General features: G+C 66.8%; 52 protein-coding genes and 2 rRNA genes (1 of these 54 only partly in view). 35 read left to right on the forward strand and 19 right to left on the reverse strand.

Annotated features, from left to right (window positions below; all coding sequences use genetic code 11):
* Both rrf (IMX13_RS14250) and rrf (IMX13_RS14255) read left to right on the forward strand, forming a co-directional pair.
* Positions 1-88, forward strand: a 5S ribosomal RNA gene (gene rrf, locus IMX13_RS14250); the annotation flags it as partial.
* A gap of 131 nt (positions 89-219) precedes the next feature.
* Positions 220-334: ribosomal RNA gene (gene rrf / locus IMX13_RS14255) — 5S ribosomal RNA — on the forward strand.
* 147 nt (positions 335-481) lie between these two features.
* On the opposite strand, the gene IMX13_RS14260 is transcribed toward rrf (IMX13_RS14255), so the two are convergent.
* Positions 482-2,197 carry a M28 family metallopeptidase gene (locus IMX13_RS14260; protein WP_193396593.1) on the reverse strand — a complete coding sequence of 572 codons (1,716 nt, stop codon included), beginning with the start codon at positions 2,195-2,197 and terminating at the stop codon, positions 482-484.
* Positions 2,198-2,273: 76 nt separating this feature from the next.
* On the reverse strand, positions 2,274-2,936 hold the full coding sequence (locus tag IMX13_RS14265; RefSeq protein WP_053520207.1) for a hypothetical protein: 663 nt from the start codon (positions 2,934-2,936) through the stop codon (positions 2,274-2,276).
* 95 nt (positions 2,937-3,031) lie between these two features.
* Between IMX13_RS14265 and IMX13_RS14270 the strand changes: the two genes are divergently transcribed.
* Together IMX13_RS14270 and IMX13_RS14275 are read left to right on the forward strand one after the other, a co-directional pair.
* On the forward strand, positions 3,032-4,330 hold the full coding sequence (locus IMX13_RS14270; protein WP_053520206.1) for a peptidoglycan DD-metalloendopeptidase family protein: 1,299 nt from the start codon (positions 3,032-3,034) through the stop codon (positions 4,328-4,330).
* A gap of 108 nt (positions 4,331-4,438) precedes the next feature.
* Positions 4,439-5,875, forward strand: coding sequence for a S41 family peptidase (locus IMX13_RS14275; RefSeq protein ID WP_164151082.1), 1,437 nt, complete (start codon positions 4,439-4,441; stop codon positions 5,873-5,875).
* A 39-nt stretch (positions 5,876-5,914) separates the two neighbouring features.
* Here the strand turns inward: IMX13_RS14275 and IMX13_RS14280 are convergent, their stop codons facing one another.
* Positions 5,915-6,607: a rhomboid family intramembrane serine protease gene (locus IMX13_RS14280; RefSeq protein ID WP_053520204.1), complete on the reverse strand. Its 693-nt coding sequence runs from the start codon at positions 6,605-6,607 to the stop codon at positions 5,915-5,917.
* 226 nt (positions 6,608-6,833) lie between these two features.
* Here IMX13_RS14280 and IMX13_RS14285 point away from each other — a divergent pair, with 226 nt between their 5' ends.
* Entirely contained in the window at positions 6,834-8,255 is a 1,422-nt protein-coding gene (locus IMX13_RS14285) for an outer membrane protein transport protein (RefSeq protein ID WP_065175449.1), read from the forward strand.
* Between the two features lie 105 nt (positions 8,256-8,360).
* Entirely contained in the window at positions 8,361-8,960 is a 600-nt protein-coding gene (gene pnuC, locus IMX13_RS14290) for a nicotinamide riboside transporter PnuC (RefSeq protein ID WP_065175455.1), read from the forward strand.
* A gap of 118 nt (positions 8,961-9,078) precedes the next feature.
* On the opposite strand, the gene putA is transcribed toward pnuC, so the two are convergent.
* Positions 9,079-12,297 carry a bifunctional proline dehydrogenase/L-glutamate gamma-semialdehyde dehydrogenase PutA gene (putA, locus tag IMX13_RS14295; protein WP_193396594.1) on the reverse strand — a complete coding sequence of 1,073 codons (3,219 nt, stop codon included), beginning with the start codon at positions 12,295-12,297 and terminating at the stop codon, positions 9,079-9,081.
* Between the two features lie 273 nt (positions 12,298-12,570).
* Between putA and IMX13_RS14300 the strand changes: the two genes are divergently transcribed.
* From IMX13_RS14300 to IMX13_RS14325, 6 genes are read left to right on the forward strand one after another with little or no spacing between them, the layout of a single operon-like run.
* Positions 12,571-13,047 (forward strand): DUF2244 domain-containing protein, encoded by a 477-nt coding sequence (locus IMX13_RS14300; RefSeq protein WP_065182572.1) that lies wholly within the window; start codon positions 12,571-12,573, stop codon positions 13,045-13,047.
* A gap of 11 nt (positions 13,048-13,058) precedes the next feature.
* A complete protein-coding gene (gene coxB, locus IMX13_RS14305; protein WP_053519495.1) occupies positions 13,059-14,006 on the forward strand; it encodes a cytochrome c oxidase subunit II in 948 nt (315 codons plus the stop codon).
* Positions 14,007-14,065: 59 nt separating this feature from the next.
* Positions 14,066-15,673: a cytochrome c oxidase subunit I gene (ctaD, locus tag IMX13_RS14310; protein WP_053519494.1), complete on the forward strand. Its 1,608-nt coding sequence runs from the start codon at positions 14,066-14,068 to the stop codon at positions 15,671-15,673.
* Between the two features lie 8 nt (positions 15,674-15,681).
* Entirely contained in the window at positions 15,682-15,888 is a 207-nt protein-coding gene (locus tag IMX13_RS14315; protein WP_053519493.1) for a hypothetical protein, read from the forward strand.
* On the forward strand, positions 15,885-16,475 hold the full coding sequence (locus IMX13_RS14320) for a cytochrome c oxidase assembly protein (RefSeq protein WP_053519492.1): 591 nt from the start codon (positions 15,885-15,887) through the stop codon (positions 16,473-16,475). Before IMX13_RS14315 ends, IMX13_RS14320 begins: the two co-directional genes overlap by 4 nt.
* Positions 16,476-16,488: 13 nt before the next feature.
* The gene (locus IMX13_RS14325) at positions 16,489-17,364 is read left to right on the forward strand and encodes a cytochrome c oxidase subunit 3 (protein ID WP_053519491.1); all 876 of its coding nucleotides are present in this window, start codon (positions 16,489-16,491) and stop codon (positions 17,362-17,364) included.
* A 21-nt stretch (positions 17,365-17,385) separates the two neighbouring features.
* On the opposite strand, the gene IMX13_RS14330 is transcribed toward IMX13_RS14325, so the two are convergent.
* Positions 17,386-17,604: a twin transmembrane helix small protein gene (locus IMX13_RS14330; protein ID WP_008264755.1), complete on the reverse strand. Its 219-nt coding sequence runs from the start codon at positions 17,602-17,604 to the stop codon at positions 17,386-17,388.
* 57 nt (positions 17,605-17,661) lie between these two features.
* On the opposite strand from IMX13_RS14330, the gene IMX13_RS14335 reads away from it, so the two are divergent.
* From IMX13_RS14335 to IMX13_RS14360, 6 genes are all read left to right on the forward strand, one after another.
* The gene (locus IMX13_RS14335; protein WP_065175446.1) at positions 17,662-18,375 is read left to right on the forward strand and encodes an SURF1 family protein; all 714 of its coding nucleotides are present in this window, start codon (positions 17,662-17,664) and stop codon (positions 18,373-18,375) included.
* A 57-nt stretch (positions 18,376-18,432) separates the two neighbouring features.
* Positions 18,433-19,002, forward strand: a complete 570-nt coding sequence (locus IMX13_RS14340) for a hypothetical protein (protein ID WP_053519489.1) — start codon at positions 18,433-18,435, stop codon at positions 19,000-19,002.
* Positions 19,003-19,012: 10 nt separating this feature from the next.
* On the forward strand, positions 19,013-20,176 hold the full coding sequence (locus IMX13_RS14345; protein ID WP_053519488.1) for a COX15/CtaA family protein: 1,164 nt from the start codon (positions 19,013-19,015) through the stop codon (positions 20,174-20,176).
* A 4-nt stretch (positions 20,177-20,180) separates the two neighbouring features.
* Entirely contained in the window at positions 20,181-21,074 is an 894-nt protein-coding gene (gene cyoE / locus IMX13_RS14350) for a heme o synthase (protein WP_053519487.1), read from the forward strand.
* Positions 21,075-21,410: 336 nt separating this feature from the next.
* Positions 21,411-21,812, forward strand: coding sequence for a hypothetical protein (locus IMX13_RS14355; protein WP_155760175.1), 402 nt, complete (start codon positions 21,411-21,413; stop codon positions 21,810-21,812).
* Between the two features lie 5 nt (positions 21,813-21,817).
* On the forward strand, positions 21,818-22,561 hold the full coding sequence (locus IMX13_RS14360) for a hypothetical protein (protein WP_193396595.1): 744 nt from the start codon (positions 21,818-21,820) through the stop codon (positions 22,559-22,561).
* A 96-nt stretch (positions 22,562-22,657) separates the two neighbouring features.
* Here IMX13_RS14360 and IMX13_RS14365 read toward each other — a convergent pair whose 3' ends face one another.
* From IMX13_RS14365 to IMX13_RS14380, 4 genes are read right to left on the reverse strand one after another with little or no spacing between them, the layout of a single operon-like run.
* The gene (locus IMX13_RS14365; RefSeq protein ID WP_065175442.1) at positions 22,658-23,629 is read right to left on the reverse strand and encodes a bile acid:sodium symporter family protein; all 972 of its coding nucleotides are present in this window, start codon (positions 23,627-23,629) and stop codon (positions 22,658-22,660) included.
* Positions 23,630-23,657: 28 nt separating this feature from the next.
* A complete protein-coding gene (locus IMX13_RS14370; protein ID WP_065175441.1) occupies positions 23,658-24,158 on the reverse strand; it encodes a protein tyrosine phosphatase family protein in 501 nt (166 codons plus the stop codon).
* A 27-nt stretch (positions 24,159-24,185) separates the two neighbouring features.
* A complete protein-coding gene (gene dnaG, locus IMX13_RS14375) occupies positions 24,186-25,925 on the reverse strand; it encodes a DNA primase (protein ID WP_065175440.1) in 1,740 nt (579 codons plus the stop codon).
* Positions 25,926-25,985: 60 nt separating this feature from the next.
* Positions 25,986-26,912, reverse strand: coding sequence for a YihY/virulence factor BrkB family protein (locus tag IMX13_RS14380; protein WP_053519482.1), 927 nt, complete (start codon positions 26,910-26,912; stop codon positions 25,986-25,988).
* Between the two features lie 212 nt (positions 26,913-27,124).
* On the opposite strand from IMX13_RS14380, the gene IMX13_RS14385 reads away from it, so the two are divergent.
* Positions 27,125-28,063 (forward strand): hypothetical protein, encoded by a 939-nt coding sequence (locus IMX13_RS14385; protein ID WP_227255453.1) that lies wholly within the window; start codon positions 27,125-27,127, stop codon positions 28,061-28,063.
* A 78-nt stretch (positions 28,064-28,141) separates the two neighbouring features.
* On the opposite strand, the gene IMX13_RS14390 is transcribed toward IMX13_RS14385, so the two are convergent.
* Together IMX13_RS14390 and rpsU are read right to left on the reverse strand one after the other, a co-directional pair.
* On the reverse strand, positions 28,142-28,588 hold the full coding sequence (locus IMX13_RS14390; protein WP_065175438.1) for a GatB/YqeY domain-containing protein: 447 nt from the start codon (positions 28,586-28,588) through the stop codon (positions 28,142-28,144).
* Positions 28,589-28,721: 133 nt separating this feature from the next.
* Entirely contained in the window at positions 28,722-28,937 is a 216-nt protein-coding gene (gene rpsU, locus IMX13_RS14395; RefSeq protein WP_002808376.1) for a 30S ribosomal protein S21, read from the reverse strand.
* A 167-nt stretch (positions 28,938-29,104) separates the two neighbouring features.
* On the opposite strand from rpsU, the gene tsaD reads away from it, so the two are divergent.
* From tsaD to IMX13_RS14420, 5 genes are all read left to right on the forward strand, one after another.
* Positions 29,105-30,130: a tRNA (adenosine(37)-N6)-threonylcarbamoyltransferase complex transferase subunit TsaD gene (tsaD, locus tag IMX13_RS14400; RefSeq protein WP_053519480.1), complete on the forward strand. Its 1,026-nt coding sequence runs from the start codon at positions 29,105-29,107 to the stop codon at positions 30,128-30,130.
* A gap of 124 nt (positions 30,131-30,254) precedes the next feature.
* Positions 30,255-30,608, forward strand: coding sequence for a dihydroneopterin aldolase (folB, locus tag IMX13_RS14405; RefSeq protein WP_053519479.1), 354 nt, complete (start codon positions 30,255-30,257; stop codon positions 30,606-30,608).
* 65 nt (positions 30,609-30,673) lie between these two features.
* Positions 30,674-31,945: a mechanosensitive ion channel domain-containing protein gene (locus IMX13_RS14410; protein ID WP_065175436.1), complete on the forward strand. Its 1,272-nt coding sequence runs from the start codon at positions 30,674-30,676 to the stop codon at positions 31,943-31,945.
* A 128-nt stretch (positions 31,946-32,073) separates the two neighbouring features.
* Complete coding sequence (locus tag IMX13_RS14415) at positions 32,074-34,248, forward strand: glycoside hydrolase family 3 N-terminal domain-containing protein (RefSeq protein ID WP_111186641.1); 2,175 nt, start codon at positions 32,074-32,076, stop codon at positions 34,246-34,248.
* A gap of 106 nt (positions 34,249-34,354) precedes the next feature.
* Positions 34,355-34,870 (forward strand): hypothetical protein, encoded by a 516-nt coding sequence (locus IMX13_RS14420; protein WP_193396596.1) that lies wholly within the window; start codon positions 34,355-34,357, stop codon positions 34,868-34,870.
* 45 nt (positions 34,871-34,915) lie between these two features.
* Here the strand turns inward: IMX13_RS14420 and IMX13_RS14425 are convergent, their stop codons facing one another.
* On the reverse strand, positions 34,916-36,094 hold the full coding sequence (locus IMX13_RS14425) for a PQQ-dependent sugar dehydrogenase (RefSeq protein WP_111186640.1): 1,179 nt from the start codon (positions 36,092-36,094) through the stop codon (positions 34,916-34,918).
* Positions 36,095-36,263: 169 nt separating this feature from the next.
* Between IMX13_RS14425 and yiaA the strand changes: the two genes are divergently transcribed.
* Positions 36,264-36,713: an inner membrane protein YiaA gene (gene yiaA, locus IMX13_RS14430; protein ID WP_053519474.1), complete on the forward strand. Its 450-nt coding sequence runs from the start codon at positions 36,264-36,266 to the stop codon at positions 36,711-36,713.
* Between the two features lie 90 nt (positions 36,714-36,803).
* On the opposite strand, the gene IMX13_RS14435 is transcribed toward yiaA, so the two are convergent.
* The 6 genes from IMX13_RS14435 to IMX13_RS14460 form a co-directional block, all read right to left on the reverse strand.
* Positions 36,804-37,148 (reverse strand): hypothetical protein, encoded by a 345-nt coding sequence (locus IMX13_RS14435; RefSeq protein WP_111186638.1) that lies wholly within the window; start codon positions 37,146-37,148, stop codon positions 36,804-36,806.
* A gap of 111 nt (positions 37,149-37,259) precedes the next feature.
* Positions 37,260-38,558, reverse strand: coding sequence for an amino acid permease (locus IMX13_RS14440; protein WP_065175432.1), 1,299 nt, complete (start codon positions 38,556-38,558; stop codon positions 37,260-37,262).
* Entirely contained in the window at positions 38,555-39,331 is a 777-nt protein-coding gene (locus IMX13_RS14445; RefSeq protein WP_193396597.1) for a L,D-transpeptidase family protein, read from the reverse strand. The genes IMX13_RS14440 and IMX13_RS14445 overlap by 4 nt, the downstream gene beginning before the upstream one ends.
* Positions 39,332-39,358: 27 nt before the next feature.
* Positions 39,359-40,204, reverse strand: coding sequence for a MurR/RpiR family transcriptional regulator (locus IMX13_RS14450; RefSeq protein WP_065175430.1), 846 nt, complete (start codon positions 40,202-40,204; stop codon positions 39,359-39,361).
* Between the two features lie 73 nt (positions 40,205-40,277).
* Positions 40,278-41,384 carry a dipeptide epimerase gene (locus tag IMX13_RS14455; RefSeq protein WP_065182564.1) on the reverse strand — a complete coding sequence of 369 codons (1,107 nt, stop codon included), beginning with the start codon at positions 41,382-41,384 and terminating at the stop codon, positions 40,278-40,280.
* Positions 41,381-42,817, reverse strand: a complete 1,437-nt coding sequence (locus IMX13_RS14460; protein ID WP_193396598.1) for an SH3 domain-containing protein — start codon at positions 42,815-42,817, stop codon at positions 41,381-41,383. Before IMX13_RS14460 ends, IMX13_RS14455 begins: the two co-directional genes overlap by 4 nt.
* A 132-nt stretch (positions 42,818-42,949) precedes the next feature.
* Here IMX13_RS14460 and IMX13_RS14465 point away from each other — a divergent pair, with 132 nt between their 5' ends.
* From IMX13_RS14465 to IMX13_RS14505, 9 genes are all read left to right on the forward strand, one after another.
* Positions 42,950-44,410 carry a transglutaminase-like domain-containing protein gene (locus IMX13_RS14465; protein ID WP_193396599.1) on the forward strand — a complete coding sequence of 487 codons (1,461 nt, stop codon included), beginning with the start codon at positions 42,950-42,952 and terminating at the stop codon, positions 44,408-44,410.
* 51 nt (positions 44,411-44,461) lie between these two features.
* Positions 44,462-47,461, forward strand: a complete 3,000-nt coding sequence (locus IMX13_RS14470) for a TonB-dependent receptor (protein ID WP_111186633.1) — start codon at positions 44,462-44,464, stop codon at positions 47,459-47,461.
* Between the two features lie 58 nt (positions 47,462-47,519).
* The gene (locus tag IMX13_RS14475) at positions 47,520-49,070 is read left to right on the forward strand and encodes a serine hydrolase domain-containing protein (RefSeq protein ID WP_319637194.1); all 1,551 of its coding nucleotides are present in this window, start codon (positions 47,520-47,522) and stop codon (positions 49,068-49,070) included.
* Positions 49,003-49,716, forward strand: a complete 714-nt coding sequence (locus IMX13_RS14480) for a M15 family metallopeptidase (RefSeq protein ID WP_193396601.1) — start codon at positions 49,003-49,005, stop codon at positions 49,714-49,716. Before IMX13_RS14475 ends, IMX13_RS14480 begins: the two co-directional genes overlap by 68 nt.
* A gap of 71 nt (positions 49,717-49,787) precedes the next feature.
* Positions 49,788-50,159 carry a hypothetical protein gene (locus IMX13_RS14485; protein ID WP_053519653.1) on the forward strand — a complete coding sequence of 124 codons (372 nt, stop codon included), beginning with the start codon at positions 49,788-49,790 and terminating at the stop codon, positions 50,157-50,159.
* A gap of 227 nt (positions 50,160-50,386) precedes the next feature.
* Entirely contained in the window at positions 50,387-50,794 is a 408-nt protein-coding gene (locus IMX13_RS14490; protein ID WP_065175425.1) for an EF-hand domain-containing protein, read from the forward strand.
* A gap of 95 nt (positions 50,795-50,889) precedes the next feature.
* A complete protein-coding gene (locus IMX13_RS14495) occupies positions 50,890-51,642 on the forward strand; it encodes an HAD family hydrolase (RefSeq protein ID WP_053519655.1) in 753 nt (250 codons plus the stop codon).
* 31 nt (positions 51,643-51,673) lie between these two features.
* Positions 51,674-52,162, forward strand: a complete 489-nt coding sequence (locus tag IMX13_RS14500) for a hypothetical protein (protein ID WP_053519656.1) — start codon at positions 51,674-51,676, stop codon at positions 52,160-52,162.
* A gap of 100 nt (positions 52,163-52,262) precedes the next feature.
* Entirely contained in the window at positions 52,263-53,624 is a 1,362-nt protein-coding gene (locus tag IMX13_RS14505; protein ID WP_193396602.1) for a VOC family protein, read from the forward strand.
* Positions 53,625-53,749: 125 nt separating this feature from the next.
* On the opposite strand, the gene IMX13_RS14510 is transcribed toward IMX13_RS14505, so the two are convergent.
* Positions 53,750-55,264: an acetyl-CoA hydrolase/transferase family protein gene (locus IMX13_RS14510; protein WP_193396603.1), complete on the reverse strand. Its 1,515-nt coding sequence runs from the start codon at positions 55,262-55,264 to the stop codon at positions 53,750-53,752.
* Between the two features lie 319 nt (positions 55,265-55,583).
* Between IMX13_RS14510 and glnE the strand changes: the two genes are divergently transcribed.
* Positions 55,584-57,003 carry the 5' portion of a bifunctional [glutamate--ammonia ligase]-adenylyl-L-tyrosine phosphorylase/[glutamate--ammonia-ligase] adenylyltransferase gene (gene glnE / locus IMX13_RS14515; protein WP_193396604.1) on the forward strand. Its footprint extends 1,376 nt past the window's final position, so the window shows 1,420 of its 2,796 coding nt (coding positions 1-1,420); its start codon is at positions 55,584-55,586; the stop codon falls past the right edge of the window.

Consider the following 57,003-nt stretch of genomic DNA (forward strand, 5'->3'; position numbering starts at 1 on the left):
CCCGATCCCATCCCGAACTCGGAAGTGAAACGCAGCTGCGCCGATGGTAGTGTGGCTCAAGCCATGCGAGAGTAGGTCATCGCCAGGGTTTATACCCAAAACCCCGCTGCTCACGCAGCGGGGTTTTTCCTTTTAATGAAGGCACTGCATTTTCCGGGTGGCTTCCGCCCATGGGCAAGATCGCGAAGCTGGCGCCGCAGGCGCTGCTGCAACCGTCTCCCTGGTGAAATTAGCGCTGTGGAACCACCCGATCCCATCCCGAACTCGGAAGTGAAACGCAGCCGCGCCGATGGTAGTGTGGCTCAAGCCATGCGAGAGTAGGTCATCGCCAGGGTTTACACCCAAAACCCCGCTGCTCGCGCAGCGGGGTTTTTCTTTATGCGCGGAAAGCGGCCACTGAGCTGGGATCGCACAAAAAAAAGCGGCGCCCCGTAGGGCGCCGCTCTGACCTCGATAGCGTTCAGTCGAGCATGGCGCGACGTTAGCGGGCCGGGGTCTTGGCCTTCATCATCGTGTCGCGGGCGGCTTTGAAGGGATTGCCTTCATACCAGTTCGGCCAGCGGTCGCCACCGGCAAGCTCCTTGCCGACGCCGTACATCAGCTGCAGGTCTTCGACAGTGCCGTCCAGCTTCCAGCTCGCCGCATCGAACTCATCCTTCGGGCCATGGTAGCGGTTGGCGCCGTAGTCGGCTGCTGCCTTGCGGCCGGCTTCCACCCCACCTTCGCGCAGATCTTCGCCGCCGTCGGCGTACAGCGCCGGGACGCCTGCCTTGGCGAAATTGAAGTGGTCGGAACGGAAGTAGAAGCCACTCTGTACCGAGCTTTCGCCGTGCAGGGTGCGTCCCTGGGCCGCCGCCAGCGGCTTGAGGATGTCTTCCAGCTCGGAGCTGCCGAAGCCGGTCACCGTCACGTCCTTGGCGCGGCCGGCCACGGACATGGCGTCGATGTTGATGACGCCGGCGATCCTGTCCAGCGGGAAAGTCGGATGCGCAACGTAGTACTTGGAGCCGAGCAGGCCGGATTCTTCCAGGGTCACGGCAAGGAACACCACCGAACGCTCCGGCTTCGGATCCTGGTGGGCCATCGCTTCGGCGACTTCCAGGATGCCTGCCACGCCGGTCGCATTGTCGATCGCACCGTTGTAGATGTTGTCGCCTTCCTCGCCCTCGTGCTTGCCCAAGTGATCCCAATGGGCCATGTACAGCACGGCCTCGTCGGCACGCTTGGTGCCCGGCAGGACGCCGACCACGTTGCGCGACTGCTTCTGTGCGATACGGCTCTTGAGGTCGACGGATGCGGTGGCTTTCAGCGGCACCGGCTTGAAGCCGCGCTTGCTGGCGTCCTTGTAGGCCTGGTCAAGGTCCAGGCCCGCAGCGGCGAACAGCGAGCGTGCGGCGTCGGCGCTCAGCCAGCCCTGCACCGGGATGCGTGCTTCCGGATCGTCCTTGGCCGGCAGGTCGTACTGCGGGCCGGCCCAGGAGTTCTTCACCACATCCCAGCCGTAGGAGGCGCCGGCCGTGTCGTGCACGATCAGGGCCGCGGCGGCGCCCTTGCGTGCGGCCTCCTCGAACTTGTAGGTCCAGCGGCCGTAATAGGTCATGCGCTTGCCGTCGAACAGGGTCTCGTCATCGACGTGGAACCCCGGGTCGTTGACGAACATGACGACCGTCTTGCCCTTCCAGTCCTGGCCGGCATAGTCGTTCCACTTCTGTTCCGGTGCATCGACACCGTAGCCGACGAACACCAGGTCGCTGGCATCGATGCTGATCTCGGCCTGGCCGGTACGCGTGCCGACCACCATGTCAGTGCCGAACTTCAGTTCGGTGGTCTTGCCGCCCTGGTTGATCTTCAGCACGGTGGACTCATCGGCCGTCGTTTCGGTCATCGGCACGTCCTGGAACCAGCTGTCGCCATTGCCCGGCTGCAGGCCGATACGCTGCATCTGGTCGCGGATGTAGTTGACCGTCAGCTCTTCGCCCTTGCTGCCCGGTGCTCGCCCTTCGAACTCGTCGGAGGCCAGGGTCTTGACCATCTCGGCGAAATCGGTGGCATTGATCTCCGGCGAGAACGCATGGCCCGCGGTCGCGGTGGACGGGGCGGTACTGTCGGTGCCGGCGCTCGGCGCCGGGGAGTCATTGCCTTTGCAGGCACTGAGCGCGGCCGCGGCGGCCAGGCACAGGAGGAGTTTGCGGGGCATCATCGGTTCCTGGGAAACAAGGGATGGCCGCATGGTGGTGCGGCCGGGAACGGGGAGTATCCCCGAATCGTTGGGCTCAGTCCGCCGGCGCGGTTTCGCTGTCGAACGGAATGGGATCGGCGCCGCTGACCGGGCCGATGCGCGCGGTGCGGTGCACGTACAGCACCACGTCCCGCTCGAAGTGCAGGGCGCCACTGACCACGGCGTTCGGGCCGATGATGACCCGCGGCTTGCGGACGGCCGTCAGCGAGACGCTGAAGCTGGGCTTGCGCACGCGCACGCCGCCGTCGACCTGGGAGCCGATGCCCACGGTGATATCGCCATTGACGGTTTCCACGTCCTTGCTGACGCGGCTCTCGACCAGGCCGATGCCACCGTTGACGGTCTCCACGCCGCCTTCGATCTGGCTGCCGCGATCACTGAAGATGCTGCCATTGACCGTGCTGACGTTGCCGCGGGCGATCACCTCACGGCCCAGGCGCACCCCGCCGTTGACCGTTTCGATGCTGCCGGTACGGGCGCGGTCGGCGACCTTCACCCCACCGTTGACGGTATCGATGCTGCCGGTTTCGCTGCCTTCACCGACGCGGATGCCGCCGTTGACGGTATCCAGCTTGCCGTAGCGCTGCCCGGCTTCGGCGGTGATGCTGCCGTTGACCTTGCTGATGTTGTCCTGTGCCCAGGCGGGACTGCTGGCCAGCAGCACGCCCAACAGCAGCGGAATGGATCGAATGTTCATGGGTCCCTCGGTGGATGTGCGGCTGGCAGGCCGCGTGCGTTGATGTCACCATTCCCCAATCGCCCCTGCAACTGCCTGAAGTCACTGGAAAGCCCTTGCGCAACAACGCCTTCCCCTCACGCCGACATCACATCGCCGCTGCCCGCGGCGGGCGCTGCCTGCTGCTGGGGCTGGCCTTGGCATTGGCGCTGCCGCTTCCGTCAGGTGCACAGAACACGCGCGAAACGGAGCGCAAGCTGCAGAAGCTGCGCAGCGAGCTGAAGGGCGTCGCGCAGGAGCGCCGCCAGCTTGAGGGCCAGCGTGGCCAGGCATCTCAGCAGCTGCGCGCGGCCGATGAGAAGGTGGCCCGCAGCGGCCGTGTGCTGGCCCAGACCGAGGCGGCGCTGCGCGAGCAGAACCAGGCACTGGCCGAGGCCGAGCGACGTCGCACGACCCTGCAGTCCAACCTGGCGCAGCAGCATCGCGAACTGGCCGGGTTGCTGCGCGCGGCCTATCAGCTGGGCAACCACGCCCCGCTCAAGCTGCTGCTGTCACAGGACACGGTGGCCGATGCCAACCGTGCACTGGCCTACCACCGGTACCTGCAGCGCGAGCGCGCGCAGCGCATCACCGCATTGACTGCCGATCTCAAGGAACTGGAGGCGCTGCAGGCACAGATTGCCGAACGCCAGCAGCAGCTGCAGGGGACCCAGCGCGAGCAGAAGCAGCAGGCGGCTGCGCTGGCGGCCGATCGTCGCGAACGTGCGCAGACCGTGGCCTCGCTGGACGAACGCTTCAAGGACCGGCGCGAGAAGGAACAGGCATTGGGGCAGGATGCCAAGGCACTGGAAACCCTGCTGGCCAATCTGCGCGCGGCCGCAGCGCGGGCCGAAGCCGAGCGTCGCGCGGCAGCGCGCCGGGCTGCCGCGGAGAAGGCCGCCGCCGAACGCGCTGCACGCCAGGCCGCCGCCGAAGGCCGACCGCCGCCGGCGACCAAGGTGCCGCCGGCCGTGGCATCGGCGCCGGCACCGAAGGTGGGGGGACTGGGGTGGCCGCTGTCGGGCAACCTGCTGGCACGCTATGGCGGCAAGCTGCCGGATGGCCGCACTAGCAGCGGCGTGCTGATCGGTGCCCCGGCCGGCAGCACGGTGACCGCGGTAGCCGATGGCACGGTCGTCTTCTCCGATTGGATGACCGGTTACGGCATGATCCTGATCGTCGATCACGGCAACGGCTACATGAGCCTCTATGCGCATAACGACACGCTGCTGAAGGATGCAGGTGCGCGGGTCAGCCGTGGCGATGCGGTCGCCAAGGTCGGCAACTCTGGCGGCCAGGGCGTGACCGCACTGTATTTCGAGCTGCGTCGTGGCGGGCAGCCGGTCAATCCGGACAGCTGGCTGCAGCGCCGCTGAACCCGGGGCCTGCACGGACTGCGTGGGTTCAACGGGAATTTAGCTGTGCTTCGCGCATAATCGGTGCCTGTGCCTTGGGCACGATGCCACCGTCGACAGGAGTGCTCCATGCGCGCAGCCCGTACCGCCACCCTCTTGCTGGCCCTGTTGCCAGCGCTGTCCTGGGCGCAGCAGACCGCGCCGGCCCCGACCGCTGCGAACAGCGGGCAGGCGGCGAGCAGCGAGGAGGCGGTGACCTCGAAGGTGCCGCTGGAAGACATCCGCCGTTTCGTGGCGGTGTACAACGCGGTGCGCGCGGCCTATGTCGACCCGGTCGACGACAACAAGCTGATGCAGTCGGCGGTCCGTGGCCTGCTGCTCGACCTCGACCCGCACAGCACGTATTTCAACAAGGAAGATGCGCAGGCCTTCGACGAGCAGGCCTCCGGTGCCTACGAGGGCATCGGCGTCGAGCTGCAGCAGCAGCCGGACAACGCCAGCATGAAGGTGATCGCGCCGATCGATGACACGCCGGCGGCCAAGGCCGGCATCCTCGCGGGCGATCTGATCATCGCCATCGATGGCAAGCCGATCAGTGCGATCGATGCCAGTGAGCCGCTGCGGGGCCCGGCCGGCAGCAAGGTGGTGCTGACCATCGTGCGCGACGGCCGGCCGAAGCCTTTCGATGTCAGCCTGACCCGGCAGACGATCCGCGTCACCAGCGTGCGCAGCCGCCTGCTGGAACCGGGCTATGGCTACATCCGCCTGAGTACCTTCCAGGCCGACACCGGTTCGGATTTCCAGAAGCATGTGCAGCAGCTGCAGAAGCAGTCCGGTGGAACGCTGAAGGGGCTGGTGCTGGACCTGCGCAGCAATCCGGGTGGCCTGCTGACCGCCGCTGTGCAGGTGGCCGACGATCTGCTGGACAAGGGCAACATCGTCAGTACGCGGGGCCGCATCAGCATCAGCGATGCGCGTTTCGACGCCACGCCGGGCGACCTGTTGAAGGGCGCACCGGTGGTGGTGCTGGCCGATGCGGGTTCGGCCAGCGCCTCGGAAGTGCTGGCCGGTGCATTGCGCGACAATGGCCGCGCACGCGTGGTTGGCAGCCGCACGTTCGGCAAGGGCTCGGTGCAGACCGTGCTGCCGCTGGACAACGGCGATTCGGTGAAGCTGACCACGGCGCGCTACTACACGCCCAGCGGCAAGTCGATCCAGGCCACCGGCATCGTGCCGGATGTGGAGCTCAAGCCTGCGCCGCGCCCTGAGGATGACGCGCTGCCGGCCAGCCTGAGCGACTACAGCGAAGCCACCCTGCCGGGTCATCTGCGCGGCGACGATGAAGGAACCGAAGGTTATCGGGCAGGCGCGGTGTTGCCGGGCGATGGCCCGATCAACGATGCGCTCGCCGAACTGAAGCATCCCGGCTCGGTGGCCGCGCGACTGAAGGCCGAAGCCGCGAAGGCGGAAGCGGAAAAGGCCGCCGACGCGGCGACCGCCAAGCCGGAAGCAAAGCCGGAAGCAAAGCCGGAAGCAAAGCCGAGCCCGGCCCCGGCAAAGCCCTGAGGTAGCGCCGGGCCACGCCCGGCGACGCCGGCCGGTTGCCTAGAACCCGTGCCGCTTGCGCAGGCGGCGCGCGATCGCTGCGCGCACGTACACGCCATACACCACGCCGAACACGAAGCCGCCGATGTGGGCCCACCAGGCCACCATGCCGAAGGTCGGGCCGATATAGGCGAACACCACCTGCAGTGCTGCCCACACGCCGATCAGCAGATAGGCCGGGGCGCGTACGAACTCCAGGAACAGGCCGAGGGGAATCACCACGCCCAGTCGCGCGCCCGGGAACAGGGCCAGGTAGGCGCCGATCAGGGCCGACACCGCGCCGCTGGCACCGATGATGATCTGGTCCGGGCTGCCCATGGTGTAGATCGCCACCAGGTTGGAGACCGCGCCGCCGACCAGGAACAGCAGCAACAGGCGCCATGGCCCCAGTACCCGCTCTGCCGGCAGGCCGAAGATCAGCAGGAAGACCAGATTGCCCAGCAGGTGCGACCAGTCCGCATGCAGGAACAGGGCTGTGAACAGGCGCAGCACGCTGCCGTCCTGCAGGGTGGCCCACCAGTCCAGCGGATGGGTCAGGCCGGTGGAGAGCGCGCCCCAGTCGAGCCACAGGCTGCCCCTGGCATCATCCGGCCGTGAGATTGACCACAGGAAAGCCAGCCACAGTGCCGCAAACAGCACGGGTGTGGCCCAGCGCAGGGCGGCCTTCTTGCGCGACGGAAGGGAAACGAACATGGCGACAAGCCTAGCGCGCCGGGCTCCGTGGCGGGGGCGCTCCTGTTCAGGTTTTGCGACGAAAAAAGCGCCGCCGCTGTTATTGTTTCATTAACGGCTCTGGGTAATACTCGCATACGGCGTCGTATGTCGGGAGGGGAATCCGGCGCGCTCCGATGGGCCCCAGGGCCTGCCGGGCGCAGGCGCACTCAGAGCAACATCACCGCTTACCGGAGAGAGAACTACGATGCAAACCGCTTCCACCATTGCCCGTCTGACCCTGCTGGCCGTCGGCGTTGCCGGTGCGCTGGCCGCCGCCGACGCCAACGCTGCTGCCTTCCAGCTGAAGGAAAACAGCGCCAAGGGCCTGGGCCGCGCCTTCGCCGGCTCCACCTCGACCGAAGGTGACGCCTCGGTCATCGCCACCAACCCGGCCTCCATGCGCCTGCTCGACGGTACCCTGCTGCAGGGCGACGTCAGCGCGATCAGCTTCGGTGCCAAGTTCCGCGGCCGTGGCGAATACGGCAACGGCGCGCCGATCTCGGGTGGCAACGGCGGCGACGCCGGCATGATCGCCCCGGTCCCGGCGGCCTACTTCCACCTGCCGTTCGGCGAGAACGAGAACATGCACTTCGGTGCCTCGCTGACCGTTCCGTTCGGCTTCAAGACCGAATACGACCGTGACTGGGTCGGCCGCTACAACGGCGTCAAGACCGAACTGCAGGCGATCGACCTGGGCGTCGCGTTCTCGTACGACGTCAACCCGTACCTGTCGTTTGGCGCTTCGGTGTTCGCCGAGCGCCTGAACGTCGACCTGACCAGCGCCGTCGACACCGGCACCGCGATCAATGCCACGGCCCAGCGTCAGGCTGCCGCCCGCGTGCTGCAGGCTGGTGGTACTCCGGCCCAGGCCGCTGCCGCTTCGCAGGCTGCTGCCCGCCAGGCGGCCCAGCTGGGCTTCGCTCCGGGCACTGCTGATGGCTACCTGCGCATCAAGGGTGACGAAGTGTCGGTCGGCTATACCCTGGGCATGACCGTCAGCCCGGTGGAAGGCACCAACATCGCCTTCAGCTACCGCTCGGAGGTCGAACACAAGATCACCGACGGCACTGCCGACTTCACCATTCCGCAGAATGCCGCGGCCTTCCTTGCCAATACCGGCACCTTCATCGACAGCAACGGCCGCGCCACCATCACCCTGCCGGCCAGCGCGACCGTCGGCATCACCCATCGGGTGAACGACCAGTGGCAGGTCATGGCTGAAGTCACCCGTACTGCGTGGAGCAAGTTCGACCAGGTCACCGTCGACTATGACTCCAACCAGCCGGACAGCGTGCTGCCGTTCCACTACCGCGATACCACCTTCGCGGCGATCGGTACCGATTACAAGGTCAACGACAAGCTGACCCTGCGCGGCGGCCTGGCCTACGATCAGACCCCGACCACCTACGAGCACCGTGACGTCCGCGTGCCGGACACCACCCGCAAGTGGCTGTCGCTGGGTATGACCTACGCAGCGTCGGACAAGCTGGAGTACAGCGTGGGCTACACCCACCTGTTCACCAAGGATCCGGACATCTACTCGACCTCGGCGACGGCCAACACCGTCATCGGCAAGTACAAGGTCAGTGGCGACGTGCTGGCCGCATCGCTGCAGTACAAGTTCTGATCCAGGCTTCGGCCTAATCCGGTACACGAAGGGCCCCGCGCAAGCGGGGCCTTTTGTTTGTGCAGCGCGCATCCACGCGGGCTGTGGATCTACGACAATGGCCGCATGAACCTGTCCGATCCGAACTTCCAGCTGGAGCTGGCCGCCAACGTAGCGGTCGCGGGCTCGATCCTGCTGGCGGGACGCAACAACGTCCACACCTGGTGGCTGGGCATCGTCGGCTGCGCGTTGTTCGCCGTTGTCTTCGAGCGCTCACACCTGTTCGCCGACATGGTGCTGCAGTTCTTCTTCATCGCCATCAGCGTGCTGGGATGGTGGCAATGGCTGCGTGGCAACCACGGCGCACCGCTGCCGATCACCTCGCTGCGCCCGCGCACGGGAATGTGGCTGCTGCCGACGGCGGCCCTGGCCACGTTCGGCTACGGCTGGATGCTGACCCGCCTGACCCACGCCTATGCGCCCTACGTCGATTCGGCGGTACTGGTGCTGAGCGTGATCGCGCAGATCCTGATGATGCGCCGCAAGCTGGAATCGTGGTGGGTGTGGCTGCTGGTCAATACGATCGCCGTGCCCCTGTACTACAGCCGTGGCCTGCACCTGACGTCGATCCTGTACGTCGGTTTCTGGATCAATGCACTGGTGGCGTTGCGCCACTGGCGCAATCTGATGCGTGCCGAGGCCACGGCGGCACCTGGCTCCCTGTAGAGCCGAGCCCACGCTCGGCTGCGCCGGAAAAGCCAAGCGCGGGCTCGGTTCTACAGCAAGCGAGGCACAAAAAACCCCGCTTCCGCGGGGTTTTTCGTTGACCACATCAACCCGGTGATCAGTCGCCCAGCGTCAGCAGCGAGGCGTTACCACCAGCGGCCGTGGTGTTCACCGTGACGGTCTTCTCGGTGGCAAAGCGCAGCAGATAATGTGGGCCACCGGCCTTCGGTCCGGTGCCGGACAGGCCCTGGCCGCCGAATGGCTGCACACCGACCACTGCACCGATCTGGTTGCGGTTGACATACACATTGCCGACCTGGATGCCGTTGGTGATGCGATCGACGGTCTCGTCGATGCGCGAGTGCACGCCCAGGGTCAGGCCGTAGCCGGTGGCATTGATCTGCTCGATCACCGCGTCCAGCTGCTCACCCTTCCAGCGGATGACGTGCAGGACCGGCCCGAAGATCTCCTTCTGCAGCTGGCCCAGGTTCTTCAGTTCGTACGCGCGCGGTGCGAAGAAAGTGCCGTGGGCAGCCTCGGCGGACAGTTCAGCCGCAGCGATCAGGCGCGCTTCGCGGTCCATGCGTTCGGCATGGTCCTGCAGGATCTTCAGCGCATCGGCGTCGATCACCGGGCCGACGTCGGTGGACAGCAGGCCGGGGTCGCCGACCTTCAGTTCCTTCATGGCGCCGGCCAGCATGGTCATCACCTTGTCGGCGATGTCGTCCTGCACGAACAGCACGCGTGCGGCCGAGCAGCGCTGGCCGGCCGAGGTGAAGGCCGAACCGATCGCATCCTTGACCAGCTGTTCCGGCAGCGCCGAGGAGTCGGCGATGAAGGCGTTCTGGCCACCCGTCTCGGCGATCAGCACGCCGATGGCGGCATCACGCGCGGCCATCGCACGGTTGATCGCACGTGCGGTGTCGGTGGAGCCGGTGAAGGCCACGCCCGCCACGCGCGGATCGGCGGTCAGCGCCGCGCCGACGGTGGCACCATCGCCCGGCAGGAACTGCACCACCTCGGCCGGCACGCCGGCGTCATGCAGCAGCTTCACGGCGTAGTAGCCGACCAGGTTGGTCTGCTCTGCCGGCTTGGCGATGACGCTGTTGCCGGCAGCCAGTGCGGCGGCCACCTGGCCCAGGAAGATCGCCAGCGGGAAGTTCCACGGGCTGATGCAGACAAACACGCCACGGCCGTGCAGCTGCAGCTCGTTGGATTCGCCGGTGGGGCTCGGCAGCTTCTCGGCATGTCCGAACTGCTCGCGTGCCTGCTTGGCGTAGTAGCGCAGGAAGTCGACCGCTTCACGCACTTCGGCAATGCTGTCGGGCAGGCTCTTGCCGGCTTCCTTCACGCACAGCGCCATGAACTCGGGCATGCGTGCTTCGAGCTGGTCGGCGGCATGCTCGAGAATGGCGGCGCGGCTTGCTGCCGGGGTGCGGTTCCAGGCCGGTTGCGCGGCCACGGCATTGGCCAGCGCCTTCTGCACGGTGGCGGTATCGGCGGGCAGCCACTGGCCGACCACTTCGCGGGTATCGGCGGGGTTGGTTACCGGTTGCGGCGCGCCTGCGGGGGTCGCACCCGGCACCAGCGGCGCGGCCTGCCACGGCTTCACTGCCGCGTTGAGCTGCCCGGCCAGGGCGCGCAGTTCGTTGTCGTTGGCGAGATTGGCGCCCATGGAGTTCTTCCTGTCGTGGTTCTGGCTGCGCAGCAGGTCAACCGGCAGCGGGATCTTGGGATGCGGAATCGATTCGAACGAGGACACCATCTCGACCGGATCGCGGATCAGATCGGAGATCGGCACGCGTTCGTCGGTGATGCGGTTGACGAAGCTGGAGTTGGCGCCGTTTTCCAGCAGGCGCCGCACCAGATACGGCAGCAGATCCTCATGCGATCCGACCGGTGCATAGACGCGGCAGGGAAGGCCGAGACGATCGGCCGGCACCACTTCGGCGTAGAGATCGTCGCCCATGCCGTGCAGCTTCTGGTGCTCGTACACGCCGCCGTTGGCAATGCTGCGCACGGCCGCGATGGTGTGCGCGTTGTGGGTGGCGAACATCGGGTAGATCACATCGGCATGCGTGAACAGACGCTTGGCACAGGCCAGGTAGGACACGTCGGTGTTCTGCTTGCGGGTGAACACCGGGTAGCCCGGGTAGCCCTCGATCTGCGCGCGCTTGATCTCGGCATCCCAGTAGGCGCCCTTGACCAGGCGCACCTGCAGGCGGCGACCGGCACGGCGGGCCATGTCGGCCAAGTGGTCGATCGTGTACGGGGTGCGCTTCTGGTAGGCCTGCACCACGACGCCGAAGCCGTCCCAGCCGGCCAGCGAGGCGTCGCAGAACACCTGCTCGATGATGTCCAGCGAAAGCTCGAGGCGGTCGGACTCCTCGGCGTCGACGGTGCAGCCGATGCCGTAGCTCTTGGCCAGCTGCGCCAGTTCCAGCACGCCCGGCACCAGGTCCTTCAGCACGCGCTCGCGCTTGGCATGTTCGTAGCGAGGGTACAGCGCCGACAGCTTGATCGAGATGCCCGGTGCGTTGTTGACGTCGCCGTCGGGACGGCCACCGCGTGCCTTGTGGTCACCGCCGATGGCGTGGATCGCACGACGGTAGTCTTCCAGATAGCGCAGCGCATCCTTCATGGTCAGGGCACCTTCGCCCAGCATGTCGAAGGAATAGCGATAGCTGGCGTTGTCGCCCTTGTGCGAACGCGCGAGCGCCTCGCTGATGGTGCGGCCCATGACGAACTGATGGCCCATGATCTTCATCGCCTGGCGCACGGCCAGGCGGATCACCGGCTCACCCACGCGTCCGACCAGGCGCTTGAACGCGCTGGGTGCGTCGGCACGGGTGGCATCGTTCATCTGCACCAGCTTGCCGGTCAGCATCAGGCCCCAGGTGGAGGCATTGACCAGTACCGAGTCACTGCCGCCCAGGTGCTTTTCCCAGTCGGCGTCGGCCAGCTTGTCGCGGATCAGTTTGTCGGCGGTGTCCTGGTCCGGAATGCGCAGCAGCGCTTCGGCCACGCACATCAGCAGCACGCCTTCCTCGCTGCCCAGATCGTACTGGCGCATGAAGGCTTCGATCGCGCCCTGGTCCTTGGCGCGCACGCGCACGCGGCCGACCAGATCGGCGGCCAGCGCCTGCACCCGGGCCTGTTCCTCGGCGGGCAGGCGGGCCTGCGCCAGCAGCTCACGGACGTGGCTGGCCTCGTCCTTCAGCCAGGCGTCGGTAATGGCCTGGCGGAACGGGTTGGGGGACGCCGGCAGTTCCGGCGACAGCAGCGCGCCGGGACGCAGGGCGTCGTGGGCGGCAAGGGAGGAGGAGGGTGCGTTCATGCCGGTCCGGCCAATGGAAAACTTGGCGATTTTAATCATTTTTGCGCCCTTCGGAAGTGCCCCGCGGCCGCCTTCGTGAATGCTGATAGCCCCTAACGGTGGTGGATTCAGCGTGTTCAGCAAGCGCGACACTATTTGTGCTGAATTCGTCATTTGCGGCGCCGGGCGAATGCTGTATTGCAGCATGGCAAAAAGTGTGAATGCACCCTTGCTACCGGTGAGACGGCGGGGCTACCATCGAGACGTTTCCCGCGGCAGGAACGCGGTTGCGACATGATCGAGGTGCTTCCAGCTCCAGATGGGTCAGGTACGCAGCTGCGGCTGCGTCCCCCACGGGCGCTCGATGCCCGGCAGTTCGTCCTGTTGTTCACCGTGTTGTCGGGAGCGATGTGGCTGGTCTCCGCCCTGGGGTGGTTGGCCGGCAATGCATTCGCCCCCCTGTTCGCGCTGCTGTACAGCCTGTTGCTGGCAGCCGCGTTACGTGCCCTGTGGCGCAGCGGCGAACGGCAGGAGGAAATCCGGGTAGTGCCGGCGTATGTGGAGGTCATCCCCGTACCCGGTGGATTGCCGGTGTTCCGGGCTCACCCGCATTGGGTGCGCCTGCTCGCCGACGATGAGAGGGTCCGGCTTGCGTCCAGCGGCCGGCAGGTGGAGGTGGGGAGTTTCCTCGCGCCGGCCGAACGTCAGACGCTCGCAGAGACACTTGAAGGCTTGCTCGCCGCCAGCGATGGCGGCAACCGACGACGCTAAGGGTCTAGGCAATGAAGCAAAGCAGCAGGTGGGGCACGAAGTGCGTTGCAATGGCCGCCGCAGTGGTGGCCGGGGGATGGGTTCCGGCGATGGCATGGGCCCAGGCGGCCGATCCCAAGCCGTGGCAGCTGAACATGGGCAAGGGGGTAACCCAGACCTCGCGCCTGGCCTGGGAGTCGAACAATCTCTCGCTGATCGTCTGCACGGTGATCGGCGTGATCGTGTTCGGGGCGATGGCCTACGCCATCTTCAAGTTCCGCAAATCCAAGGGGGCGGTCGCAGCCACCTTCAGCCACAATACCAAGGCCGAGATCATCTGGACGGTGATCCCGGTGATCATCCTGGTGGTGATGGCATGGCCGGCCACGGCCAACCTGATCAAGATGTACGACACCCGCGATGCCGAGATGACGGTGAAGGTCACCGGCTACCAGTGGATGTGGAAGTACGAGTACCTGGGCGAGAACGTCACCTTCACCAGCCGCCTGGACCGCGAGTCGGACCGCATGCGGCAGAGTGGCAAGGTGCCGACGCGCGAGAGCCATCCCCACTACCTGCTGGATGTCGACAACCGGCTGGTGCTGCCGGTCGATACCAAGGTCCGTTTCGTCATCACCTCCGACGACGTGATCCACGCCTGGTGGGTGCCGGCGCTGGGCTGGAAGCAGGATGCCATTCCCGGCTTCATCAACGAGGCCTGGACCAGCATCGAGCAGCCGGGCGTCTATCGCGGGCAGTGCGCTGAACTGTGCGGCAAGGACCACGGATTCATGCCGATCGTGGTCGAGGCCGTGTCCAAGGAGGAGTTCAGGCAGTGGCTGGCGCAGCGCAAGCCGGCACCGCCGGCCGCAGCCCCGGCCGAACCGGCTGCGCCTGCGGCGGAGACGCCTGCCGCGCCGGCCGAACCTGCCGCCGCCGAAGCGGGTGCCGCCCCTGCCACCGCGGCCAGCGGCGCGTGATGTAAATCCCGCGGCCGCCTGCGGCCGTGGCGACAACCGATTCTGAGAGGTGTTTTGCAATGGCGCACTCGGCAGTTGGGCACGACGACCACCACCACCACCCGGGTTTCTTCGAGCGTTGGTTCTTCTCGACCAACCACAAGGACATCGGCACCCTGTATCTGCTTTTCAGCTTCATCATGTTCATCATCGGCGCGGCGATGAGCGTGATCATCCGCGCCGAGCTGATGCAGCCGGGCCTGCAGTTCGTCAGGCCGGAAACCTTCAACCAGCTCACCACCGTGCACGCACTGGTGATGATCTTCGGCGGAGTGATGCCGGCCTTCGTCGGCCTGGCCAACTGGATGGTGCCGTTGCAGATCGGTGCGCCGGACATGGCCCTGCCACGCATGAACAACTGGTCGTTCTGGCTGCTGCCGGTGGCCTTCAGCCTGCTGCTGCTCACCTTCCTGCTGCCCGGAGGTGCGCCGGCCGGTGGCTGGACGTTGTATCCGCCGCTGTCGCTGCAGGGCGGCTACAACGTGGCCTTCACTGTGTTCGCCATCCACGTGGCCGGCATCAGTTCGATCATGGGCGCGATCAACATCATCGCCACCGTGCTCAACATGCGCGCGCCGGGCATCGACCTGCTGAAGATGCCGATCTTCTGCTGGGCCTGGCTGATCACCGCCTTCCTGCTGATCGCGGTGATGCCGGTGCTGGCCGGTGCGGTGACCATGCTGCTGACCGACAAGTTCTTCGGCACCAGCTTCTTCAACGCCGCCGGTGGCGGTGACCCGGTGATGTTCCAGCACATCTTCTGGTTCTTCGGCCACCCCGAGGTGTACATCATGATCCTGCCCGCCTTCGGCGTGGTCAGCGAGATCATTCCCACCTTCAGCCGCAAGCCCCTGTTCGGCTACCAGGCGATGGTGTACGCCACGGCTGCGATCGCCTTCCTGTCGTTCATCGTCTGGGCCCACCACATGTTCACCGTGGGCATGCCGCTGGGCGGCGAGATCTACTTCATGTTCGCCACCATGCTGATCTCGATCCCGACCGGCGTGAAGGTCTTCAACTGGGTCAGCACGATGTGGCGTGGCTCGCTGACGTTCGAGGCGCCGATGCTGTGGTCGGTGGCCTTCGTCATCCTGTTCACTATTGGCGGCTTCTCCGGTCTGATGCTGGCCATCGTCGCCGCCGACTTCCAGTACCACGATACCTACTTCGTCGTTGCCCACTTCCACTACGTGCTGGTGACCGGTGCAGTGTTCGCTCTGATTGCCGCGGTGTACTACTGGTGGCCGAAGTGGACCGGTCGCATGTACAGCGAGAAGTGGGCCAAGGTGCACTTCTGGTGGTCGATCGTGTTCGTCAACCTGCTGTTCTTCCCGCAGCACTTCCTCGGCCTGGCCGGGATGCCGCGCCGTATTCCCGATTACAGTGTGGCGTTCGCCGACTGGAACCTGATCAGCTCGATCGGCGCATTCGGTATGTTCGTCACGCCCTTCATGATGGCGGCGATCCTGCTGTCCTCGCTGCGCAATGGCGAGAAGGCGGCCGATCGGTCCTGGGAAGGTGCGCGTGGCCTGGAGTGGACGCTGCCGTCGCCGGCACCGGCCCATACCTTCACCACCCCGCCGATCCTGCGCCCGGGCGATCTGGCGCATGACGACATCACGCATTGAGGTGGGGCATGCATAACGAGAGCCCGCTCCAGACCTGTAGAGCCGAGCCCGGCTCGGCTGTCGAAGAGCAGCCGGGCAGGGCCCGGCTGTACGGCGGCGAGACTCAGGGCATCGAACAGCAGCGCCGGCGTGCCCGGCGCACGGCGGTCGTGGTGGGCGCCATCGCCGTACTGGTCTATGCCACCTTCATTCTCAGCGGGGTGATCGGACGATGAGCCCGACACCGGCCAGCACACCGTCGCCCAGCGCCGGCCTGCCGCGCCTGATCGGCGTTGCCGTGGCCGTGTTCCTGCTGACCTTCTCGCTGGTGCCGCTGTATCGCATCGCGTGCGAGAAGGTGTTCGGCGTGCGCCTGGAGCGCGGCCCGGGCAGCGAGGCCAGCGTGGGGGCTGCCACCGCAAAGCGCACCGTGCGGGTGGAGTTCGATGGCGGGGTCAATTCGCGGCTGCCATGGGCATTCCATCCCGAGCAGCTGACCATGGACGTGGTGCCCGGTGAGCTGAACGAGGCGCTGTACTACGCCCGCAATGACGGCCCACAGGCGATCGTCGGTAGTGCGGTGCCCTCGGTCGCGCCAGCACGTGCCTCCGGATTCTTCAGCAAGACCGAGTGCTTCTGTTTCACCGCGCAGACGCTGCAGGCCGGCGAGAAGCGCGACATGCCGGTGCGCTTCATCGTCGATCCGGATCTGCCGCCGGAAATCAAGACGATCACCCTGTCCTACACCTTCTACCGCAACGACGCGCTGTCCGATCGGCTGGCTCCGGCCGCCACTTCGGAAGGCGCGCACGCCGCTCCCTGACCCGGATAACGACATGGCCCAGACACCGACCGACGCCAACGTGTACTTCGTCCCGGCCCAGAGCAAATGGCCATTCGTGGGCTCCATCGCGATGATGGTGACCATGGTGGGCGTGGCCAGCTGGCTCAACGATGCCAGCTGGGGGCGCTGGACGTTCTACATCGGCATCGCGATGCTGGTGCTGACCCTGTTCTGGTGGTTCAGCGACGTGGTGCGCGAATCGCAGGCCGGCAACTACAACCGCCAGGTCGATGGTTCGTTCCGGATGGGCATGGTCTGGTTCATCTTCTCCGAGGTGATGTTCTTCGGCGCATTCTTCGGCGCACTGTTCTACACCCGCCACCTGGGCCTGTCCTGGCTCAGCGGCGAGGGCCGCGGGGTGATGACCAACGAGCTGCTGTGGCAGGGCTACTCCGCGGGGTGGCCAACCAACGGCCCGGCGGCGATCGGCGGGGCCTTCCAGACCATTCCGGCCTGGGGCCTGCCGCTGATCAATACGCTGATCCTGCTGACTTCCGGCGTGACGCTCACCATCGCCCACCATGCGCTGAAGGCCGGGCACCGTCGCCAGCTGCTGGTCTGGCTGGGCCTGACCGTGGCGCTGGGCCTGGGCTTCCTCGCCCTGCAGGCGGAGGAGTACATCCACGCCTACAAGGAGCTGAACCTGACGCTCGGCTCGGGCATCTACGGGTCGACGTTCTTCATGCTGACCGGTTTCCACGGTGCGCACGTGCTGCTGGGCACGATCATGCTGATCGTGATGTGGCTGCGCTCGGCAAAGGGGCACTTCACCCGCGACAACCATTTCGCGTTCGAGGCCGCTGCGTGGTACTGGCACTTCGTCGACGTGGTGTGGCTGATGCTGTTCCTGTTCGTCTACGTGCTGTAAGCGCCGGTGCCGGTGGCGTACTCAGCCACCGATGCCGTGCGGTTTGATCCAGCCCATGTAGATGCTCACGATCACCAGTACGATCAACGCCACCGACACCGCGATGCGGCGCGTCAGTGCGTTGACCGTGCGCTTGGTCTGGCCCCGGTCGACCAGCAGGTAGTACAGCCCGGCGCCCAGGTTCCAGACGATGACGATCAGAAACGCGATCACCAGCAGGGTCTTCAGCGAATCACTCATGCGCGGCTCGAGGGCAGGGTGGATGTGCCTATCTGACCGCGTTTGCGCGGACTTGTCATGATGCGCCAGCACACGCGGGTGATCGGCTGGCTGCTGGCGCTGGTGGCGATCACGGGATTCACCGCGCTGGGGCTGTGGCAGTTGCAGCGCATGCATGCAAAGCAGGCCATGCTGGATGCGCAGGGCCCCGCTGCGGCGCAGGCACTTCCGCTGGCGCAGGCACTGGCGGCGCCGGGCGCGCTGCATGGCGTGGCCGACCATGGCCGCTTCCTGCCGGGCGTGGTGCTGCTGGACAACCAGACCCGGCACGGCCGGGCCGGGGTGAAGATCTATCGCCCCTTCCGCAGCGACGGCGGCAGCGTGCTGCTGGTCGACCTCGGCTGGCGCGCGCTGCCCGCCGACCGCACGCTCCCCGACCTGCCGCCGCCGCCTTCGCCGGTGGCCGTGCGCGGGCTGCTGGCGCCGCCGCCGTCGGCAGGGTTGGCGCTGGGCCCGGCGTTCTCTGCAACCGGTGAGGCGCAGCGCTGGCTGGCCAGCCGGCTGCCTGCCGAGGGCCTGGCGACGGCGCTGGGGCTGCCTGCACTGCCGGAGCGCGTGCTGCGGCTTGATCCGGCGCTGCCCTTCGGTGATGAACGCGACCTCGATCTGCTGCCGAACACGCTGCCCCCGCAGCGCCACCTGGGTTACGCCGTGCAATGGTTCGGCCTGGCGCTGACCGTGCTGGTGGTTGCGCTGGTGCTGGAAGGGCGCAGCAGGCGCGTTCCACGCTAGCGCCGGCCCGACTTCGGGCGCCCGGCATCCCCTGTCCAACCATGAGAAAATGCCCGCATGAACACTGCTACATCCCCGCAGGCGCGCGGTTCCGGTCGCCGGACCCTGGTGTTGTTGTTCGCCGTGTTCTTCGGGGCAATGGCGCTGGCGGCCGTGCTGCGCTTCTCCGGATGGCAGCCTACCGGCCACCGCAACAGTGGACAGCTGCTCAAACCCCCGGTGGACCTGCGCCAGCAGCCACCGACCCTGGCCGACGGCACGGCCTATCCCTGGAATCCGGAGGCGCGCACCTGGCGCCTGCTGGTGGCACCGGCCGGTGCCTGCGACGCGCAGTGCGTCACTTTGTCGCAGGGACTGGGCAAGGTGTGGCAGCTGTTCGGCCATAACGCCGATAATGTCGAGATCCTGTGGCTGGGTCCGCCACCGGCGTCGATCGCCTCGCTGCCCGCGCTGCGGCCGCTGGCACCGTCGCCAGCGCTGCGCGCGGCCCTGCCCGGCGTCGACGATCCGGCTGGCCTGCCGGTCTACGTGATCGATCCGAACGGCTTCGTGATCATGCGCCATGCCCCGGGCAGCGACCTCGGGGGCCTGCGCAAGGACATGGCCACGTTGCTGAAACTGAAGTGAGTCCTGTTTGATGAGCCTTTCCGCGCGTCCGGCGCTGCACCGCAATTTCCACCGCCTGGCGTGGTTCGCCATGATCATGACCGCGAGCACGATCATGTTCGGTGCCTTCGTCCGTCTGTCCGATGCGGGGCTGAGCTGCCCGGACTGGCCGACCTGCTATGGCCGCGCGACCTGGCCGCAGCACATCGAGGAGACGGTTGGCCACCCGGCCGCCGATATCCGTCCGCTGGAAACGCACAAGGCCTGGCGCGAGCAGGTTCACCGCTTCCTGGCCGGCGCGCTGGGCATCGAGATCCTGACCCTGGCCCTGCTGGCCACGCGCAGGCGCCGGTTCGGAACCACGGCGGTCGTCACCGCCTGCGTGCTGGTGGCTGCCGGCATACCGTTGTACATGATGGGCTGGCATGCAACGGCCAGTGCCCTGGCCCTGAGTGGTGAGGCGATACTGCTGATTGCCGCCTTGCGCTGGAACAACATCGATCTGGCGCGCGCGGCGGTACTGACCCTGGCGGTGGTGATCTTCCAGGCCCTGCTGGGCATGTGGACGGTGACGCTGCTGCTGAAGCCGATCGTGGTGATGGGCCACCTGCTGGGCGGCATGCTGATGTTCGGCCTGCTGGTGTGGCTGGCGTGGCGGGCCACGCATCTGCCGATCACGCTGGCCGAGGCGCCCAGGCTGAAGTGGCTGCTGCGTGCCGCCGTGGTCGTGCTGGTCACCCAGATCGCACTGGGCGGTTGGGTCAGTGCCAACTACGCGGCGCTGGCCTGCGGCGGCGGCAGCGCCTCGCTGGACAACTTCCCACGCTGTGCCAACCAGTGGTGGCCGCAGCACAACTTCGTCGAAGGCTTCACCCTGTGGCGTGGCATCGGCGTGGACTACGAAGGGGGCGTGCTCGATGGCGCCTCGCGTATCGCCATCCAGCTGGCGCATCGCCTGTTTGCCATCGTGGTGGCTGCCTACCTGCTGTGGCTGGGCGTGCGCCTGTTCCGCCTGCCGAGCATGCGGGGGTGGGCGACTGCGCTGATCGTGCTTCTGGTGCTGCAGGTCACCCTCGGCATCCTCAACGTGAAGCTGGCGCTGCCGCTGGAAGTGGCGGTGGCGCACAACGGCGTGGCCGTTGCCCTGTTGTTCGTGCTGGTCAGCCTGCTGGCCCGCCTGCGTGCCCCGGACTGATCCGATGTTCTCCAATTACCGCCAGTACTGGGACCTGACCAAGCCCAAGGTCGTCGCCCTGATCGTGTTCACCGCCCTGGTGGGCATGGTCCTGGCCATTCCAGGCGTGCCCAGCTGGGAACAGGTACGCGCGGGCCTGCTCGGCTTCCTCGGCATCTGGCTGGCGGCCTCGGCTGCGGCTGCGATCAACCAGCTGCTGGATGCGCACATCGATGCGCAGATGGCGCGCACCTCGTGGCGGCCGCTGGTGGTCGGCAAGGTCAAGCCGTGGCAGGTGCTGGTGTTCGCCGGCGCGCTGATCGTGCTGTCGATGACGATCCTGGTGCTGTGGGTGAACGTGATCACTGCCGTGCTGACCTTCGCTTCGCTGATCGGTTATGCGGTGATCTATACGGTCTACCTCAAGCGTGCGACCTCGCAGAACATCGTCATCGGTGGTCTGGCCGGCGCGATGCCACCGATGCTGGGCTGGGCCGCCGTCACCGGAATGCAGGGCTCTTCGGACTGGGCGTACTCGTCGCTGCTGGTGCTGATCATCTTCATCTGGACGCCGCCGCATTTCTGGGCGCTGGCGATCTTCCGCCGCGAGGACTACGCCAAGGCGAAGATCCCGATGCTGCCGGTGACCCACGGCGTGGTGCATACCCGCAGGCAGATCATGGTGTATTCGGTGGTGCTGGCCCTGGTCTGCCTGCTGCCCTACCTGGTGGGCATGAGCGGACCGTTCTACCTGGGCGGTGCGATCGTGCTCAACGCGGTGTTCCTCTGGTATGCGTGGCGCATGCTGGATCCGCCGGATGAGCTGTTCTCGATGAAGATGTTCCAGTACTCCATCGTCTATCTGATGGCGCTGTTCGCCTTCCTGCTGATCGACCACTGGATCCTGCCCTGGTTGTAACGGGCGCCTGCCGCCGGGCATGGCCCGGCGCTACCGTATCCCAGGGAAAGGCAGGCGCATCAGCCGGATGCATGACGGCCGTCGCAGGGAGGACATGCTTGACCTGATCGAGGCGGCACGCGTGCTGCGCAGCCACGCCGTGCGTGGACGGTCTTCCACAGAACTCCGTGCGTTCAATGTCGGCTTCCGCTCGCCGGAGGCGGCACTTTGCCAACCCGCCGAGCCGCTACGGTGTAGGGATCTGCTGCGCTGCTGACTCACCGCGGGCAGTGGATCACAGATACGGATGGATCCGGCAGGCGGGATGGTCGAATGTGGATACACAGGATTTGCGAGATGAATCGCAATTCTGTGGAGCAATCAATGAAATGCCATGTTTCTCTGCCCATCGTTCTATGTGCTGCGCTTGCATGCTTGGCCGGCAATGCAACAGCAGAAGTTAAAGCACTGAGTCGGGCCAACTGCATTGGATTCGTCAATGAATCCGTTACCTACGAACGGCCCCAGTTCCGCAACTTCCAGGGCTCTGCCGCATCCAGGCATATCCCGCTTGGAAACATCGAGCCGAAGCATGTCCTTGCTGCTCCCAACAATGGACTGTACTCCTGGCGCTTCTATGCAGGCGATGGCACCGATCCGGAACGGATGGTTGTTCATGGATACCACACATGGGTGCTGGGCGGGCGTGTATTCACCCAGTCCACGAGCGCGGTCGACTGCCAACTTTCGGAGTGGTGAGCATCATGAAAAGCCTTTGCTGTCTTGCAACCTCACTGCTGATGTCGATGTCGGCCCAGGCATCGCAGACCGATGCAACTCCTGATCCGGTGGGACGTTGGCTACATCAACGCGCCATGCAAGCTGCAATACAGGAAGCCTCGATGACGAGAGGGTCGTCCGTAGGCGCTGGCAGCTACCAGATCGTGCGACTGGCAGACCTGGATGCCCCCGAAGAGGTGAAGCATCAGCTTCGCACGGACATGGACCGGTCAGCGGGTGTGGTGCAGGTTGCAGAAGGGAACATCCCAACGCGGGCCGAACTGCTGGCCGCCTTGCCCCGCCGATATCGCTCGGCGTCGGAACTACGCCAGCGCCTGCCACAGCCACCCAGCAGCTTGGAAGCAAGCCTCCTGGGACCGGCGGAGCTGATCGGTATGGAGTCCAGTGGCGTGCTGGATGGAAGCAGGTCCTCGGGGCTGAGCCGTTTCTTCCAGCTGGAAGGCGTCGGCATCGTGGAGTTCAGCGAGAACAACTTCCTCGCCGCGGGCACGCATATCGAGGTCATCGCCGAGGCGCAGAACACAACAGTGAAGGGCGCGCTCGCGCACTTGAAGAAGAGCGTTGACAGCGCTGGCCGTACCCGCGTCGAGCTTGTCTGGACGGGAGACAGCAAGACCTTCAGCCTGATCGCAACCGGGGAGCGCGGCACCGACGTGGAGCGTAACGCCCGATTGCTGCACGACATCGCTGCCGCCATCGTGGATTAGCGACGGCGCGAGGGGCGTCCACACGTGGCGTGGCATCAACCGAGCATGGGCTCTGCTCTGCAGTAGTTCCACGCCATGCGTGGATGAATTTCCGGGTCAGGAGCTGCGCCGTGCGTAGCGCTGCGCGATCACGCCGCAGACGATCAGCTGGATCTGGTGGTAGATCATCACCGGCAGCACGATGGCACCGAGGCTGCCCCCGGCGAACAGCACCTTGGCGATCGGCACGCCAGTGGCCAGGCTCTTCTTGGAGCCGCAGAACACGATGGCGATCTCGTCCTCGCGGTTGAAGTGCAGGCGACGGGCGATGAAGGTGATCAGCGGCATGGCGATACCGAGCAGGACGGCAGCTACCACGGCCACTGCCAGCAGCGACAGCACAGGGGTCTTGCTCCAGAGCCCTTCGGTGACGGCTTCGCCGAACGCCGAATACACGACCAGCAGGATGGTGGCCTGGTCGGTGTAGCGCAGCAGCGCGCGCTGCTTCTCGACCCAGCCGGCGATCCACGGGCGCAGCAGGTGGCCGGCCACGAACGGCACCAGCAGCTGCAGCATGATGCCGCCGATCGCATGCAGCGGGTCATGCACACCGCCGGAGGTGCCGGCCAGCGCGGTCAACAGCAGCGGCGTGAGGAACACACCGAGGATGCTCGACAGCGATGCGCTGCAGACGGCCGCCGGCACATTGCCGCGCGCCATCGAGGTGAAGGCGATGGACGACTGTACGGTGGAGGGCAGGGTGCACAGGAACAGCACGCCCAGGTACAGCTCCGGGGTCAACAGCCAGCCCGACAGCGGCTTGAACATCAGGCCCAGCATCGGAAACAGCAGGAAGGTGCAGGCGAGAATGGTCAGATGCAGGCGCCAGTGCAGCATGCCGCCGATGATCGATTCGCGCGGCAGGCGCGCCCCGTGCAGGAAGAACAGCGCGGCGATGGCGACCGTGGTGACATCGTCCAGGACGATGGCGGCGGCGCCCTTCATCGGCAGCAGCGACGCCAGGCCGACCGTGCACAGCAGGGCCAGGGTGAAGTTGTCCGGTCGCAGGCGCGACCACCAGCGGGTCATGGGGGGCAGACTCCTTGGTGTGGAGGGTTCAGGGCGAGGTGACCGGTGTGGCCAGACGCTGGCGGGTGGCCGCTTCCAGCGACTTCAGGCCGGCGCGCTGGCCTAGCTGAAGGGCCTGTTCCGGGCTGGCATGTTCGTAGCGTGCATTGACCAGGCCGAGCACGGCACCGGCGCGGTTGCCGGACGCGCAGTGCAGCAGTACCGGCCCCTGGCTCTGCTGCAGGGCCTGGTGCACGGCGCGCACATTGGCCGCATCCAGGCCCTCGGCGCCGGCCACCGGGATGCGCACATAGCGCAGGCCCAGCGATTCGGCCGCGCGGGTTTCATCGAAACCACGGTCCTCGTCGGGCTGGCGCAGGTCGATCACGGTGCGTACGCCTTGCGCAGCCAGTTCGCGCAGGTGTGCGGCACTGGGCTGGCCGCCGGCATACAGGCCGGGGCGGACTTCATTGAGCGGGGCATCTGCGGCCAAGGCCGCCAGCGGCAGGTAGAGGGACAGCAACAGCAGGCAGGTCAGGCGCAGCAGCATGGTCCTCTCCGTTGAAACGTTCCGCCGCTACCGGCCCAGGCTGGCGCGGGCCTTGAGCAGCTCGCGCAGTTCGTACTTGTCAGTATTGTCCAGTCCCTGCTGCCGCTGCTTTGCCAACAGCTCTTCCAGACGTTGCTGCAACAGTTGTTTCTCCAGCTGGGCCACGGCGTCGTGCAGTTCCTGGGTCCAGATCGCTTCGCTGCCGGGCAGGGTCTGGGCGGCCAGCGTGTGCAGCGAGGCCTGCTCCTCACGCCCGTCGAAATGCTCCAGCAGCGCGCCAGTGCTGATATCGGGACGCTGTTCGACCAGCGCCAGCAGCTCCAGCAGCAGCTCCACACCCGGCAGGCGCAGGCCCTGGAAGTGATGCTTGCCGCCCAGGGTCAGCGCCAGCGACGGCTGCTGCAGCAGCACGGCGATCGCACCCCGCACCAGGCTGCGCTTGGCCACCGGCTGGATCGACCGTGCCGGAGGGCGCTGCGGCATCGCCGTGCGGGTATTCTGCGTGGCCGCACCGAGCCCGGTCAGCTGCGCCAGCTGCTGCTTCATCAGGTCACCGAACGCGCCATCGGGAATCTGCGCCAGCATCGGTCTGGCCCGCTCGGCCAGGCGTGCCCGGCCGTCCAGCGTGCCCATGTTGATCTCGCGGGTCAGCTCGTCGAAGAAGAACTGCGATAGCGGCGTGGCCTGCTTCAGGCGTTCGTTGAAGGCCTCAGCGCCTTCCTTGCGCACGATGGTGTCCGGGTCCTCGCCGTCGGGCAGGAACAGGAAGAAGGCCTGGCGGCCGTCCTTCATGCGCGGCAGCACCGACTCCAGTGCCTTCCAGCCGGCGCGGCGGCCGGCGGCATCGCCATCGAAGCAGAAGAACACGTCCGGTGCGTTTCGGAACAGCAGCTCGGCATGGTCGGGCGTGGTCGCGGTGCCCAGCGTCGCCACCGCCTGGGTGACGCCGAACTGGAACAGCGAGACCACGTCCATGTAACCCTCGACCACGATCAGCCGCTCGATCTTCTGGTTCGCCTGGCGCACCTGCCACAGGCCGTACAGTTCGCGGCCCTTGTGGAACAGCGCGGTTTCGGGCGAATTGAGGTACTTGGGACCGTCGTCCTTCTCGAACACCCGGCCACCGAAGGCGATCACCCGCCCACGGCGGTCGAAGATCGGGAACATCACCCGGTCGCGGAACTTGTCGTAGACGTGCCCCCGGTCGTTCTTGGAGAACAGGCCGGCACGGTCGAGCAGCTTCATCCGCCGCTCGTCCTTGCCCAGCGCATCGCGCAGGCCGCTGTAGCCGTCGGGCGCATAGCCGATCTGGAAGCGGGCGCGGTTCTGTTCGTCCACGCCACGGCCGTCAAGGTAGGCGCGGGCCTTGTCGCTGCCCTCCAGGTTCTTCTGGAAGAAGCGCGCCGCTGCATCCAGTGCCGAATAGAGTTCGCGGCTGTCGTCCTGCTGCTGGGCGCTGCGCGGGTTCTCGCTGCGTGGCACGTCCATGCCGGCGCGCTTGGCCAGCTCATCTACCGCGTCGAGGAACTCGAGGCGGTCGTAGTTCATCAGGAAGCTGATTGCGGTGCCGTGCGCACCGCAGCCGAAGCAGTGATAGAACTGCTTGGTCGGCGAGACGGTGAACGAGGCCGAGCGCTCGTCATGGAACGGGCAGCGTGCCGCGTACTCCTTGCCCTGTCGCTTCAACGGCACGCGGCTGCCCACCACCTCGACGATGTCGGTGCGGGCCAGCAGGTCGTCGATGAAAGCGTCGGGGATACGGGCCATGGGCAGCAGGGCAGGGCGCGGCCGCCGGGGCGCGCAGCAGGGGCGGCAGGTCCCCCTAGTTTACTCGCTGGCGATGGTCGGGCCGGCCTGTTGTTCGCTGCTGCCGCCGGCGCTGGCGGCAGCCCGCTGTGCCCGGGCACTCAGGCGCTCGTCGATCACCGCGGTCATCAGGGCGCCGACGAAGAACACCGCGGTAGCGTAGTAGATCCAGACCAGCGCGATCACCAGGGCGCCCATCGAACCGTAGGCGCTGCCGGGTGCCACGGTGGCGATGTAGACGCCGATGCCGTAGCGCCCCAGGGCGAACAGGAGCGAGGTGATGGCCCCGCCGATGAAGGCCTGGCGCCAGGCCACGCGACGGTCGGGCAGATAGTGGTAGAGGAAGGCGAAGGCCAGCGTGTACAGCAGCAGCGTGGTCACGTAACCGATGGCCGGCAACACCGATGGCAGCTGCGCGAATACCACCTGCAGGGCGGTGGTGGCGGTCATCGACAGGATCAGCAGGAAGCCCAGCGCCAGCACCACGCCGAAGGAGAACACGCGCTTGCGCAGCCAGGCCTGGACGCCTTCCAGGCGCTGGCCGCTGGTATGGAAGATGCGGTTGAGTGCGTTCTGCAGCTGTGCGAACACGGCGGTGGCGCCGACGAACAGCAGCAGGGTGCTCCACAACCCGGCCAGCGAGCCCATGCTCGGCTGGCTGTTGGCGTTGTGCAGCACGGTATCGGCCACGCTGGCCACGCTGCTGCCGGCCACCGAGCCGATCTGGCTGATCAGCGCCTGCTGCGCGGGCGGGTACAGCGAGGCGGTCAACCACAGCAGCAGCACCAGCAACGGCGCCATCGACAGCAGGGAATAGAACGAAACCGATGCGGCCTGGGTCAGGACGTCGATTTCGACGAAGCGTTTGGCCACGGCCATCGGGAAGCTGTCCTGCAGCTTCTCCAGGCGCGATCGGACGATGGGCAGGAAGGTGCGGGGATGCGGCATCTACGGCGTCGGCTGGAGCGGTACGGGCTTCCTTTTCTAGCAGATGCCGGCGTTGCGGCAGGTGAAGTGGCAGCGCGGTCGCGGAATGCAGCGAAGTCCGCGTTATCCTTCTGCCCGGACCGAGGGCGCGCTGGGGCTGCCGCCACGGTATCCGGGCCCACTGCCGGTGTGCGGGGCCACGACAATCCAACTTCTCTGCAAAAGGACGCGTTATGAAAGGGATGGTCTGCACCACGATGGTGTTGCTGCTGGCGGCGAGCGGTTCGGCCGCTGCGGCGTCCACGGCCTGCGAAAAGGCCTTCAAGACGGTAGGGGATCCGCGCAATGGCGCGATGTACATGGCCGACCTGACGGTGCCCGGTCTGAAGGTGCAGAGTGCACTGGACCAGCTTCGCAAGATCGGTGCCGATGACCAGTTCGAGGTGGGCGGCCAGCTGGTGGAAGGCGATACCGGCAACCAGTACCTGATCCAGACCAAGGGCCTGCGCACGCCGCTGGTGCTGATCGGCACCGCCGACCGCAGCGGCCGGGTCACCCTGGCCACCAAGCTGGCCCGCGGCCAGACCATCGCCCAGGAGGATGCCCGCAAGTCGATGTGCGACATGCTGGACAAGCTCAAGGGGGGCAGCCAGGGGGACGCGCTGGCCGCCGCTGCGCGCGCGCAGTATCCGACTTCCGTGGCGGAGGACGTGACCGCGCCGGACCTGTCCAAGAAGATGGGCAAGGAGGTGCGCGATACGATGGCGGCCTACAACGCTGCGGGCAGCTTCAAGGACCTGCTGCTGGGCACCACCACCAACAAGGAAGACCTGGGCGACCGTTCGGCCACCTTCCTGCCGGTGTATGCCAAGTACATCGGTCGCCGCTACCGGATCGACGGCCAGATCTACACGGTCAACTCGAACAGCTACTCCAGCCGTCCGGGTGAGGTCGGATCGATCAACTACCTGGTGACGCCGACCCGTGGCCTGTTGCGGATCCGCCAGAATGACACCTTCAACAACAACAACTACACCATCCGTTGCGAATTCGCTCCGGACCAGGCGGCCAACTTCGCCATGCTGCGCGAGCGCGACTGGGCCAAGCTGGAAGGCGAGGTCAGCGCGGTGGAGGGCAGTTCCATGACCCTGCGCAACTGCCGCCAGGTGTAAGCGCTGGCCTGGCCGCTGCAGCAATGACAAGGCCCGCGTGAAGCGGGCCTTGTCGTGTCCGGCAGGGGCGGTGGCGGATCAGCCAGCCAGGGCCTGCTTGACCAGCTTGGACACCACGCCCATGTCGGCCTGACCGGCGAGCCTCGGCTTCAGCGCCCCCATCAGCTTGCCCATGTCGGCCGGGCCGGTGGCACCGGTTTCGGCAATGGCGGCCTGGATGGCGGCGGCGATCTCGGCCTCACCCATCTTGGCGGGCAGGTAGGCCTCGATGACCACGATCTCGGCACGCTCGATCGCGGCCAGGTCTTCACGGTTGGCCGCTTCGTACTGGCTGACCGAGTCCTTGCGCTGCTTGACCATCTTGTCCAGCACGGCGATCACGGCGGTGTCGTCGAGCTCGATGCGCTCGTCCACTTCCTTCTGCTTGATCGCGGCGTTGATCAGGCGGATCACGCCCAGCTTGTCCTTCTCGCCCGCCTTCATGGCGGCCTTCATGTCATCGGTGAGCTGCTGCTTCATGCTCATGGGAGACCTCGTGGTGGTAGTGGGGCAGGGCGGTTGCCCGGGCCCGGAAACGCAAAAAGCCGGCGACGCTCGCGCGTGCCGGCTTCGGCTTCACCGCGGAAGGACGAACCCGCCGCAATGAAGATGCGTCCGATCAGTACAGGCGCTGACGCTTGGTGACGTCGCGCGACGAGCGGCGCAGCTGACGCTTCACAGCAGCGGCGGCCTTGCGCTTGCGCTCCTGGGTCGGCTTTTCGTAGAACTCGCGCTTGCGGGTTTCGGCCAGCACACCGGCCTTTTCGCAAGTGCGCTTGAAGCGGCGAAGAGCAAACTCGAAGGGCTCGTTCTCGCGGACTTTGACGCTGGGCATGGAATCTCCGGGACACAGTAGAACCGGGTCACGCCCGGCGAGCCGCACATTATAGCGGCGAATCAACAAACTGCAAGCACGCAAGCCTGAATGCGGGCCAGCAATACGGATGCAGTGGGATCTGCACGTCACCCCGAGGGGGCGGCAGGGGCGTCATAATAGCAGGCATGCGAGTCCTTGGCATCGAATCTTCCTGTGATGAGACCGGCGTGGCGGTGTACGACACCGACCTGACCGGCAGCGCGGCCCTGCGCGCCCATGCGGTCTACAGCCAGATCGCCCTGCACGCCGAGTACGGCGGTGTGGTGCCCGAGCTGGCCAGCCGTGACCACGTGCGCAAGCTGCTGCCGCTGGTCCGGCAGACCCTGGCCGAGGCGGGCCTGGGCGTGGACGACATCGATGGCGTGGCTTATACCGCTGGCCCCGGGCTGGTCGGTGCGCTGTTGGTCGGTGCCGGGGTGGCCCGTGCCCTGGCCTGGGCACTGGAGGTGCCGGCCGTGGGCGTGCACCACATGGAAGGGCACCTGCTGGCGCCCTTGATGGAGGACGATCCGCCGCAGGCCCCGTTCGTGGCCCTGCTGGTGTCCGGTGGCCACACCCAGCTGGTGGCGGTCGATGCCATCGGCCGCTACCGCCTGCTGGGCGAGACCCTGGACGATGCGGCCGGCGAAGCCTTCGACAAGACGGCCAAACTGATGGGGCTGCCCTATCCCGGCGGCCCACAGCTGGCCAAGCTGGCCGAACAGGGCACCCCGGGGGCCTACCGTTTCGCGCGGCCGATGACCGATCGCCCGGGTCTGGATTTCAGCTTCTCCGGCCTGAAGACCCAGGTGCTGATGGCCTGGCGTGACAGCGACCAGAGCGACCAGACCCGCGCCGACATCGCGCGCGGTTTCGAGGATGCGGTGGTGGAGACCCTGTCGATCAAGTGCGAACGCGCGCTGGAAGCAGCCGGCACCAATGTGATCGTGGTGGCCGGCGGTGTCGGTGCCAATACGCGGCTGCGTGCCCGCTTGCAGCAGATGGCCGAACGCCTCGGGGGGCGTGCCTGCTTCCCGCGGCCGGCGCTGTGCACCGACAACGGCGCGATGATCGCTTTCGCCGGCGCCCTGCGCCTGCAGGCCGGGCAGCACAACCCGCCGAACGTTGACGTGACCCCGCGCTGGGACATGGCGACGCTGCCCGCGGTGTGACCCGCGGCGCACCCATCCACACAGGCTGCGACCGTAGCGGCGGACGTGCCGGGATCCGGTCGTTTCAGGCAGTGGTGGTTCCGTGCCGTTACCATGACCGTCTGTTTTCCGGCTGGTAACCGCAATGGACAAGGTTTTCATCGAGGGGCTGACGATCGACGCCCTGATCGGCATCTACGATTGGGAACGGCGGATCCGGCAGGACCTGGTGTTCGACCTGGAGATGGGTTTCGACAACCGGCGCCCGGCAGCGACCGACGATATCGCCCATACCCTCAACTACAAGGCGGTCAGCAAGCGGCTGGAGCAGTTCGTGCGCGAATCGGAGTTCGGCCTGGTCGAGACCCTGGCCGAGCGTTGCGCGCAGATCGTGCTCGACGAGTTCGATGTGCGCTGGCTGCGGCTGAAGCTGAGCAAGCCGGGAGCGGTGCGCGGCGCGCGCGCGGTCGGCGTGATCATCGAGCGCGAACGCGGCTGAAACAGCAGCGTCGGCCGGCGGCCGGCAACTTCTTCATGCGAAATGACTGAAACAGGAGACGACTGATGGTGGATGCGGTGGTGGCGGTACAGTGGATGGAGCGGCTGCAGAACACACTGGAACCCTATCCCGGCGCCTACCTGGCGTTGATGATTTCGGCCCTGCTGCTCGCGGCGGGCCTGGCCAACTGGGTGACCAAGCGCATCCTGGTGCGCGGCCTGCGCCGTCTGCTGCAGCGCCTGCCCGGTGCCGAATCCGGGCGTGGCAGCCATCTGATGCGGGTCATCTCGCGGTTGTCCAACGTGGTGCCCAGCCAGGTGATCGCCTCTGGCATCACCCTCATTCCCGATCTGCCGCCCGGGCTGGTCAGCGTCATCGTCAAGCTGTGCATCGTGTGGGCGGTGCTGACCGTCTCGCTGGCCTTCTCGCATGCGCTGGATGCGGCCAACAGCCTGTACGAGCGCAAGCCGGATGCGCGCAACAAGCCGATCAAGGGCTACCTGCAGGTGGTCAAGATCGTGATCTTCGTGGCGGCCGGCCTGGCGATCATCTCCACCCTGCTGGGCGTGGCGCTGGGCCCGCTGGTGACCGGCCTGGGTGCGGCCACGGCCGTGCTGATGCTGATCTTCCAGGACACCATCCTCTCGCTGGTGGCCAGCGTGCAGATCAGTGGCGATGGCCGCGTGCGCATCGGCGACTGGATCGAGATGCCGAGCCAGAACGCCGATGGTGACGTCATCGACATCGCCCTGCACACCATCACCGTGCAGAACTTCGACAAGACCATCACCACCATCCCGACCAAGAAGCTGGTGACCGAGTCGTTCAAGAACTGGCGCGGCATGCAGGAGGCCGGTGGCCGCCGCATCAAGCGCGCGCTGTATCTGGACCAGCACAGCGTCGGCTTCCTGGACGAGGGCGACCTGGCCTTCCTCGGTGAGTTCGCCCTGCTGCGCGACTACCTGCGCGACAAGGAGCAGGAGCTGGGGCAGTGGAACGGGCGCCTGCGCGAACAGGGCGTGGCGGACGTGAACAGCCGCCGGGTGACCAATCTGGGCACGTTCCGGGCCTATGTGGAGCGCTACCTGCGCAGCCACCCGGGTATCCACACCGACATGACCCTGCTGGTGCGACAGCTGCAACCGACCACCGAGGGCCTGCCGCTGGAGCTGTACTGCTTCACCCGCACTACCGCCTGGGCGGAGTACGAGGCCGTGCAGTCGGACATTTTCGACCATCTGCTGGCGATCCTGCCGGCCTTCGGCCTGAGGGTGTTCCAGGCGTCCAGCGACGCCATGTTGATGGCCGGGCAGCGCCAGTCGGCCCGCTCGGAGTAAGCTGCCGTGCCGCCCGCGGGACCGTACGGACCCCGCTGGTGGATGAAACTGAATGCCGAAACCTCTCGCCAAATGGCCCGGGATCGCTAGAATGCCGGGCTTGTAAACGTTTTCATCAAGGACTGCCGGTGGCCTCCGAACGCATCGAATCCCTCATTGCCCAGATGACCGTCGAGGAAAAGGTCGGCCAGCTGGGTGTTTTCGCGGACATGGTCCGCCCGTTCGCCCCGGACGTGAACCCGGAAGCCAACGTGCGCAATGCCGACCAGGTGCTGCAGCAGGTGCGCGAGGGCAAGGTCGGCTCGCTGTTCAACGGGGTGGGCGCCGAACTGGGCCGCCGCATCCAGCAGGTCGCGACCGAGGAGAGCCGGCTGGGCATCCCGGTCATCCTCGCGGCCGACGTCATCCACGGCATGCGCACCGTGTTCCCGATCCCGCTGGGCGAGGCCGCCAGCTTCGAGCCGGACCTGGCCGAGCGCACCGCCCGCGCCACTGCGGTCGAGGCCACCGCCGCCGGCCTGCACTGGACCTATGCGCCTGCCGTGGACATCGCCCGCGACCAGCGCTGGGGCCGTGGCGCCGAAGGCGCAGGCGAGGACGTGGTGCTGGGCTGTGCCTTCGCCGCCGCCCGTGTGCGCGGCTTCCAGGGCAGCGACCTGCGTGCCGCCGATTCGCTGCTGGCCACGCCCAAGCATTTCGCCGCCTATGGCGCGGTGATGGCCGGCATGGAATACAACATGGTGGACATCTCGCCGCAGACCCTGCGCGACGTGCACCTGCCGCCGTTCAAGGCGGCCTTCGATGCCGGTGCGATCACGGTGATGTCCTCGTTCAACGACATCAACGGCGTGCCGGCCAGCGCCAATGCAGAACTGCTCACCGACATCCTGCGTGGCGAGTGGAAGTTCCCGGGTGTGGTGATCTCCGATTACACCGCCGACATGGAACTGGTGGCGCACGGCTACGCCGCCGATGACCGCGACGCCACCGCCAAGGCCTTCACCGCAGGCCTGGACCTGAGCATGCAGAGCGGCTTCTATGCCGAGCACCTGCCAGGCCTGGTGGAAAGCGGCGAGGTGCCGATGGCGGTGCTGGATGAGGGCGTGCGCCGCATCCTGTGGCTGAAGGAAACCATCGGCCTGTTCGACGACCCGTACCGGTCGCTGGACCCGGCCCGCGAAGCGGACGACTCGCACATCGCCGCACATGATGAGCTCTCGCGCGATGCCGCGCGCCGTTCGATCGTGCTGCTGAACAACCGTGACAACGTGCTGCCGCTGCAGAAGACCGGGCAGAAGATCGCGCTGATCGGCCCGTTCGTGCAGGACCGCGAAAACATCGAAGGCTGCTGGACCCTGTTCGGCGACAAGCAGCGTTATGTGGACCTGGAAACCGGTGTGCGTGCCGCCATCGGTGACGCGTCGCTGCTGGAGATCGTGCCCGGTTGCGATCTGGAAACCGCGATCCCGGGGGGCACCGAAGCCGCCGTGGCGGCTGCGCTGCGTGCCGACGTGGTGGTGTTGGCGCTGGGCGAGCCGCAGCGCTACAGCGGCGAAGCGCAGTCGCGCGTGGAGATCACCCTGCCGCCGGCGCAGCAGGCACTGGCCGAGGCGGTGGCGATGACCGGCAAGCCGCTGGTGGTGCTGCTGCGCAATGGCCGCGCGCTGGCCCTGCAAGGTGCAGTGCGCAATGCACAGGCCGTGGCGGTCACCTGGTACCTAGGCACGCAGACCGGTCATGCCGTGGCCGATGTGCTGTTCGGCGACTACAGCCCGTCCGGCCGCCTGCCGGTCAGCTTCCCGCAGGTGTCCGGCCAGCAACCGTACTTCTACAACCATCCGCGTACCGGCCGCCCCGAACTGCCGACGATGTCGGAGTTCAAGGCACGCTGGCGCGAGATTCCCAACGAGCCGCTGTATCCGTTCGGCCATGGCATCGGCTACACCACCTTCGCCTATGGCGTGCCGCAGCTCAGCACGGCACAGCTGGGCTGGGACGACACCCTGACCATCACCACCACGCTGACCAACACCGGTACCGTGGCCGGCGAGGAAGTGGTGCAGCTGTACATCCATGACCGCGTGGCCAGCCGCGTGCGGCCGGTGCGCGAGCTGAAGGACTTCCGCAAGATCGCACTGCAGCCGGGCGAATCCACCGATGTGGTGTTCACCCTGCATCGCGAGCAGTTGGCGTTCACCGGCCGCGATGGCGTGCTGCGTGCCGAGCCGGGCCTGTTCGAGCTGTGGGTGTGCGCGTCGTCAGCGGCTGGCGAGCCGGTGCAGTTCGAGCTGCTGAAGGGCTGAACGGGAACGGTAGCGCCGGGCCATGCCCGGCGTCGTCACCCATAGCAAACACGCCGGGCCTGACCCGGCGCTACCATCGGGGTTCGTGATCCGATGGAGCCCGACCATGCGCAAGAGTGCTTTCCTTGCCCCCGCGCTGCTGCTGGCAGCCTGTGCACAGCCGGCGCCGCCGACGGCTCCGGAGGCAACGCCCGCTGCCGCACCGCCGGCCGAACCCGTGCAGGCAGCACCGGCAGCACCTGCGGCACCCGCGAGCGAACAGACCGAAGATTCGCGCGCGCGCATCGAGACACTGCTCGGTGACGCGGCGCAGTACGAGAAGGTCTTCGATGCCTTCAGAACGGCGGTGGTCGGCGGTGATCGCGCGGCGGTCGTCGAGGAAATACGTTTCCCGTTGAACATCAGCGGCGGAAAGACGATCGCCGGACCGGGCGAATTTCAGCGCAGCTACGAGAAGATCATCACGCCGGCCGTGGTCAAGGCGGTGTCCGCACAGGATTTCGGCAAGGTGTTCGTCAACCAGCAGGGCGTGATGATCGGCGATGGCCAGGTGTGGTTGAGCGGCCAGTGCCTTGATGCGGCCTGCACCCGGACCGAAGTGAAGGTCATCACCATCCAGTGAGCGTGCGGGGTGACGGGCTCTGGCCCGCCACCCTGCGTTACCTGATCAGGTCTTCGGCGTGAGCTTGAGCAGGCGCGCCTTGCTGCCATCTTCAAGCAGCCACAGCGCGCCATCGGGCCCCTGTTCCACTTCACGGATGCGCTCACCCATGTTGAAACGTTCCGCCTCGCGCGCGTTGTCGCCCTCGAAGGCCACGCGCACCAGTGATGTGGAGGACAGGCCGCCGATGAAGCCGCTGCCCTTCCACTGCGGGAACAGGGTGCCGCTGTAGATGACGAAGCCCGCAGGCGAGATGACCGGCGTCCAGGTCACCTTCGGCGCGGCGAACTCCGGGCGCGTGTCGTGGTCGGGAATCGGCCGGCCGTCGTAGTGGTCGCCGTTGGAGACCACCGGGTAGCCGTAGTTGGCGCCCCGCACGATCAGGTTCAGTTCGTCTCCGCCCGCCGGCCCCATCTCATGCGCCCACAGCTTGCCGTTGGCATCGAAGGCCATGCCCAGGATGTTGCGATGGCCCAGCGACCACACCTGTGCTGCCACGCCGCCCTGTGACGCGAACGGATTGTCCGCCGGCAGGCTGCCATCGTCGTTGAGGCGGATGATCTTGCCGAGGTTGCCGCCCATGTCCTGCGCGGGGTCGAACTTCTGCCGTTCGCTGGAGCTGATCCAGAGCTTGCCGTCCGGACCGAACACCAGGCGATGGCCGTAGTGGCCCTGCCCGCTGACCTTCGGTGTCTGTCGCCAGATCACCTTCAGATCCTTGAGCTGGCCACCGCCGTCGGCGTCCAGGGCGAGCGTGGCGCGGGCCACCGCGGCGCCGCGGGTATCCAGCGTGCCTTCCTCGGCATAGCTGAGGTAGATCACCTGGTTGCGGGCAAAGTCCGGATGCAGGATGACGTCGCCGAAGCCGCCCTGGCCACCATAGGCGACCTTCGGTACGCCGGTGATCTCATGCTTCTGGCCGCTGGCCACGTCCAGGTGCTGCAGCTTGCCGCGCTTTTCGGTGACCAGCAGACTGCCATCGGGCAGGAAGGTCATTGCCCACGGTTGATCGAAACGGCTGACTTCCGTGGCGGTGAACGGTCGCTGGTCGGTTGCGGCCGCAGCGGGTGCAGCAGCGGTGGCGGCAGTACCGGCAGTAGCGGATGCAGGATCGGCGGCGTTGCAGGCAGTGGTGGCGAGAATCGGCGCCAGGCCGAGGGCAAGCAGCAGGGGCGTGCGGGTCATGGGAATCTCCAGGGCGGGGATGCGGATGGCCAAGCGTTCCCTTGTATACCACTGCGGGTGTGACCGTCGTGGCCCGAAGGTCCTGCTACCCCCTGTGCGACGTGGGGCGGATCGTCTAGGGTGGGCACGCCCGGGCAATGCATGCCCGTCTGTCTGCCAAGGATCTGCAATGCACACTGTTCCGACCCACAAGCCGTCTCCCGCCTTCGTCGCCGCTTCGTGGGTGGCGCTGCTGCTTGGCGCGGTGGCTTATCTGATCGGCCTGTTCAACGCCGAAATGGCCCTGAACGAGAAGGGCTACTACCTGGCGCTGCTGCTTTATGGCCTGTTCGCGGCGGTATCGCTGCAGAAGAGCGTGCGCGACCGCGTGGAGGGCATCCCGGTCAGCGGCCTGTACTACGCGCTGTGCTGGTTCGCCCTGCTGTCGGCGCTGCTGCTGTTGCTGGTGGGCCTGTGGAATGCCACGTTGCTGTTGAGCGAGAAGGGCTTCTACGCCATGGCCTTCGCACTTGCGCTGTTCGGCGCGGTCGCGGTGCAGAAGAACACCCGCGACCTGATCGCCGCCAACGGCGGCAATGCACGCGGTCAGGCCGTGCCGCCGCTGCCGGAACACGACTGACCCCCGGATTGCGCAGAGCCGGGACCAGCCCGGCTCTGCCGCAGTGCCGAAGGACAGCCGGGCATGGCCCGGCCGCAGCGGGGCCTGCCCTCAGGTGCCGCGCGGTACGCCCCGGTCCAGGCGCTGGTCGAGGTTGACCGCTTCTTCCCAGCCGCGGCGGACGGCGTTGCGGGCCTGCGCCCACTCCAGCCGGCTCTTGCCGCGCTCGTTCGCCCAGCGTGACTCGAGTTCGGCTTCCACCTCTTCGTACGCGCGGATCATGTCCTGCGCACGGGCAGCGTGGCCGATGCGATAGGCCGGCTCGTAGTCCTCGAAGAACAGCTGGTTGTCGTAATAGGGTTCAGCGGTGTAACGCTCGCGCCAGAAGTCGGAAACGGCCTGGCGCGGTGCGCTGTCATCCGGCACGCGGCCGGGGATCTGGTACTCGGGGCTCATCGATCGGGCTCCGTGGTGGATGAGCTTCGATCATGCCGCCATGGCGGTTAACGGTCCGGTCCGCTCGCGTGAAGGGAAGGTGTCCTCCACCTGCGCCGTCGCTGCCGATCATCAGGCGCCCACGTCCTTGCGCGGCAGTTTGTAGATCACTGCGCCGATGGCGAAGGCGACCAGTGCGGCGGCGATGTTCTGCCAGCTGGCACTGGCGAACAGGGCCAGGCAGAGCAGCAGGGCCAGGACCGGAATCAGCGGCCCGCCCGGCAGCTTCAGTGCGCCCGGCCGGTCGGCGTAGCGCTTGGCCAGCACCAGCACGGCCGCCGCGGTTCCGATGTAGGCGAACAGTCGCGTGGTCATCGACAGCAGCGCCAACTGCACGAACGAACCGGACAGCGCCAGGCCGAGGGCGATCAGCCCCTGGCAGAAGATCGCGGCAGCCGGTGTGCGGAAGCGCGGATGGACCTGCGCGAGGATCTTCGGCCCGTAGCCATCGCGGGCAAGCGCGAACAGGAAGCGCGGGCCCATCATCATCGTATTGCTGTTGGTGCCGAGGATGGAGATGGTCGCACCGACGGTCAGGATCAACGCCAGTGCCTCACCGCCGAATCCGGCTGCGGCATCGGCCAGCGGTGTCGGCGACGACGCAAGCCCGGCCAGGGTGCCCTGCGCCACCACCTGCACCGCGCCGTAGATGACGGTGACGGTGATGATCATGGTGATCAACGCGAATGGAATGTCGCGACGGGGATTGCGGTACTCGCCAGCTGCCGCCGGGATGTTCTCGAAACCAGCGTAGGCATACAGCAGCAACAATGCGGCCTCACCCATGCGCTGCAGGTCGTGCGGGTCCGGGCGCTGGCCGGAGAACGCCAGCTGCGGATCGATGTAGAACGCGCCGATGGCCACGAACAGCAGCAGCGGCAGCATCTTGCCGATCACCAGCACGATGCCGGTGCGGGCCGCCGAGCGCACGCCGATGATGTTCACGCCGGTCAGGAAACCCAGCGACAGCACGATCACGGCAAGGCGACCCGTGCCGGCCCCGGCCCAGGGCCAGAAGCGCGCGACCGCATCGGCCAGCGCATTGCTGAGTGCGGCCGCCGAGCTGATACGGGTCAGCCAGATCATCCAGCCGATCTCGAAGCCGGCGAAGCGGCCAAAGGCTTCGCGGGCATACAGATAGCTGCCGCCGGGTTCATCGAAGTAACTGGCGGCCTGCGCGTAGCACAGCACCAGCAGGGCCACCACGATGCCGGCGGCGACCACGCCCCACAGGCTGAAGGGGCCCAGCAGGGCGACGGTGGCCGCCGGCAGCAGATAGATGCCGCTGCCGATCACGTCGTTGATCGACAGGCCGACGATCTGCCAGCGGCTGACCGCGCGCTGCAGCTGCGGTTCGTCCGGGGCGCTCAACGCAACGCTCCGGTCAGGGCCGGCAGCTGCCACGGCCCCTGCAGGTTGTCGTACTCCGTCTTGGGCAGCAGGACGAAGACCGCGCGCGTGTCCGGCTTCAGCCAGGCCAGCAGGGCCGTCATGTGGCGTGGCTCCATTGCCGTACAGCCGGCCGTGGCCTCGGCCGGTTTGCGCCAGAGGTGGGCGAAGATGCAACTGCCCTTGCCCGGCCTGCGGCTGCTGTTGTGCTCGATCACGAAGCCCTCGCGGTAGCGAACATCGCCCTTGTTGTGCAGGTCCAGCCGCATCGGTTCGGTGGAGCCTTCTACTGCGGCGGTACCTACGTCCGCCGCATCGACGATGCGGTTGTAGTAGCGCGAGGCGGGTACATCCATGCAGTAGTGGCTGGCCGTCATCGGCAGATACGGCATCGCGCTGGCGATCGTCGGCGCGTAGCCGAACGCGGGGCCGATATCGAAGACGCCGGCCGGACTGCGCCCGTCGCCTTCCGTCTTCTGCGGCCCCTGGTTGTGCAGCGACGCACGGCCCACGCCCCACGCGCTGCCCTCACGCCCCACGGCCACGGTGAAGGCCGGGCCGTGCGGGCGCCACGTGTCGTCGCTGCTCCTGCGCTCATAGGCCTGCAGCCGGCCCTGGGTGGCATCCCAGCTGTCGGTGACCACCACGATGGCCTGCAGACTGCGCGCCATCGGCGGCAGCGGGGTGAGCGCGCCAGCGGGCAGCGCGGTGGCCAGAGCGGTGACAGCGAGGGCGGTACGCAGCAGCGGCAGCATCGTGGACTCCAGTGAACCAAGGGTCGATCAGGCGTCGATCAGGTGTTCGATCCGTTCCAGGTTCACCCCGAGCTGGCGGTGGCGGTCCGGGTTGGCATGGCACAAAAGCACGAAGACGAAGTCGAGCAGGGACTGCAGTGAAGCACGGTACAGCAGCTGCGCCACGTGCGGTGCGGGGTCATGGGCGCAGACCACCAGTGACTGGTCGGCATGTGCGCGCAGTGGGTTGGCGGTGTGGCGGGTGATCGACACCACCTTCCCGCCCACGTCCTGGAACTGCCGCGACAGCTGGAACAGCTGCGGCAGCTTGCCGAACTCGGAGAACACCAGCATGGCATCACCGGCCCGCGCCGCTGACAGGTTGGCCATCATCAGGATCGGATCGGCATGGTGCACGGTCAGCATGCCCAGCAGCGACAGTCGCATGGCGAACTCGCGCGCGTACAGGCCGTCATCGCCAAGGCCGTACACGAACACTTTGGGCGCCCTGTCGAGCAGTCGCACGATGGCCTCCACATCAGCCTGCGCATTGGCCAGGCTGGTCTCTTCCTCGGCGGCTGCCCGGCTCAGGCGCAGGCGCCCGGCGATGTCGGCGTAGTCATCGGCGCTCGGCGACGGCGGGCGTGCCTGCGGATCGTGGCCGGCGCGCGCCACGTCCTGGCCGATCGAGTACTTCAGGTCCGGGTAACCCTTGAAGCCCAGCTTCTGGCTGAACTTCACCACGCTGGACTGGCTGATGCCCAGCGCGCTGGCCAGCTGCTGCGACGAGTAGTCGCGCAGCAGGTGCGCGTTGTCGAGGATGAAGTCGGCGATGCGGCGTTCGATGGCCGACATCTGCCCGCGCTCGGAGCGGATTTTCACCAGGGGTGGCATGGGGCTCAGCGTGGGTCCGGTTGCAGGAAGGGTAAGCGGGATCAACGGTCGGCGGTAGCGCCCGTGCAGCGGCCTACCAGCGCGGCGGCGTGATCATCTCCAGCCCGCGCACCTCGGTGATTCCCAGCCCCGGCGCATCGCTGATGGTGATCTCCGACTCGTTGAAGTTGACCCCGCCGCTGACCGGGTCGAACTGGCCCAGCGAAGGGCCGTCCAGGTCGACCTTGGTGATCACATCACTCCTGGCCACGGCCAGGTGCACGGCCGCGGCCACGCTGATGCTCGATTCGATCATGCAGCCGATCATGCACGGCACGCCGTAGATGCCGGCGATGTCGGCGATGCGGATGGCATTGGACAGGCCACCGGTCTTCATCAGCTTGATGTTGATGATGTCCGCCGCGCGCTGCTGGATCAGGTCCATCACCTGGCTGGGACTGAACACGCTCTCATCGGCCATGACCGGCGTGTTGACCCGGTCGGTCACGTACTTCAGACCACTGATGTCGGCGGCCTTCACCGGCTGCTCCAGCAGCTCCAGCACCACGCCGGCATCCTCCAGCGTGCGCATCGCGTGCACCGCCTGCTTGGCGGTCCAGCCCTGGTTGGCGTCCAGGCGCAGCAGGGCGCGGCCTTCAACCGCCGCGTGGATCGCCTTGACCCGCTCGATGTCCAGGCCGATGTCCTTGCCTACCTTGATCTTCAGCGACTCGAAGCCACGCTCGATCGCCGACAGCGAATCGGCCACCATCTTGTCGATGTAGTCCACGCTGATGGTGATGTCGGTGGTGATGACCGGGTCGCCGCCGCCGAGCATCTGGTACAGCGGCGCACCATGCAGCTGCGCCCACAGGTCGTACAGGGCGATCTCCACTGCGGCCTTGGCGCTGGTATTGCGCTCCATCGACGTCTGCACCAGCCCGCACAGGCGGTTGAGGTTGGCAACGTCCTGCCCGATCAGGCGTGGAGCGATGAAGTGGCGGATCGCTTCGATGATCGAGCCGTGCGTATCACCGGTGATCACGGCGGTGGCCGGCGCCTCGCCGTACCCGGTGTGGCCGCTGTCGGTGCGGACCAGCACCACCACGTCCTCCACGGTTTCCACCGTGCGCAGGGCGGTCTTGAAGGGGGTCTTCAGCGGCACGCGCAGCATGCCCAGTTCAATGGCGGTGATCTTCATTCAGGGGTCTTGGCCCGCAGGCGCTGGATGTTGGTGATGCGGTCGATGTAGCGGACCGTGTCGCTGGCCATCATCGGCTCCAGCGGCGTGACCGAAACACCATTGAGATGGGCCTGCACACGCGTGCCGTCGGCGCCGAACCAGCTGCCGCCGGCCGTATCGTGGATGACCCAGGTGCGGCCGTCGACGTGGCCGATGGCCATCATCACATGGCCGGGGATGTAGACCAGATCACCGACCTGCAGGCCGGTGACGGCACGTTCGCGCCCGGCCTTGCCATCCTTGCTGGTGAAGGGCAGGCGATCCAGCGCCGGGCTGATCGCCTGGGCGCTGGTATTGCGCGGCAGCAGCACGCCGAAGCTCCGGTAGATTTCCGAAACGAAGCCGCTGCAGTCGCGGGTATCGTAGTCATGGCCCCAGCCATAGCGCTCACCCAGGAACTTGAACGCCTGCTGCAACAGCCGTCGAGGGGTCAGCGGCAGGTAATCGGCGGCCGTGTCTTGCGAGCGCGGCAGCAGTGCCGGAACCAGCTTCAGTCGTCCATCGGCCTCGCGCACGGGCAGCTGCACCACCCATGAGGCGTGGGCCTGCTGGCCGTTGACCGGCGTGGCCGCAGGCCAGTCGGCCAGCACCGGCAGGCGCATGCCCATGTCCAGCTGCAGGCGCGAGACGCGCGGCTCTTCCGGCGTGTAGACGGTGTGCGCGGTGGCGCCGGTGACGATGCGGTACGGGCCGGCGCTGCCATAGCCGAGCACGCTGGTCTTGTCGCCGGTGGCCACGGCGTCCGTTTCGATCCATGCACTGTAACGCTCGCTGTGCACGAACAACCAGCGGCCATCGGTGCTGCGATGGACCACGGCGACCTTGTCACCGGGGAACAGCGCCGATTCCTGGAAGCGATCGATATCGGTATCGCCCACCGTGCTGAAGACCCGCTCGCGGGTCGGGAAGGTGCGCAGTGCGGCACGCTTCACCACCAGCCCGTAGTCGGGCGCCACCTGTGCGGGAATCGCATCCAGGCCGAGGTTGGCTTCGATGGCCTTGCGCACTGCCGGTGCGATCGCCTGCCCCTTGGCGTTGTAGAGCGTACGCGTGGGCCAGCTCGACAGCGCCGTGATGCTGCTGCGTACCTGTGCCGCATCCAGCTGGGCGGGCAGGGCGGCGATGTCCTGGATATGGACATCCTCTGCGCGCATCCGTGCGTTCTGCGCCTGGATCTGTGCGCGGTCGAGTATCGGCGCATCGGCATCGTCCAGCCGGGCGGCCCAGTAGTCCGGGGTCAGGTAAGCCTCGTGCAGACCGATCACATACGGCAGCGGCGCGCCCGGATCGGGCGCGGCAGCCTGCACGAAGGCCGGTGCGGCGAACAGGCACAGGGCCAGGGTCAACCGGCGCGGCCACTGCCGGCGCGGTTCGCGGGAAGCCAGGATCATGCGCAGCACACCCTCCTCGAATGCCTTAAGGAATATTTATTCCTTTCGCTCGCGAAAGCAAGAATAAATTATTGACCGGTCCTCCGGCCCGTGTTACACAGCCGTTACCACCCGCGCTTGGGAAGTGTCGCTGTGGATCCTGCCGTTCGCAAACCGCGTCTGCCTGCCGCCGCCGGCCTGTGTGCCGCGCTGCTGCTGTGGGCGTCGGCCACGCACGCGGCAGAAGCGCGCGACAGCCGGCAGCTGCAGGTGATCGACCTGATCGACAGCGGGCGCTTCAGCGACGCCCAGGCGCTGCTGGCGACCGGGCGCGATGCTGCCGACGACGCATTCCAGCGCGAGCGCATGCGCCGCATCCGCCTGGATTTTTCCCTCGACGAAGCGGCGGCCAAAGCGGCGGTGCGTCGCTGGATTCCGGATCTGACCGACGAGGAGTTCGCGCGCTGGGACCAGCTGGGGCTGATCGAGCACCTCGATATCGATGGCAGGCGCGCGTACTTCAAGCGCGCGCCCTCGAACCTGTTCCTGCTCAGCGATGAAGCGCGTGCACGCCGCCGCGCCGATGCACCGATGCCGTCTCCGGGCCCGAATGAAGTGCTCAACGCGCACCACGCACGTGTCGTTGCTGCTGCCGGTCAAAGTGGCCAGGGCTCGGTGCTGCCGCAGCGCATCGCGTTCACGCAGTCGCTCACGGTCAAGGCCGATGCGGTCCCGGCGGGCGAAACCGTTCGCGCCTGGATTCCCTATCCGCGCGAGATTCCGGGCCAGCAGGAGCGCGTGCAATGGCTTGGCAGTACACCGGACAAAGCACGCGTGGCACCCGCCGGTACCCTGCAGCGCACCGCCTATCTGGAAGCGAAGGCCGTCGCCGGGCAGCCCACGCGCTTCGAGATCCGTTATGCCGTCACCCTGTTCGCCCGCCACACGGCAATCGATCCGGCCCGGGTGCAGCCGACACCGGCCGACGCCGCGCTGCAGCCTTACCTGAGCGAACACTTGCCGCATGTGCGTTTCACGCCGGCATTGAAACTGTTTTCCGACCAGGTGCTGCAGGGCGAAACACGCCCCTACGAGATCGTGCGCAGGCTGTTCGCGGCGGTCGATCGCATCCCATGGGCCGGCGCACGCGAGTATTCCACCCTCAGCAACATCAGCGACTACGCGCTGCGTGCCGGCCATGCCGACTGCGGCCAGCAGACGCTGCTGCTGATCGCGCTGCTGCGCATGAACGGCATTCCCGCGCGCTGGCAGTCGGGCATGGTGTTCTCCGACGATGGCAGCGGCTACAACAACCTGCATGACTGGGGACAGGTCTATCTGGCGCCGTATGGCTGGCTGCCGATGGATGTGACCACCGGTGCACTGGCCAGCGATGTACCTGCGCTGCGCGATTTCTACCTGGGTGGCCTCGACGGCTATCGCATCGCCTTCAACGACGATTTCGGCCAGCCGTTCGTGCCGGCCAAACAGCATTTCCGCTCGGAAACGGTCGACTCGCAGCGCGGCGAGGCCGAGTGGGCAGGCGGCAACCTGTACTTCGACCAATGGAGCTACGACTTTCAGTGGCAGGTACTGCCCGCCGGGCAACGCTAGCGCGACACACCACCATCGGCACCATTCAATTCTTGCAGGAGAGAGCAGGGGATGAAGGCATACAACATCAAGCGGGCGGCGCTGTGCGTCGCCCTGGGTACCTGTCTGGGCGTGATCGCGCCCGGCGCCTTCGCGCAGGATGGCTCCGTCGCCGGCCGGCTGGTCAGCGATGCCGGCCAGGTTCCCGCCGGCGCCACGGTCACGGTGCGCAATCCGGCCACCGGCTTCGTCCGCTCGGTACAGGCCGATGCCAACGGCAGCTATCGCATTCCGCTGCTGCCGGTGGGCACCTATGAGATGGAGGTGAGCCTGCCCGGCGGCGGTGCCAGCCGCGTCGGCCAGGTCACCGTCGGACTGGGCAGCGCAACCACCGTCAATGTGCCGCTGGGTGCGGTCAGTACCCTGGGAACGGTGGAGGTGCGCGCGCCGCAGGTGGTATCGATGGTGGATGTGAAGTCCACCGAATCGGCCACCAATATCACCCGTGAGGAGCTGTCGCGCCTGCCGGTGGACCGTGACATCACCGCCGTCGCGCTGCTGGCGCCGGGCGCAGTGAAGGGCAAGGGCTCGCTGGGCGGACAGGGCATTTCGTTCGGCGGCTCGTCAGTGGCCGAGAACACCGTGTACATCAATGGACTGAACGTCACCGACTTCTACAACCGGGTGGGCTTCTCGTCAGTACCGTTCTCCTTCTACCAGGAGTTCCAAGTCAAGACCGGAGGCTATTCGGTGGAGTTCGGGCGCAGCACCGGTGGCGTCATCAACGCCGTCACCCGCTCGGGCAGCAACGACTTCAAGGCCGGTGCCGAGCTGGTGTTCGAACCCCGCGCGTGGCAGTCGCAGGCCCGCGACCGCTATGACGGCCAAGGCAGCCGCTACATCACCGCCAGCCGCGACGACTACAGCCGCAGTGCGCTCAACGTGTTCGCCTCCGGTGCCCTGGTCCAGGACCGGCTGTTCTTCTTCGGCATGTACGAGGCCCGTGACTACCGGCCAACCTCGACCAACGATGCCGGTACGCGCCTGAGCCAGGGCAAGGCCGATGACCCGTTCTGGGGCGGCAAGATCGACTGGCAGATCACCGACAACCAGATGCTGTCGCTGTTCGGCTTCTCGGACAAGAGCAAGACGCTTACCGATGTCTACAACTACGACTATGCCAGTGGCCAGACGGTAGGCGAGCGCAGCAACCAGATCTACAACACCGTGGGCGGCAGGAACTGGTCGGGCACCTACAGCTGGCAGGTCAACAACGACCTGACCATGAAGCTGATGTATGGCGAGAACAAGCGCAACCGCGCGCAGAGCTCGTTGATGGACGAAAACTGCAACCGCGTGTTCGACAACCGTACCGCCAGCCAGGGCGTGCCCTCGCAGCTGCAGGGCGACCGCAGCTGCACCAGCAGCTCGCTGCTGGAATCGGCACTGGATACGCGCAAGGCCGCACGCGCCGACTTCGAGTGGACCCTGGGCGACCATCTGCTGCGCTTCGGCCTGGACCGCGAAGAGAACACCTCCGACTACAGCCGCGCCTATCCCGGTCCGGGTGGTTTCCGCTACGACATCTACTACCGCACGCCGGGCAGCTCGCTCAATGGGGGCATCGTGCCGGCCAGTGGCCTGGTCGCGCGCACCCGCCGGTATGAAGTGGATGGCTCGTTTGAAACCATCAACTCGGCGTATTACCTGGAAGACAACTGGCAGGTCACCCCGAACCTGCTGCTGAACATGGGCCTGCGCCTGGAAGCCTTCGACAACAAGGGCGGCGACGGCAGCAGCTACATCAAGATCGACGACATGCTGGCCCCGCGGCTGGGCTTCGCGTGGGACGTGCGTGGTGATGGCACCACCAAGGTGTTCGGCAACCTTGGCCGCTACTTCCTGCCGGTGGCCAACGTCATCAACATCAAGCAGGCCGGTGGCTTCCTGGACGAACGCACCTGGTACGAATTCCTCGGCTATAGCGGTGCCGCCAACAACGTGCCGAACCTGGGGGCGCAGATCGGGCCGGTCGACAATTCGCAGGGTGATGGCAGCGTGCCGGACCTGCGTGCCGAAGTGAACCGGGACATGGACCCGGTCTACCAGGACGAGGCGATCCTCGGCTTCCAGCAGATGATCAACGAAGCCTGGTCGGTCGGTGCCAGCGTGACCTATCGGCGCCTGCACAACGCCATCGATGACATGAACATCACCGCCACCGGCCAGTGCGGTGCCATCGACAGCGTCTGGATCATGGGCAATCCCGGGCGCAGCAATACCGTCTGGGGCGATACCAACTGCGACGGCAGCAACGATGGCTGGATCAGCATCGATACGTCGAAGGAAGGCTGGGCGCTGTATGACGATGACGGCAACTATGTTGGCCAGCGCGGCTGGGTGAAGCCCAAGCGCGACTACAAGGCGCTGGAGCTGCAGGTCGATCGCGCCTGGGATGGCAAGTGGGGCTTCAATGCGTCCTATACGCTGGCCTACGGCCGTGGCAACGCCGAAGGCCCGGTCAACTCCGATACCGACTTCGCCGATGCCGGTCGTACCGAGAACTTCGACAACCCCTGGGTGAACTACGGCGGCTATGGCTACCTGGCCAATGACCGGCGGCATCAGTTCAAGTTCCGTGGCAGCTATGCGTTGACCGAGAACCTGAGCGTGGCGGCGACGCTGGGCGTGCAGTCGGGCAGCCCGATCACCCGCTTCGGCGCCGGCAATCCGTTCGACGACACCGACTTCCACAGCTATTACGTGTGCGTGTCCAACTGCCAGGCGAGTGTGCCGTCCGAGCGCGTGTTCGTGCATTCCCCGCGCGGTGGCGATGGCCGCACGCCGTGGACCTACGACCTCGACGTCAGCGTGTCGTACAAGGTGCCGATCCCCACCGACCTGCGCCTGAAGCTGGCGGTGTACAACGTACTCAACCAGCAGCGTGTGGTGACGGTGGACCAGGACTACGAGCCGCAGGACAGCATCGGTACGCCGAACCCGCTGTATCGTTATGGCACCGGCTTCCAGTCGCCGCGCTATGCGCAGCTGACGGTGACCTGGAGCTACTGACGGTGTGCCCGCGCCGCTCGAAGGGGCGGCGCGGGCAATGACACAAGGGAGCGGGCCTGTGCTTCAGCTGATCGTCCTTGCTGCACTTGCCACCTCGCCTGCTGCGCCGGCGGAGCCCGCGCGCTTTGATGCCGATATCGCCACCGTTGTCGCACGCGAGCACCTGCCTGGGGTGGCGGTGGCGGTGGTGGACCAGGGACAGGTGGTGTACCGCCGTGCCGAAGGCATGCGGGGTGATGGCGGTCGCATTGATGAGGACACGCTGTTCAAGATCGCCTCCAACAGCAAGGCGATGACCGCCGCGCTGCTGGCACGGCTGGTGCAGCAGGGCCGGCTGCGCTGGGATGACCCCGTGCAGCGCCATCTGCCCGGCTTCCGCATGCACGACGCCTGGGTGGGGCAACAGATGCAGGTGCGTGATCTGCTGATCCACAACAGTGGCCTGGGACTGGGCGCCGGTGACCTGATGCTGTGGCCCGAGCCCAATGCCTTCACCCGCGCCGACATCATCGCCGGGCTTGCGCATCTGAAACCCGTTACCAGCTTCCGCAGCGGCTATGCCTACGACAACCTGATGTACGTGGTCGCCGGTGAAGTGGCTGCTGCCGCAGGGGGCAAGCCCTATGACCAGCTGATGCGCGAGCAGGTGTTTGAACCGCTGGGCATGGCCCGTTGCCAGGTTGGCCGCTGGTCGGTGCGCGATGTCGGCAACGTCGCCCAGCCGCATGCGCGGCGCGACGGCCGCACGACGGTGGTCAACACCGATGGTGAGATCAGCGCCGATCTGCCATCGATGGCAGCCGGCGGCATCCGCTGCTCGCTGCGCGACATGACGCGCTGGATGCAGGTCCTGCTGGATCCCGACCTTGTGCCGGACTGGCTGGACACGCCACAGCGGCGGGCACTGTGGACGCTGCACATGCCGATGCCGCTGGGTGACTTGCAGCGGCGCTGGGACAACGCACACGTGCATGGGTATGGCTACGGCTGGCGCCTGTCGGACATCGATGGCCACTGGAAGGTGGCGCATACCGGCACTCTGTCCGGCATGTATTCGTCGCTGGCCCTGCTGCCCGACCGTGGCATCGGCGTGGTGATGCTGATCAATGGCGAGGGCGAGCAGGCACGTACCGCACTGATGCAGTCGATGCTGAAGGCGTACACCGCGCCGCAGGACCGCAGGCGTGCCGCCGACTACCTCGATGAACTGGAGCGCGCGCAGGCGTCCAAGCGTGCGCAGGGGCATGTGGCGCCTTCGACGGAAGGTGCGCGCGCCGTATCCGGCACGGCCTTGCCGCAGTGGCAGGGCCGCTATGCGGATCCATGGCTGGGAACCGCCTGGCTGTGCCCAGGCCCCGACGGCCTGCGGTTCCGCGTGGAGAAATCGCCTCGCCTGCAGGCCCGGGTGATGCAGCTGCAGCAGCGTTGGCTGCTGCGTTGGGATACGCTGGGTGAGGACGCGCAGGCGTGGCTGCAGCCCGGCGATGGCCCGGTGCCGTCCCTGCAACTGCGCGCGATCGACCCGGACATCGACTTCAGCTATGACTTCCAGGATCTGCATTTCACTCGCATTGGCGACTGCACTGGCCAGCCCCGCGCACGCCAGTGAGGCGCCGCGCATATCGTCGGCCACCGATGCGTCGCAGGCCGGGCTGGTGGAGATCCGCACGGTGTCGCCGGGAATCGGGCTGGACATCCGCTATGCCGGCGCCGGCAACTTCACGGGCGCACGCGTGCCTGGCTATGAAGCGCCGGCCTGTTATCTGCTGGCGCCGGTCGCGACCGCATTGGCACGGGTCGAAGCGGATCTGCGCGCGCAGGGCTTCGCTCTGCGCATCTACGACTGCTATCGCCCGGTGCGCGCGGTGCAGGCGTTCGTGGCCTGGGCACATGACCCCGCGGAGCAGTCACGCAAGTCACTGCAGTATCCGGATCTGGAAAAGCCGCAGCTGTTGAGCGAAGGCTACATCGCCGAGCGCTCGGGCCACAGTCGCGGCGCCACCGTTGACGTCGGCCTGCTGGCGTGCCGGCGCGACACGTGCACGCCGCTGGACATGGGCACCGATTTCGATTTCTTCGGTCCGCGGGCGCACACCGCGGCCGAGGGACTCAATGACGCACAGCGGGCCCACCGTGCCCGTCTGCTGCAGGCGATGGCCCGGCATGGCTTCAGCAACTATGCGCAGGAGTGGTGGCACTACACGCTGCAGCCCGAGCCGGACCCGATGACCGCCTACGACGTGCCCGTTCGATAGCAGCACCGGTGGGCCCGCGCCGCCGAGACCCTCCGTCGTACACTGGCCGCCTTTCCCCTCCTGCGCACCCGATGAATCTTCCCCTGCATTTCGGCCTGCTCGGTACCCTGGAAGCTGGCGCCATCGCATTGCTGGTTGGCCTGCTGGTGTACCTGCTCTGGCATCGGCTGTGCCGCCTGCTGCACTGGACGGTAGGCCATGCCATCGGCTGGTCGTGCGTCATCGCCGTGGTGATCTCGGCCGGCATCGATGCATGGAAGCTCTTCTACATGGGAATCGTGCGGCTGGAGTCGCCGCTGTATGCGCGGTTGTTCCTGGCCACCATCCACGATCCGAACGAACTCGGCAGCCGCGTGGTGCTGGAGATCGCCGGAGCGCTCGCCGGTGTGGCGCTGGGATGGGTGTTGTTCAGTTCGCGGTCATCGTCCCAGAACGTCGACTGACGCAGGTTTTTCGTTGCCTGCGAGTTAAATCCAAGGGCGTTGAATGTTCGCCTTATGGGCCGATCACTCCACCCTAACCACCGCGCTAATGCATGCACGCCGGGCAGTGGTTAACCGCGCGTGTGGATGCCGGTCGCGGCGCAAAATCGATTCAGAAACGGGGTGGCAGGGTAGGTGCCGTGCGGAAACAACAGGCCGCGCAACACCACCCCAAGGAGACATCCCTGATGACCATTCGCAACCGCAAGCCCCTGATCGCCCTGATTGTCGCCGCCGGCAGCGTACTGGCCATTCCGGCCATGGCGCAGACCGCGCAGCAGCAGGCCGCACAGGCGCAGAATGATGCAGCGCAGGCCCAGCAGGCCGCCGCGCAGGCAGGCCAGGCCGCGAACCAGGCCACTGACGCAGCGGCGGCCGCGTCGGCGCAGGCCAGCGGCGGCGGCCAGACCTGGGCCAGCATCGATACCGACGGCAACGGCACCATCAGCAAGTCCGAGGCACAGGTCAACGCCGGCCTTGCCCAGGTGTTCGACCAGGCCGATGCCAACAAGGACGGCGAGCTGAGCGCCGATGAGTACAAGGCCTATGTGGCCGCCCAGCAGGCCGGTGCCGGCGGCGCCGCACAGGGCCGCTGATCCACCGTTGATTCGGGACAACCGGTGCATGGGTACCCGGGCGGCGCCAGCCGCCCGGGTTTTTTTCGCCCTCGCCGCGCCTGTATCCTTGTCCGATGAACACCTCCACGCCTGCGCCCGCGCGCGCCATCGGCCTGGTCGGTTTTGACGGTGACGACACGCTGTGGAAGAGCGAGGACTACTACCGCAAGGCCGAGCAGGACTACCTTGACCTGCTGTCGCGCTACATCGACGTGCACGACACCCAGACCGCCCGTCACCTGCTGGAAGTGCAGCAGCGCAACCTGGGCGTGTTCGGTTACGGCGTGAAAGGCATGGCGCTGTCGATGATCGAGGCGGCCATCGACATCACCGGCCAGCGCATCGAGGCCAGGGACATCCAGCGCATCCTCGACATCGGCCACGACACCCTGCGCCATCCGGTCGAGCTGATCGACGGTGTGCGTGAATCGGTGGCGGCCATCGCCGAGCACTATCCGGTGGTGCTGATCACCAAGGGCGACCTGTTCCACCAGGAAGCGAAGATCAACGTCGCCCGGCTGCATGAACTGTTCCCGCGCATCGAGATCGTCTCGGAGAAGGACCCGGCAACCTATGCCCGCGTGCTGGCCGAATTCGACCTGCCGATCGAGCGCTTCGTGATGGTCGGCAATTCGCTGCGCTCGGACATCGAGCCGGTGGTCACGCTGGGTGGCTGGGGCATCCATACGCCCTATGCGGTCACCTGGGCGCACGAGACCCAGCATGGCGTGGCCGACGACGAGCCGCGCATGGTCAGCGCCGATACCGCCTGGGACTGGCCGGCCGCACTGGCCGCGATCGAAGCCAAGGCCAGCGTCGCGGCCTGACAGGGCGCGACGGCTGCGGCAGAATCGGGGCATGAATGCTCGCCTGCTCACGCTGCTGATGCTCCTGCTGCTGGCGCCGGCCACCGTGCTGGCACAGCAGACGGCCGAACGCTCGGCGGCCTATGAGGTGGACACCGGCGACCGCTGGATCGACGCCCAGCTGCGCGACATCAACCACTACGCCGAGCGCTACCCCGATGCCTTCCTCGACGAGGTCTCGCGCTATGCCGATGTGCCGCGTGGCTATGTCAGCGCGCTGTTCAGCACCCACGGCTGGCAGGCGGGTGATCTGTACTTCGCCTGCTTCTGGGCCAAGGCCAGCGGCCAGACCTGCCGCGACAGCGTGCGTGCCTTCAGCCGTGACCCGGCCGGCGGCTGGCAGGCCGTGGTGAAGCGGATGCCCAAGGCACCGGACAACCTGCACTACCGCGCCGTGCGCCACGCCATCGTGGCCAGCTATGAGCATTGGGACCGGCCGATCACCCTGGATGCCACCCTGAAGCGCCAGCTCAACCGGTAGCGCCGTTCCGCTCCATGCTGCTCTGCATATCGCCGCCGGCCCCGCGCTCCGGCGACAATACGGGTTCGAGCTGTTCCCCGTTCCCGTAATCGAGTGACTGATGAGCGCCTCTTTCGTTTCGCCTGATGTGATCCGCCGCCTGTTCGCCCAGGCCATGTCCCGCATGTACCGCACCGAAGTGCCGCTGTACGGCACGCTGGTGGAACTGGTGGAGCGGATCAACGCGCAGGTGCTGGCGCAGGACCCGGCATTGGCTGCGCAGCTGCAGCGCAACGATGAGCGCGGCCGGCTGGACGAGGAGCGGCACGGCGCGATCCGCGTCGGCACCGTGCAGGAGCTGGCCACCCTGCGCCGCCTGTTCGCGGTGATGGGCATGTTTCCGGTCGGCTACTACGACCTGTCGGTGGCCGGTGTGCCGGTGCATTCCACCGCGTTTCGCCCGCTCACCGGTGCGGCGCTGGCGCAGAATCCGTTCCGCGTGTTCACCTCGCTGCTGCGCCTGGAACTGATCGAGGACGAGGCCCTGCGTGCGCAGTCGGCACAGATCCTGGCCCGCCGCCGCATCTTCACCGATGCCGCCCTGGCCCTGATCGACCAGGCCGAGCGCGATGGCGGGCTGGCGCAGGACGACGCCGAGCGCTTCGTGGCCGAGGCGCTGGAGACCTTCCGCTGGCACGGTGACGCCACCGTCGACCTGCCGACCTACCATGCGCTGCACCAGGCACACCGGCTGGTGGCCGACGTGGTCAGCTTCCGTGGCCCGCACATCAACCACCTGACCCCGCGCACGCTGGACATCGATGCCGCGCAGGCAGCGATGATCGAGCAGGGGATGGCCGCCAAGGCGGTCATCGAAGGTCCGCCGCGCCGCGCCTGTCCGATCCTGCTGCGGCAGACCAGTTTCAAAGCGCTGGAAGAAGCCGTGCATTTCCCCGATGAGCAGGGCGGTGATGCCGGCACCCACACCGCGCGGTTCGGCGAGATCGAGCAGCGTGGCCTGGCCCTGACGCCGAAGGGGCGCGCGCTGTACGACCAGCTGCTGGCGCAGGCGCGCAACAGCGAAGGTGCCGGCAGTACCGGTGGCGACTATGGCCAGCGCCTGCAGGCAGCGTTCGCAGCGTTCCCGGACGACCATGACACCCTGCGCCGCGAGGGTCTGGGCTACTTCCGCTACCAGCTGACCGAGGCCGGCCGCGCCGCGCCTGGCGGGATCGGTGACCTCCCGGCGGAAGCCCTGATCGCGGCGGGGCTGGTGGTGGCCGACCCGATCGTCTACGAGGATTTCCTGCCGGTCAGCGCCGCAGGCATCTTCCAGTCGAACCTGGGGGGCGAAGAGCAGCGCGCCTATGCCGCACATGCCAACCGCGAAGCGTTCGAGCAGGCGTTGGGCGTGCCGGTGAACGATGAGTTCGACATCTACGAGCGCCTGCAGGCCGAATCACTGGCGAGCCTGCGCGGTTGATGCGTTGGTCGCCGGGCATGGCCCGGCGCTACCAGGGAGGATGCAAGGGTAGCGCCGGGCCGCGCCCGGCGAAACGGCGAAGGACGCAACGGTAGCGCCGGGCCATGCCCGGCGAACCCTATGCCTCAACCCTTCATCGTGCCCGTATCCAGCCACCGCTGGTGCCAGGACAACGCTTCCGGCAGCAGGTGCGGGGTGTGCTTGCCATAGCTCTCACGGCTGGCGCGGTCGAAGTAGTCCTGCAGCTGCGGGCGGAAATCCGGATGCGCGCAGTTGTCGATCAGCACCTGCGCACGCTTGCGCGGGGTCAGGCCGCGCAGATCGGCCAGGCCCTGCTCGGTGACGATCACCGAGACGTCGTGTTCGGTGTGGTCGACGTGGCTGGCCATCGGCACGATCGCCGAGATGGTGCCGTTCTTCGCCGTGGACGGGCTGAGGAACGCCGACAGGAACCCGTTGCGGGCAAAGTCACCAGAGCCGCCGATGCCGTTCATGATCCGCGTGCCCATCACGTGCGTCGAATTGACGTTGCCGTACAGGTCCACCTCGATCATGCCGTTCATGCCGATGCAGCCCAGTCGGCGCACCAGCTCGGGATGGTTGGAGATTTCCTGCGTGCGCATGATGATGCGCTCGCGGTAGAAGTCGATGTTCTCCTTGAACGTCTCGTTGGCCTGCGGGCTCAGCGCGAAGCCCGTGCACGAGGCATAGCTCAGCACGCCGTCGCGCAGCAGGTCGAGCATGCCGTCCTGGATCACCTCGGTGAACGCGGCCAGATCACGGAAACCACTGCTGGCCAGGCCTGCCAGCACCGCATTGGGGATATTGCCCACGCCGGACTGCAGCGGCAGCAGGTTCGGCGGCAGCCGGCCGTGCTTCACTTCGTGCTTGAGGAAGTCGATCAGGTGCGCGGCGATCTGCTCGCTGGTCGCATCGATCGGGCTGAACGGGCTGTTGCGGTCCGGGCCGTTGGTGCGGACCACCGCCACGATCTTGTCCGGGTCGCAGCGCAGCGCGGTATCGCCGATGCGGTCGTTGGCGTTGACCAGCGGAATCGGCTTGCGATGCGGCGGCAGCGCGGTGCCGTAGTAGATGTCATGCATGCCATCGACGCCGGCCGGCTGCCACTCGTTGACCTCGACGATCACCTTCTTCGCCAGGTCCAGCCAGGTCTTGTTGTTGCCGACCGAGGTGGACGGCACCAGCGAGCCGTCCTCGCGGATGGCCGAGACTTCCACCACGGCGGTGTCGATCTCGCCGTAGAAGCCGAACCAGACGTGCTGGGCGACGTGGCTGAGGTGGATGTCGATGTAATCCAGCTTGCCTTCATTGATGCGGTTGCGCGCATCCGGGTCGCTCTGGAAGGGCATGCGCATGGCGATGCCGTCGGCCTTGGCCAGCGCACCGTCCAGCTCTGGCGCGGTGGAGGCGCCGGTCATCAGCTTGATCTGGAAGGGTTGGCCCTGGGCATGCACCGCTTCGATGCGGCGCGCCAGTTCCACGGGGACGGCCTTGGGATAGCCCGAGCCGGTAAACCCGCTCATGGCCACGGTTTCACCCGGCTGGATCAGCGCGGCTGCGGCCTCGGCGGAGACCACGCGGTCGCGGAGACGCGCGTTGGCGATGCGATCAACAGACATGACGACATGTGTTTCTGGGGGGAGCCTCGATTATCGGCCATCCCCCGGCGTACGGGGGGGCTACCTTCGTGGAATGGCTTTTCGCGGGCGGGGCTATCCATACCCGCCGGTTCTGTTTTGCAGTGCAGCGTGCAAAGTCCTTTCGCAGCCCGCAGGATGGCCCTGCATCCCGACGTGGGGGAGGGAGCAGAGCCCGCTGGCAGTTCGCTGCAAGCGGGCTTTTTTATTGCCCGCTGCCCAGGATGAATGCGCGCGATGGACGGCGGCGCAGCGACTTCCCGCCGTTGGCAAAGGCGCCCGGCGCCGCGAGAATCAACGCATGACCCTCGCCCCCGCCGAACTGCCCGCCGCGCTGCAGCCCCTGGTTGATCGTGCCCTGTCGCGCCTGGCCCAGGTGGTTCCGGAACCGATCCCGGCCGACCTGCGGCCCCTGCTGACCCACCTGGCCATCGCCAGTGACTTCGCTCTGGACACGCTGGTGCGGCAGCCCGGCCTGTTGTCGCAATTGGCCCAGCCGGGGTGCCCGCCGTTGCCGACGCCGGTGCTCGACCCGGTGCAGCCCGGTGAATGGCCGGCGCAGCTGCGGCGTTGGCGTGCGGCGATGTCGACCCGCCTGGTCTGGCGCGATCTGGCCGGGTTGGATGACGTGGCGCAGACCCTGGCCGGCGCCACCGCCCTGGCCGAAGACTGCCTGCGGCTGGCGCTGGACGCCCTGCAGCAGGAATTCGCACAGCGCCACGGCGTGATCCGTGATGACGAGGGCCGCGTCGAGCAACTTGTCGTATTTGGCCTGGGCAAGCTCGGCGGTGGCGAACTCAACTTCAGCTCCGACATCGACCTGGTCTACGCCTACCCGCAGGGCGGTGAATCGGACGGACCGCGTCCGCTCGCCGCCGAAGAATACTTCGCGCGGCTCGGCCAGCGCCTGGCCAAGCTGCTGGATGAAACCACCGTCGATGGCTTCAGCCACCGCGTCGACCTGCGCCTGCGCCCGTTCGGCAGTGCCGGCCGCGTTGCGCTGTCGTTCGCTGCGATGGACCAGTACTTCCAGCGGGAGGGCCGCGACTGGGAGCGCTACGCCTGGTTGAAGGCACGTGCCGTGGCCGGTGATATCGCCGCCGGTGAGGCGTGGCTGCAGACGCTGCGCCCGTTCGTCTATCGACGCTATCTGGACTTCACCGCGCTGGACGGACTGCGCGAGATGAAGGCTGCGATCACGGCTGAAGTCGCCCGCCGCGAACTGCATGAAGACATCAAACGCGGTGCCGGTGGCATCCGCGAAATCGAATTCCTGTGCCAGGCACTACAGCTGATCCGTGGCGGCCGCGAACCGGCCCTGCGTGAACGTCGCCTGCTGGTGGCGCTGCAGGCGCTGGTGGCGGCGGGCCAGATCGCGCCCGAAGACGGCGCATCGCTGGAGCAGGCCTACCTGTTCCTTCGCCGCCTGGAGAACCGGCTGCAGATGCTGCGCGATGCGCAGACGCATGTGCTGCCCAGCGATGCGATCGACCGCGAGCGCATCGCCCTGGGCCTGGGTTACCCCGACTGGGAGGCGCTGCGCGCTGCACTGGCCGTGCAGCAGCAGCGGGTCAGCACCGAGTTCGCTGCATTGCTGGCACCGCGCAAGGGCCAGGCGGCGCCGGATGCGCTGGCCAACTACTGGCGCAGCCTGCCGGGTGGCAGTGACGCGCCGTTGCTGGCCGAAGCCGGTTTCCTCGATGCGAACGGCGCCGATCAGT

The organism is Stenotrophomonas sp. B2 (assembly GCF_014947095.1).
Lineage (GTDB): Bacteria > Pseudomonadota > Gammaproteobacteria > Xanthomonadales > Xanthomonadaceae > Stenotrophomonas > Stenotrophomonas maltophilia_P.

Coding starts and splice junctions, on each gene's coding strand:
- IMX13_RS14480 (WP_193396601.1), top strand. CDS start 49,003: ATGACTTCCAGGATCTGCATTTCACTCGCATTGGCGACTGCACTGGCC.
- IMX13_RS14435 (WP_111186638.1), bottom strand. CDS start 37,148: ATGAGCCCCGAGTACCAGATCCCCGGCCGCGTGCCGGATGACAGCGCA.
- IMX13_RS14445 (WP_193396597.1), bottom strand. CDS start 39,331: ATGCTGCCGCTGCTGCGTACCGCCCTCGCTGTCACCGCTCTGGCCACC.
- IMX13_RS14355 (WP_155760175.1), top strand. CDS start 21,411: ATGAATCGCAATTCTGTGGAGCAATCAATGAAATGCCATGTTTCTCTG.
- IMX13_RS14390 (WP_065175438.1), bottom strand. CDS start 28,588: ATGAGCATGAAGCAGCAGCTCACCGATGACATGAAGGCCGCCATGAAG.
- IMX13_RS14370 (WP_065175441.1), bottom strand. CDS start 24,158: ATGCTGCTGCGCCTGACCTGCCTGCTGTTGCTGTCCCTCTACCTGCCG.
- IMX13_RS14385 (WP_227255453.1), top strand. CDS start 27,125: ATGAAAGGGATGGTCTGCACCACGATGGTGTTGCTGCTGGCGGCGAGC.
- rpsU (WP_002808376.1), bottom strand. CDS start 28,937: ATGCCCAGCGTCAAAGTCCGCGAGAACGAGCCCTTCGAGTTTGCTCTT.
- pnuC (WP_065175455.1), top strand. CDS start 8,361: ATGAACCTGTCCGATCCGAACTTCCAGCTGGAGCTGGCCGCCAACGTA.
- IMX13_RS14330 (WP_008264755.1), bottom strand. CDS start 17,604: ATGAGTGATTCGCTGAAGACCCTGCTGGTGATCGCGTTTCTGATCGTC.
- IMX13_RS14265 (WP_053520207.1), bottom strand. CDS start 2,936: ATGAACATTCGATCCATTCCGCTGCTGTTGGGCGTGCTGCTGGCCAGC.
- IMX13_RS14315 (WP_053519493.1), top strand. CDS start 15,682: ATGCATAACGAGAGCCCGCTCCAGACCTGTAGAGCCGAGCCCGGCTCG.
- IMX13_RS14320 (WP_053519492.1), top strand. CDS start 15,885: ATGAGCCCGACACCGGCCAGCACACCGTCGCCCAGCGCCGGCCTGCCG.
- IMX13_RS14500 (WP_053519656.1), top strand. CDS start 51,674: ATGAATGCTCGCCTGCTCACGCTGCTGATGCTCCTGCTGCTGGCGCCG.
- IMX13_RS14380 (WP_053519482.1), bottom strand. CDS start 26,912: ATGCCGCATCCCCGCACCTTCCTGCCCATCGTCCGATCGCGCCTGGAG.
- IMX13_RS14455 (WP_065182564.1), bottom strand. CDS start 41,384: ATGAAGATCACCGCCATTGAACTGGGCATGCTGCGCGTGCCGCTGAAG.
- IMX13_RS14510 (WP_193396603.1), bottom strand. CDS start 55,264: ATGTCTGTTGATCGCATCGCCAACGCGCGTCTCCGCGACCGCGTGGTC.
- putA (WP_193396594.1), bottom strand. CDS start 12,297: ATGAACGCACCCTCCTCCTCCCTTGCCGCCCACGACGCCCTGCGTCCC.
- ctaD (WP_053519494.1), top strand. CDS start 14,066: ATGGCGCACTCGGCAGTTGGGCACGACGACCACCACCACCACCCGGGT.
- IMX13_RS14470 (WP_111186633.1), top strand. CDS start 44,462: ATGAAGGCATACAACATCAAGCGGGCGGCGCTGTGCGTCGCCCTGGGT.
- IMX13_RS14425 (WP_111186640.1), bottom strand. CDS start 36,094: ATGACCCGCACGCCCCTGCTGCTTGCCCTCGGCCTGGCGCCGATTCTC.
- IMX13_RS14460 (WP_193396598.1), bottom strand. CDS start 42,817: ATGATCCTGGCTTCCCGCGAACCGCGCCGGCAGTGGCCGCGCCGGTTG.
- folB (WP_053519479.1), top strand. CDS start 30,255: ATGGACAAGGTTTTCATCGAGGGGCTGACGATCGACGCCCTGATCGGC.
- tsaD (WP_053519480.1), top strand. CDS start 29,105: ATGCGAGTCCTTGGCATCGAATCTTCCTGTGATGAGACCGGCGTGGCG.
- IMX13_RS14490 (WP_065175425.1), top strand. CDS start 50,387: ATGACCATTCGCAACCGCAAGCCCCTGATCGCCCTGATTGTCGCCGCC.
- IMX13_RS14420 (WP_193396596.1), top strand. CDS start 34,355: ATGCGCAAGAGTGCTTTCCTTGCCCCCGCGCTGCTGCTGGCAGCCTGT.
- IMX13_RS14345 (WP_053519488.1), top strand. CDS start 19,013: ATGAGCCTTTCCGCGCGTCCGGCGCTGCACCGCAATTTCCACCGCCTG.
- dnaG (WP_065175440.1), bottom strand. CDS start 25,925: ATGGCCCGTATCCCCGACGCTTTCATCGACGACCTGCTGGCCCGCACC.
- IMX13_RS14300 (WP_065182572.1), top strand. CDS start 12,571: ATGATCGAGGTGCTTCCAGCTCCAGATGGGTCAGGTACGCAGCTGCGG.
- yiaA (WP_053519474.1), top strand. CDS start 36,264: ATGCACACTGTTCCGACCCACAAGCCGTCTCCCGCCTTCGTCGCCGCT.
- IMX13_RS14340 (WP_053519489.1), top strand. CDS start 18,433: ATGAACACTGCTACATCCCCGCAGGCGCGCGGTTCCGGTCGCCGGACC.
- IMX13_RS14495 (WP_053519655.1), top strand. CDS start 50,890: ATGAACACCTCCACGCCTGCGCCCGCGCGCGCCATCGGCCTGGTCGGT.
- IMX13_RS14280 (WP_053520204.1), bottom strand. CDS start 6,607: ATGTTCGTTTCCCTTCCGTCGCGCAAGAAGGCCGCCCTGCGCTGGGCC.
- IMX13_RS14325 (WP_053519491.1), top strand. CDS start 16,489: ATGGCCCAGACACCGACCGACGCCAACGTGTACTTCGTCCCGGCCCAG.
- IMX13_RS14335 (WP_065175446.1), top strand. CDS start 17,662: ATGATGCGCCAGCACACGCGGGTGATCGGCTGGCTGCTGGCGCTGGTG.
- IMX13_RS14485 (WP_053519653.1), top strand. CDS start 49,788: ATGAATCTTCCCCTGCATTTCGGCCTGCTCGGTACCCTGGAAGCTGGC.
- IMX13_RS14285 (WP_065175449.1), top strand. CDS start 6,834: ATGCAAACCGCTTCCACCATTGCCCGTCTGACCCTGCTGGCCGTCGGC.
- IMX13_RS14505 (WP_193396602.1), top strand. CDS start 52,263: ATGAGCGCCTCTTTCGTTTCGCCTGATGTGATCCGCCGCCTGTTCGCC.
- IMX13_RS14450 (WP_065175430.1), bottom strand. CDS start 40,204: ATGCCACCCCTGGTGAAAATCCGCTCCGAGCGCGGGCAGATGTCGGCC.
- IMX13_RS14360 (WP_193396595.1), top strand. CDS start 21,818: ATGAAAAGCCTTTGCTGTCTTGCAACCTCACTGCTGATGTCGATGTCG.
- cyoE (WP_053519487.1), top strand. CDS start 20,181: ATGTTCTCCAATTACCGCCAGTACTGGGACCTGACCAAGCCCAAGGTC.
- IMX13_RS14275 (WP_164151082.1), top strand. CDS start 4,439: ATGCGCGCAGCCCGTACCGCCACCCTCTTGCTGGCCCTGTTGCCAGCG.
- IMX13_RS14365 (WP_065175442.1), bottom strand. CDS start 23,629: ATGACCCGCTGGTGGTCGCGCCTGCGACCGGACAACTTCACCCTGGCC.
- IMX13_RS14410 (WP_065175436.1), top strand. CDS start 30,674: ATGGTGGATGCGGTGGTGGCGGTACAGTGGATGGAGCGGCTGCAGAAC.
- IMX13_RS14260 (WP_193396593.1), bottom strand. CDS start 2,197: ATGCCCCGCAAACTCCTCCTGTGCCTGGCCGCCGCGGCCGCGCTCAGT.
- coxB (WP_053519495.1), top strand. CDS start 13,059: ATGAAGCAAAGCAGCAGGTGGGGCACGAAGTGCGTTGCAATGGCCGCC.